General features: G+C 37.9%; 59 protein-coding genes (2 of these 59 running past the window's edge). 28 read left to right on the forward strand and 31 right to left on the reverse strand.

The annotated features are described in order from the left end of the window. Together E4O07_RS07070 and E4O07_RS07075 are read right to left on the reverse strand one after the other, a co-directional pair. On the reverse strand, nt 1-78 hold the 5' portion of the coding sequence (locus E4O07_RS07070) for a type II toxin-antitoxin system HicB family antitoxin (RefSeq protein ID WP_253684760.1). The gene continues 318 nt to the left of window position 1, outside the view; only the first 78 of its 396 coding nucleotides appear in the window; the start codon lies at nt 76-78; its stop codon lies beyond the left edge, outside the window. Beyond that, on the reverse strand, nt 75-263 hold the full coding sequence (locus E4O07_RS07075; protein ID WP_253684761.1) for a type II toxin-antitoxin system HicA family toxin: 189 nt from the start codon (nt 261-263) through the stop codon (nt 75-77). Before E4O07_RS07075 ends, E4O07_RS07070 begins: the two co-directional genes overlap by 4 nt. 154 nt (nt 264-417) lie before the next feature. Between E4O07_RS07075 and E4O07_RS07080 the strand changes: the two genes are divergently transcribed. Next, entirely contained in the window at nt 418-1,005 is a 588-nt protein-coding gene (locus E4O07_RS07080; protein WP_253691338.1) for a hypothetical protein, read from the forward strand. A 120-nt stretch (nt 1,006-1,125) separates the two neighbouring features. Here E4O07_RS07080 and E4O07_RS07085 read toward each other — a convergent pair whose 3' ends face one another. Next, the gene (locus tag E4O07_RS07085) at nt 1,126-1,524 is read right to left on the reverse strand and encodes a type II toxin-antitoxin system HicB family antitoxin (protein WP_253684763.1); all 399 of its coding nucleotides are present in this window, start codon (nt 1,522-1,524) and stop codon (nt 1,126-1,128) included. 16 nt (nt 1,525-1,540) lie between these two features. Further along, nucleotides 1,541-1,720, reverse strand: a complete 180-nt coding sequence (locus E4O07_RS07090; RefSeq protein WP_253684764.1) for a type II toxin-antitoxin system HicA family toxin — start codon at nt 1,718-1,720, stop codon at nt 1,541-1,543. A 449-nt stretch (nt 1,721-2,169) separates the two neighbouring features. On the opposite strand from E4O07_RS07090, the gene E4O07_RS13405 reads away from it, so the two are divergent. The 9 genes from E4O07_RS13405 to E4O07_RS07130 all read left to right on the forward strand — a co-directional run bounded on the left by E4O07_RS13405 (nt 2,170) and on the right by E4O07_RS07130 (nt 11,074). After that, nucleotides 2,170-2,292, forward strand: coding sequence for a hypothetical protein (locus tag E4O07_RS13405; RefSeq protein WP_256487840.1), 123 nt, complete (start codon nt 2,170-2,172; stop codon nt 2,290-2,292). A gap of 158 nt (nt 2,293-2,450) precedes the next feature. Then, nucleotides 2,451-3,050 carry a hypothetical protein gene (locus E4O07_RS07095; protein WP_253684765.1) on the forward strand — a complete coding sequence of 200 codons (600 nt, stop codon included), beginning with the start codon at nt 2,451-2,453 and terminating at the stop codon, nt 3,048-3,050. A 142-nt stretch (nt 3,051-3,192) separates the two neighbouring features. Beyond that, complete coding sequence (locus tag E4O07_RS07100) at nt 3,193-4,695, forward strand: radical SAM protein (protein WP_253684766.1); 1,503 nt, start codon at nt 3,193-3,195, stop codon at nt 4,693-4,695. Then, entirely contained in the window at nt 4,682-5,767 is a 1,086-nt protein-coding gene (locus tag E4O07_RS07105; protein ID WP_253684767.1) for a radical SAM/SPASM domain-containing protein, read from the forward strand. Before E4O07_RS07100 ends, E4O07_RS07105 begins: the two co-directional genes overlap by 14 nt. Continuing rightward, nucleotides 5,748-6,527, forward strand: a complete 780-nt coding sequence (locus E4O07_RS07110; protein WP_253684768.1) for an amidohydrolase family protein — start codon at nt 5,748-5,750, stop codon at nt 6,525-6,527. Before E4O07_RS07105 ends, E4O07_RS07110 begins: the two co-directional genes overlap by 20 nt. A 52-nt stretch (nt 6,528-6,579) precedes the next feature. Then, nucleotides 6,580-6,942, forward strand: a complete 363-nt coding sequence (locus tag E4O07_RS07115) for a GYF domain-containing protein (RefSeq protein ID WP_253684769.1) — start codon at nt 6,580-6,582, stop codon at nt 6,940-6,942. 11 nt (nt 6,943-6,953) lie between these two features. Continuing rightward, the gene (locus E4O07_RS07120) at nt 6,954-7,547 is read left to right on the forward strand and encodes a YqiA/YcfP family alpha/beta fold hydrolase (RefSeq protein WP_253684770.1); all 594 of its coding nucleotides are present in this window, start codon (nt 6,954-6,956) and stop codon (nt 7,545-7,547) included. A gap of 90 nt (nt 7,548-7,637) precedes the next feature. Further along, complete coding sequence (gene purL / locus E4O07_RS07125; RefSeq protein WP_253684771.1) at nt 7,638-10,484, forward strand: phosphoribosylformylglycinamidine synthase subunit PurL; 2,847 nt, start codon at nt 7,638-7,640, stop codon at nt 10,482-10,484. Between the two features lie 35 nt (nt 10,485-10,519). Further along, nucleotides 10,520-11,074 carry a TIGR01440 family protein gene (locus E4O07_RS07130; RefSeq protein WP_253684772.1) on the forward strand — a complete coding sequence of 185 codons (555 nt, stop codon included), beginning with the start codon at nt 10,520-10,522 and terminating at the stop codon, nt 11,072-11,074. Nucleotides 11,075-11,083: 9 nt separating this feature from the next. Here E4O07_RS07130 and E4O07_RS07135 read toward each other — a convergent pair whose 3' ends face one another. Continuing rightward, nucleotides 11,084-12,559, reverse strand: a complete 1,476-nt coding sequence (locus E4O07_RS07135) for a 4Fe-4S dicluster domain-containing protein (protein ID WP_253684773.1) — start codon at nt 12,557-12,559, stop codon at nt 11,084-11,086. Between the two features lie 189 nt (nt 12,560-12,748). On the opposite strand from E4O07_RS07135, the gene E4O07_RS07140 reads away from it, so the two are divergent. The 6 genes from E4O07_RS07140 (at nt 12,749) to E4O07_RS07165 (ending at nt 19,115) form a co-directional block, all read left to right on the forward strand. Then, nucleotides 12,749-13,438: a hypothetical protein gene (locus tag E4O07_RS07140; protein ID WP_253684774.1), complete on the forward strand. Its 690-nt coding sequence runs from the start codon at nt 12,749-12,751 to the stop codon at nt 13,436-13,438. A gap of 42 nt (nt 13,439-13,480) precedes the next feature. Further along, nucleotides 13,481-14,251, forward strand: a complete 771-nt coding sequence (locus E4O07_RS07145) for a DpnI domain-containing protein (RefSeq protein WP_253684775.1) — start codon at nt 13,481-13,483, stop codon at nt 14,249-14,251. An 81-nt stretch (nt 14,252-14,332) separates the two neighbouring features. Further along, a complete protein-coding gene (gene purD / locus E4O07_RS07150) occupies nt 14,333-15,637 on the forward strand; it encodes a phosphoribosylamine--glycine ligase (protein WP_253684776.1) in 1,305 nt (434 codons plus the stop codon). A gap of 49 nt (nt 15,638-15,686) precedes the next feature. Continuing rightward, complete coding sequence (gene purM / locus E4O07_RS07155) at nt 15,687-16,763, forward strand: phosphoribosylformylglycinamidine cyclo-ligase (protein WP_253684777.1); 1,077 nt, start codon at nt 15,687-15,689, stop codon at nt 16,761-16,763. 67 nt (nt 16,764-16,830) lie between these two features. Further along, nucleotides 16,831-17,994, forward strand: a complete 1,164-nt coding sequence (gene ispG, locus E4O07_RS07160) for a (E)-4-hydroxy-3-methylbut-2-enyl-diphosphate synthase (protein WP_253684778.1) — start codon at nt 16,831-16,833, stop codon at nt 17,992-17,994. Further along, nucleotides 17,991-19,115, forward strand: a complete 1,125-nt coding sequence (locus E4O07_RS07165) for a tetratricopeptide repeat protein (protein ID WP_253684779.1) — start codon at nt 17,991-17,993, stop codon at nt 19,113-19,115. Before ispG ends, E4O07_RS07165 begins: the two co-directional genes overlap by 4 nt. A gap of 36 nt (nt 19,116-19,151) precedes the next feature. Here the strand turns inward: E4O07_RS07165 and E4O07_RS07170 are convergent, their stop codons facing one another. From E4O07_RS07170 to E4O07_RS07180, 3 genes are all read right to left on the reverse strand, one after another. Then, a complete protein-coding gene (locus tag E4O07_RS07170; RefSeq protein WP_253684780.1) occupies nt 19,152-19,955 on the reverse strand; it encodes a zinc dependent phospholipase C family protein in 804 nt (267 codons plus the stop codon). A 90-nt stretch (nt 19,956-20,045) separates the two neighbouring features. Then, complete coding sequence (locus tag E4O07_RS07175; RefSeq protein WP_253684781.1) at nt 20,046-21,611, reverse strand: BCCT family transporter; 1,566 nt, start codon at nt 21,609-21,611, stop codon at nt 20,046-20,048. Then, nucleotides 21,601-23,388 carry a phosphotransferase gene (locus E4O07_RS07180; protein WP_253684782.1) on the reverse strand — a complete coding sequence of 596 codons (1,788 nt, stop codon included), beginning with the start codon at nt 23,386-23,388 and terminating at the stop codon, nt 21,601-21,603. The genes E4O07_RS07175 and E4O07_RS07180 overlap by 11 nt, the downstream gene beginning before the upstream one ends. Nucleotides 23,389-23,619: 231 nt before the next feature. Here E4O07_RS07180 and E4O07_RS07185 point away from each other — a divergent pair, with 231 nt between their 5' ends. Both E4O07_RS07185 and E4O07_RS07190 read left to right on the forward strand, forming a co-directional pair. Then, a complete protein-coding gene (locus tag E4O07_RS07185) occupies nt 23,620-25,044 on the forward strand; it encodes an alanine/glycine:cation symporter family protein (protein ID WP_253684783.1) in 1,425 nt (474 codons plus the stop codon). Between the two features lie 66 nt (nt 25,045-25,110). After that, nucleotides 25,111-25,506: a GrdX family protein gene (locus tag E4O07_RS07190; protein ID WP_253684784.1), complete on the forward strand. Its 396-nt coding sequence runs from the start codon at nt 25,111-25,113 to the stop codon at nt 25,504-25,506. A gap of 37 nt (nt 25,507-25,543) precedes the next feature. On the opposite strand, the gene E4O07_RS07195 is transcribed toward E4O07_RS07190, so the two are convergent. Continuing rightward, on the reverse strand, nt 25,544-26,356 hold the full coding sequence (locus E4O07_RS07195; protein WP_253684785.1) for a hypothetical protein: 813 nt from the start codon (nt 26,354-26,356) through the stop codon (nt 25,544-25,546). Nucleotides 26,357-26,408: 52 nt separating this feature from the next. Between E4O07_RS07195 and E4O07_RS07200 the strand changes: the two genes are divergently transcribed. Then, entirely contained in the window at nt 26,409-27,596 is a 1,188-nt protein-coding gene (locus E4O07_RS07200) for an HD-GYP domain-containing protein (protein WP_253684786.1), read from the forward strand. Here the strand turns inward: E4O07_RS07200 and E4O07_RS07205 are convergent. From E4O07_RS07205 to E4O07_RS07235, 7 genes are read right to left on the reverse strand one after another with little or no spacing between them, the layout of a single operon-like run. Beyond that, nucleotides 27,588-28,100, reverse strand: coding sequence for a Smr/MutS family protein (locus E4O07_RS07205; protein WP_253684787.1), 513 nt, complete (start codon nt 28,098-28,100; stop codon nt 27,588-27,590). The two genes, E4O07_RS07200 and E4O07_RS07205, sit on opposite strands and share 9 nt — an antisense overlap. A gap of 10 nt (nt 28,101-28,110) precedes the next feature. Next, complete coding sequence (locus E4O07_RS07210) at nt 28,111-29,541, reverse strand: SH3 domain-containing protein (protein WP_253684788.1); 1,431 nt, start codon at nt 29,539-29,541, stop codon at nt 28,111-28,113. Next, nucleotides 29,490-30,104, reverse strand: coding sequence for a tetratricopeptide repeat protein (locus E4O07_RS07215; protein ID WP_253684789.1), 615 nt, complete (start codon nt 30,102-30,104; stop codon nt 29,490-29,492). Before E4O07_RS07215 ends, E4O07_RS07210 begins: the two co-directional genes overlap by 52 nt. Further along, on the reverse strand, nt 30,088-31,056 hold the full coding sequence (locus E4O07_RS07220; protein WP_253684790.1) for a vWA domain-containing protein: 969 nt from the start codon (nt 31,054-31,056) through the stop codon (nt 30,088-30,090). Before E4O07_RS07220 ends, E4O07_RS07215 begins: the two co-directional genes overlap by 17 nt. Then, nucleotides 31,053-32,051, reverse strand: coding sequence for a VWA domain-containing protein (locus E4O07_RS07225; RefSeq protein ID WP_253684791.1), 999 nt, complete (start codon nt 32,049-32,051; stop codon nt 31,053-31,055). The genes E4O07_RS07220 and E4O07_RS07225 overlap by 4 nt, the downstream gene beginning before the upstream one ends. After that, nucleotides 32,044-32,979 carry a hypothetical protein gene (locus tag E4O07_RS07230; protein ID WP_253684792.1) on the reverse strand — a complete coding sequence of 312 codons (936 nt, stop codon included), beginning with the start codon at nt 32,977-32,979 and terminating at the stop codon, nt 32,044-32,046. Before E4O07_RS07230 ends, E4O07_RS07225 begins: the two co-directional genes overlap by 8 nt. Continuing rightward, a complete protein-coding gene (locus E4O07_RS07235; RefSeq protein ID WP_253684793.1) occupies nt 32,964-33,908 on the reverse strand; it encodes a DUF58 domain-containing protein in 945 nt (314 codons plus the stop codon). The genes E4O07_RS07230 and E4O07_RS07235 overlap by 16 nt, the downstream gene beginning before the upstream one ends. Before the next feature lie 135 nt (nt 33,909-34,043). On the opposite strand from E4O07_RS07235, the gene E4O07_RS07240 reads away from it, so the two are divergent. After that, nucleotides 34,044-35,042, forward strand: coding sequence for a tetratricopeptide repeat protein (locus E4O07_RS07240; RefSeq protein ID WP_253684794.1), 999 nt, complete (start codon nt 34,044-34,046; stop codon nt 35,040-35,042). Here E4O07_RS07240 and E4O07_RS07245 read toward each other — a convergent pair. The 8 genes from E4O07_RS07245 to tpiA form a co-directional block, all read right to left on the reverse strand. Continuing rightward, entirely contained in the window at nt 35,039-37,015 is a 1,977-nt protein-coding gene (locus tag E4O07_RS07245) for a tetratricopeptide repeat protein (protein ID WP_253684795.1), read from the reverse strand. The two genes, E4O07_RS07240 and E4O07_RS07245, sit on opposite strands and share 4 nt — an antisense overlap. Nucleotides 37,016-37,025: 10 nt before the next feature. Beyond that, nucleotides 37,026-37,802 (reverse strand): hemolysin family protein, encoded by a 777-nt coding sequence (locus E4O07_RS07250; protein WP_253684796.1) that lies wholly within the window; start codon nt 37,800-37,802, stop codon nt 37,026-37,028. Between the two features lie 2 nt (nt 37,803-37,804). Further along, entirely contained in the window at nt 37,805-38,272 is a 468-nt protein-coding gene (ybeY, locus tag E4O07_RS07255; protein WP_253684797.1) for an rRNA maturation RNase YbeY, read from the reverse strand. Next, complete coding sequence (locus tag E4O07_RS07260; protein WP_253684798.1) at nt 38,265-40,559, reverse strand: HD family phosphohydrolase; 2,295 nt, start codon at nt 40,557-40,559, stop codon at nt 38,265-38,267. The genes ybeY and E4O07_RS07260 overlap by 8 nt, the downstream gene beginning before the upstream one ends. Then, a complete protein-coding gene (locus E4O07_RS07265) occupies nt 40,546-41,487 on the reverse strand; it encodes a PhoH family protein (RefSeq protein ID WP_253684799.1) in 942 nt (313 codons plus the stop codon). The genes E4O07_RS07260 and E4O07_RS07265 overlap by 14 nt, the downstream gene beginning before the upstream one ends. A gap of 155 nt (nt 41,488-41,642) precedes the next feature. Beyond that, on the reverse strand, nt 41,643-41,993 hold the full coding sequence (gene secG, locus E4O07_RS07270) for a preprotein translocase subunit SecG (RefSeq protein ID WP_253684800.1): 351 nt from the start codon (nt 41,991-41,993) through the stop codon (nt 41,643-41,645). A 79-nt stretch (nt 41,994-42,072) separates the two neighbouring features. After that, on the reverse strand, nt 42,073-42,441 hold the full coding sequence (locus E4O07_RS07275; RefSeq protein WP_253684801.1) for a hypothetical protein: 369 nt from the start codon (nt 42,439-42,441) through the stop codon (nt 42,073-42,075). Between the two features lie 132 nt (nt 42,442-42,573). Next, entirely contained in the window at nt 42,574-43,323 is a 750-nt protein-coding gene (gene tpiA / locus E4O07_RS07280; protein WP_253684802.1) for a triose-phosphate isomerase, read from the reverse strand. A 132-nt stretch (nt 43,324-43,455) separates the two neighbouring features. On the opposite strand from tpiA, the gene E4O07_RS07285 reads away from it, so the two are divergent. From E4O07_RS07285 to E4O07_RS07295, 3 genes are all read left to right on the forward strand, one after another. After that, nucleotides 43,456-44,592, forward strand: coding sequence for a glycosyltransferase (locus tag E4O07_RS07285; RefSeq protein ID WP_253684803.1), 1,137 nt, complete (start codon nt 43,456-43,458; stop codon nt 44,590-44,592). Nucleotides 44,593-44,658: 66 nt separating this feature from the next. Then, nucleotides 44,659-46,281: a hypothetical protein gene (locus E4O07_RS07290; protein ID WP_253684804.1), complete on the forward strand. Its 1,623-nt coding sequence runs from the start codon at nt 44,659-44,661 to the stop codon at nt 46,279-46,281. Nucleotides 46,282-46,317: 36 nt separating this feature from the next. After that, the gene (locus E4O07_RS07295; protein ID WP_253684805.1) at nt 46,318-48,060 is read left to right on the forward strand and encodes a capsule assembly Wzi family protein; all 1,743 of its coding nucleotides are present in this window, start codon (nt 46,318-46,320) and stop codon (nt 48,058-48,060) included. A 15-nt stretch (nt 48,061-48,075) separates the two neighbouring features. Here E4O07_RS07295 and E4O07_RS07300 read toward each other — a convergent pair whose 3' ends face one another. The 5 genes from E4O07_RS07300 to E4O07_RS07320 are packed head-to-tail and all read right to left on the reverse strand — an operon-like array spanning nt 48,076 to nt 51,487. Then, entirely contained in the window at nt 48,076-48,498 is a 423-nt protein-coding gene (locus E4O07_RS07300; RefSeq protein WP_253684806.1) for a hypothetical protein, read from the reverse strand. Nucleotides 48,499-48,500: 2 nt separating this feature from the next. Continuing rightward, entirely contained in the window at nt 48,501-49,088 is a 588-nt protein-coding gene (locus E4O07_RS07305) for an MBL fold metallo-hydrolase (protein ID WP_253684807.1), read from the reverse strand. After that, the gene (locus tag E4O07_RS07310) at nt 49,085-49,612 is read right to left on the reverse strand and encodes a pentapeptide repeat-containing protein (RefSeq protein WP_253684808.1); all 528 of its coding nucleotides are present in this window, start codon (nt 49,610-49,612) and stop codon (nt 49,085-49,087) included. Before E4O07_RS07310 ends, E4O07_RS07305 begins: the two co-directional genes overlap by 4 nt. After that, the gene (locus E4O07_RS07315; RefSeq protein WP_253684809.1) at nt 49,605-50,177 is read right to left on the reverse strand and encodes a GNAT family N-acetyltransferase; all 573 of its coding nucleotides are present in this window, start codon (nt 50,175-50,177) and stop codon (nt 49,605-49,607) included. Before E4O07_RS07315 ends, E4O07_RS07310 begins: the two co-directional genes overlap by 8 nt. 41 nt (nt 50,178-50,218) lie before the next feature. After that, nucleotides 50,219-51,487: a YncE family protein gene (locus E4O07_RS07320; RefSeq protein ID WP_253684810.1), complete on the reverse strand. Its 1,269-nt coding sequence runs from the start codon at nt 51,485-51,487 to the stop codon at nt 50,219-50,221. 143 nt (nt 51,488-51,630) lie between these two features. Here E4O07_RS07320 and E4O07_RS07325 point away from each other — a divergent pair, with 143 nt between their 5' ends. From E4O07_RS07325 to E4O07_RS07345, 5 genes are read left to right on the forward strand one after another with little or no spacing between them, the layout of a single operon-like run. After that, nucleotides 51,631-52,575: a metal ABC transporter solute-binding protein, Zn/Mn family gene (locus tag E4O07_RS07325; protein ID WP_253684811.1), complete on the forward strand. Its 945-nt coding sequence runs from the start codon at nt 51,631-51,633 to the stop codon at nt 52,573-52,575. Nucleotides 52,576-52,603: 28 nt separating this feature from the next. Then, complete coding sequence (locus E4O07_RS07330; RefSeq protein WP_253684812.1) at nt 52,604-53,374, forward strand: metal ABC transporter ATP-binding protein; 771 nt, start codon at nt 52,604-52,606, stop codon at nt 53,372-53,374. Beyond that, entirely contained in the window at nt 53,371-54,276 is a 906-nt protein-coding gene (gene troC, locus E4O07_RS07335) for a transition metal ABC transporter permease subunit TroC (RefSeq protein WP_253684813.1), read from the forward strand. Before E4O07_RS07330 ends, troC begins: the two co-directional genes overlap by 4 nt. 4 nt (nt 54,277-54,280) lie before the next feature. Continuing rightward, nucleotides 54,281-55,381 (forward strand): metal ABC transporter permease, encoded by a 1,101-nt coding sequence (locus tag E4O07_RS07340; RefSeq protein WP_253684814.1) that lies wholly within the window; start codon nt 54,281-54,283, stop codon nt 55,379-55,381. 25 nt (nt 55,382-55,406) lie between these two features. Next, complete coding sequence (locus E4O07_RS07345) at nt 55,407-56,075, forward strand: metal-dependent transcriptional regulator (RefSeq protein WP_253684815.1); 669 nt, start codon at nt 55,407-55,409, stop codon at nt 56,073-56,075. On the opposite strand, the gene E4O07_RS07350 is transcribed toward E4O07_RS07345, so the two are convergent. Together E4O07_RS07350 and E4O07_RS07355 are read right to left on the reverse strand one after the other, a co-directional pair. After that, complete coding sequence (locus E4O07_RS07350; RefSeq protein WP_371921915.1) at nt 56,068-57,270, reverse strand: glycoside hydrolase family 3 N-terminal domain-containing protein; 1,203 nt, start codon at nt 57,268-57,270, stop codon at nt 56,068-56,070. The genes E4O07_RS07345 and E4O07_RS07350 overlap by 8 nt on opposite strands. 13 nt (nt 57,271-57,283) lie before the next feature. Continuing rightward, nucleotides 57,284-57,543, reverse strand: the 3' portion of a protein-coding gene (locus E4O07_RS07355; protein ID WP_253684817.1) for a tetratricopeptide repeat protein. It continues 2,173 nt past the right edge of the window; only the last 260 of its 2,433 coding nucleotides appear in the window; its start codon lies beyond the right edge, outside the window; it ends in the stop codon at nt 57,284-57,286.

Here is a 57,543-nt window from a genome sequence, read left to right on the forward strand (position 1 = left end):
GCAGCCTTTGAGGTCAGGTACTCGTGCATATACCGTATCTTTTTCTTCCGTAAAAATAGCAGTATAAACATATTTCATTTTTTAGCTCCCTGTTCAATTTCTTTTTGAATGTACCGCAAGTCATTTTTATTAAAGCTATGCCTTTTAAGCGGAATAGAACATCTTAATTCGATATTGCAATATATATCGTGATTTGCCCCATGCCGTTTTAAAAAATACCCTGCTTTTTCTAATGCTTTTATTGCTTGCATTCGTTCATTCATATTATAATTATACACAATTATTACACATTCCGTCAAGATTATTTTCTCTCCAAAATTCTCAAATTCAAGGCTTGACAACTTAGAATTTATACACTAGTATTATATTTATATTAAAATTAATCTTGTAAAAGGACACAAAAAAAAGAAGTTAAATATGAAAAAAATATTGATAATTTTTTTCTGTATTATGTTGGTTTCTGTAAATATTTTTGCAGAATCTAACGATTTATCAAACGGAAACGGTAATGGAGGAAAAAACAAAATTGGGGCATGGCTGGGATTTCCTTTTATTGGTTTATCTTATTCACATGAATTTAATGATTTGATTGAGTTGGATGTACTTGTAGGGATAACAGGTCTACCATTTATAAGCAGACAAATAAACTTTAGAACAGGACTTCTTTTTACAGTATGGGAACCTGTAATTAACGTAGAAAAATGCCCTCTTACAATCGGGCCCGCTATTGATATTAATAGTTTCATGTTGTTGATACTGCCTGCTTCTCTCGGAGTTACACTATTAAGCCCTATACGCTGGGAAGTAAATTTCCGAAGTGCTCCTTCATTTAACTTATTTATAGAAGCTGCACCGGCTATAGGTTTCTCATATGCATTACCCTATACACATGGAACAGGTATGGTTATAAGCTTGCAAAATATGCAGATAAACGATAAAGTCTCTATTCACTGGATACCTCATATCGGTCTTGGGCTTCGATACCGCATTCCGAATAAAAAATAAATAAATCGTAGGCATATTTTAAAGTTCCATAAAAATACGCCTAGTAAACAAATCACTCGACACTCAACCATTAAAAATTCTTTGAGTTATTATTGGCCTTTGCGGTTAAATAAAATTTTTCTACGGCCAAATCACAATCTGCAATTTTGCTTTAAGAGCATTTTGCAATTCTTGAGAGAAATTAAGATTGGCATTTTCGGCCTTGTAATTTAACCATGCAGGAAGTGTAACCGTTTTTTTTACCGACTTTTCGGAGAATTGTCTGCGCCATTTATCCGTGTCAGCTATAACATAGTTTACAAATCCGTCTTTTATTTTTACATCCGATATATTACTGGCTTTTGGTATTGCTTGATTGTTATCTTCATAATGGACAAGCATCATAGCTATGGCATCTTCCGCCATTTCTATAGCTTCAGTTACTGTGTCTCCGAATGTAAAGCAGCCGGAAATATCGGGAACTCTAACCCCTATTTTTCCATCATCATTTTCAAAAATAACAGGATATGTATATTTCATTTTTACCTCCGCTAACCTATTTAATACCGGCTTCTTTCAAAATATTATGTGCAGTTCCTTTTGGAATATCACCTTTATGACGCGGTATTGCTATCATCTTTCCGCTTTCTTTGTGAATTGCTTTATCATGTTTTGCTCCGGTTATTATTTCATAACCGGCCTTTTTTAAGAGCTTTATAATTTCATTGGATGTCATAGATCAACCTGCAAGAATATTATAGCACGTATTAACACGTATTGTCAATCGTTTTTTGTGGAGCCGACTTTTTCTCCCCCAAAAGATTCCTTCCCAAATTAAAATCCCAAATTAAAATCTTGACAAATCATCGTTTATATGTTAGTATACCCTTATGGTAAAACTAATTTTAAGAGGCTTACAATTTAATTTTTCTCAAAACTCAAATTTAATGCTGAAAGATACGGAGAAAAATGTTAGCCTAAGTTTACCCCCCCCCCCCATTTTCTCTATTAAGTAAAATATCTCTAATCAGTAGGTTCTTCTTTTATTTTTGTTCTCATATAAAAAATTCTCTTTGCAAAAATACGATTATCTATAATTTTCACAACGCAATTTACCGTCTTTACCTTTTTTGTAAACACAAAATAGGTAAAGATAAAATATATAAATTGAAAGGAGGTGAAAGTATGAAATACGAAAAACCTGAAGTTGTTGCACAGAACAGCAACAACGGTTCTTTTGCAGCAGGCTGTCCTACAAATAAGGATGGGTGTTCGTCCAATTGCAAAAATTGCGAAAGAACAAAGTAAGCCATAGGCTAACCCGTGCCATGGGAATTTACGGCACCAAACTGTTTTTTGTACAGTGCAACAAAAACGGTAGCCTTGGGGCAGGGCTTAAACTTGCCCTAAATTTTTATTAAAACTTAATACTATTTGAAAACATTTTTAATTTAAGGAGTTATTTTATGCAAATAGGCGGAAATGGAAACATTTTTGGATATAACTATACATTACTTGGAATTGTAAAAATGAAATTTGTTTACGGTATTTTATCGGAACAAGGTGTAAATGCAATACATATTATGCTTTATAAAGGAACTGTATCGAACGCCCTTGATTTTGATGAAAAATTATTTGAGCCGATAGGTATCAATGTTTTTGAATCATACGAAAAAGAATTCGAAGCTGCCTTAGAAGAAGTATTGAAGCAACTTTTGGATGGGGCTATCGATAAGCAAATTGATGAGCAATATCCCAATAATAAATTTGCAAATGAAATAGCAAATTTTTCTAATATTACCATAAATGAGAATAATAAATCTTATACTCTGTTTGGTATTTTTCAAAAAAAATATTCTTACTTTATATTGTTTGATAAAGAAACAGAACTGTATTCAATACAACCTTATAAAACCTCAAAACCTATTTTAAATTTCCAAAATCAAGAATTAGGAGAAAGCAGTATTCAGACACTTGATAAAACAGTTAAAAGCTATCTCCTTGGTAATATAGAGCAAATTATTATGGGAAAATGTGATGTATTTATTGAAAATAATAGTAAATAACCAATAATTTGAAACTAAAATATAATAATGCAAAAAAAAGCAAAAATATAAAGATGAAACTCCATTGTAAAAAGACGGAGTCCAGAGGCAGAGCCTCTGGTCTTGCTTTTTGGAGGTGGGGTCATAGGGGAGGAGGCTTTTTTTGCTCGAAACGAAAAAAGTCTCCTCCCCTAAAGGAGAAAAAGCAATGTATTACCGTCAAAAATTCGACACCTTTATCCGTAACTATGAAGGAGCGGGCTATATTACTAATACGGGAAACTTTTTAGACCGAGTTGTAAACGGGAGCGGTACCGTTTTTTTGACAGCTCTTTCCCGCAAACCTCAAACTCTGGAAGAACTTGTTCAAAAAATAGCAGCCTCATTTATCGATGTAAGCCCTCAAGACATTATAGAAGATGCAAAAACTTTTTATGATGAACTTTTTGAAGACGGCTTTTTAACAAGAGGCAGCACTATTGAAGAGCTTGACTTAAACGATAAACGCTTTTCATACTCGGTACTGGAACCTAAAACAATCAAAAAAGATTTTACTCCTATTATTCAAAGAGCTAAGGAAAGTACACAAGATTATTTGGAACGGCATTTTAAGGGGAAACCTCAGCTTTCAAGTTTTCAAATAGAATTAACCAGCAAGTGTAATGAACGGTGCGTGCACTGCTACATTCCGCACGAGTTTAAACTAACCAATATAAAACCGGAACTTTATTACAGTGTACTAAAACAACTTCAAGAAATGAATGCCTTGAGCGTAACCCTTTCAGGCGGAGAGCCCATGTGCCATCCCAAATTTAAAGAATTTTTGCAGGCAGCAAAGGACTATGATTTCTCGGTAAATGTTCTTTCAAACCTAACCCTTGTCGATGACGAAATTATTAACATAATGAAAAACTCCCGCCTTTCAAGTGTGCAAGTTTCTCTTTATAGTATGAATCCCGCCCACCATGATGAAATTACGCAGCTTAAAGGTTCTTTTGAAAAAACAAAAAATGCTATTTTAAGACTCATCGAAAACGATATTCCCTTACAGATAAGCTGCCCCACAATGAAGCAAAATAAAGACGACTATGGTGAAGTTATGCGTTGGGCTCATGAACACAAGGTTCGTGCAGTTACCGATTATATTATGATGGCTCGGTATGACCATACCACAGGCAACCTTGATAACCGCTTACACTTATGTGAGGTTGAAAAAATTATCCGCGATATTTTGGCTGATGACATTGACTATCAGACTGAATTATTAAAACCCGATTTTGACCAAAGAATAAAGGCCCTGACAAACGATCCTGACGGAATTGTATGCGGTGTAGGTATTTCCTCCGCCTGTATGATAGCAAACGGAAATGTTTATCCTTGTGCAGGTTGGCAGGATTATATTTGCGGTAACCTTTACGAAAAATCCTTAAAAGATATTTGGTACAATTCTGAAAAAATGAATTTTTTGCGTAATATCCGAAACAAGGATTTTCCCGAATGCGGCTCTTGTGAGGATAAACCTTTTTGCGGTATGTGCATGGTACGCAATGCAAACGAAAACCCTGAAGGTGATCCTTTTAAAATAAACAAGCACTTTTGTAAGGTTGCAGCTTTAAATAAAAATATTGTTTACGATTGGAGAAAAAAACACGGTGTCTCGCAATAATACTTCGGTCTTGCCTGTTATGACAAACCTTGAACTTGAAATCTCAAATCCTTGTAACGAACGCTGTGTACATTGTTACAGAACCTGCTCAAATACGGCAAAGGGATTTTTATCGGCAGCCCAAGCGGAAAGTATTGCAGAACAGGTTATGCCACTTATGCAGGAAAATCATAGGGAAGTTCTTATCACAGGCGGGGAAAGTATGCTCAACCCTGAATGGAAAGAAATTGTAAAGTGTTTTATTGAAAAAGGTTTTAGAGTTTCTCTTTTTACAAACGGCACTCTTCTTGATGAAAGGTCTGCCGATTTTCTTTCCCAATTTAATCGGAAGCAATTAAAAGAAGTGCAATTTTCCCTTTACGCAATAGACGAAAAAATTCACGATTCCGTTACAAGGCTTAAAGGTTCATTTCAAAAAACTATGAAGGCTATCAAATTATTACGAGAACGAAAGGTACCTGTATTTATTGCCTGTCCTGCAATGCAGGAAAATAAAAAGGCATTTCCCGATTTAATGAGATGGGCCGATAAAAACGGTATTCCGTCCTGTGTTGATCTTTATATTTTCGGTTCATCGGATTATACGGGCAGTAATCTTTCGCAGCGTCTGTCTTTTACGGACTTGGAGGATTTTTTTAAAATCAGTTTAGAAAATGACGGGGAGCTTTCATATATCTGGGGAAATAAAAAAGATGTTGACTTAACTGAAAGGTTTTACCGCTCTGCATCTTCTTTACTTTGTATTTCAGGGGACGGAACTATCTATCCTATGATAGGCTGGTATACACCGTTAGGCTCTATTCATACGGATAGAATTAAAGACATTTTCTTTAACTCTCCTTTTTTACAAAAAATACGCACCATAAGTATAGCCGATATCCCTGAATGCCGTACTTGTGAAGCTGTTAATTATTGTTTTTTCTGTCCTAGTCCTCATATAACGGCTAACAATGGAGAACTATACAAACTTGATAAATACTTTTGTAATTTTATTAAACTGAAAAAAAACTTTGTAAAAAGAAGGGATGATTTTTTGAAAAAGGTAAAACCGTATGAAAAAAGAAATATTTGATAGTCACATTCATATAGGACGATTTTTTGATATTTATTATGATGCTCAAACGGTTTTTACAACATTAAAAAATGTCGGTGTAAGCGGATTTATGTATTCTTCCACTACTTCAGGTGAAACGGTGGACTCAAAAGAATCAGCCTTAAAGCTATACAAAAAAATTAAAGAAGAAATTATTGGTGCACAAAAAACAGCCGAGTCTCTTGATCTTAACTCTTATCCTTTGTATTGGATAATCCCCTTAATTCACCGATTATTGCCTGAACTTACGCTTGTCAAGGCTATGAGTGAAGCACCATATAAAGGTTTTAAACTTCACCCTCGTGCAAATGTCTGGGATATTTCGGATGCTTTTACAAGAGCTCTTGCAGAATCGGTATTTATCTATGCAGATAAAAAAAAGCTGCCCATTTTAATTCATACCGGTCCCGACACAGACCGTGCAGACCTGTTTGAAAGTTTTTTTAAGCTTTGTACAAACGGAAAAATTATTTTGGCACACTGCAGACCATTAGATACTACACTGCGGTTATTGGCTGAGTATGAAAATATTTTTTGCGACACTGCATTTGTAAATATTGAAACAATTAAACAAATCAAAGAAGCAGGATTTAAGAGTAAAGTTTTATTCGGCTCGGACTTTCCGATAACCGATTACATTAATAATAACAGAGAAAAGACAAAAGAACTTCCAAATACAAAAACTTTGTATTCGGAGTATCTTAAAAATATGTTTATTATGCAGGAAAATCCGTTATAAAATAAACAAAAACGGAAATACTGTAAATTTTTTATAAGAGAGAGGTACAACTATGGCAATATCATTTGCAGACGACGATGATGACTATGAGTATTATGAACAAAATACTTTTGTATGCAGTTTATGCGGTGCAACTGTGATTGAGGGATCAAAATTTTGTTCAAACTGCGGCTGTTCTTTTACACAACCTGTCCCGCCCCCCATTCCGCAAATTGAATACAGCATTGCGGTAAACGGAAAAGCGGAAGGCCCGTTTAATATGGAACAGCTGAAGGAAATGATCGGACAAGGCTCATTAACAAAAGAAATGCTTGTATGGAAAGCAGGAATGAGTCAATGGATAGAAGCCGAAAAAGCAGAAGATTTAAAACCTTTGTTTGAAGCTCTGCCCCCTCCGATTCCGACTGTAAAATAATTTTGTAAGGTATGCAAAAAGCTCTCTTTATTCATGGACTTAATTCTGATGAAAATTCGAGTACGGGACAAATAGTAAAAACACTATTGGAAAAGTACGGAATAGAACTTATTGTTCCTTCATTCGATATACTCAATCCGGAAAAAACTTTACAAGAAATTAATTCTTTGATAAGAGACTTGCATATTTCTACCATTGTAGGACATTCGATGGGAGGCTTTTATACTTTAGCCTCCCTTAACGGCCCGATAAAGATTTATATAAATCCCTGTCTTCTTCCGGCAGAAATACTCCCTGCCTTGATAGGCGATGTTGATCAAGAACTCATTAAAATCTTCCGCCGATTAACAGATGAAGCTTTTCGTAATATTGACCGTGAAGTTCGTATCACCTCTTACAGTATATTTGCAAAAGAAGATACTCTTTTTTCTTTTTATGATCTTTTTAAAAAATATTTTGGTAACAGATGCAGATATATAAATGGCAGTCATAAACCTTCAAAAGAAGATTTAGCCCAAGCTCTTGATTTTGCATTAAATTTAATTAAAAGCGATATAAAATGCTTTTTAAAGGAAGATGAAGTTTTAGGAAAATTGTTATTGTAAGACCAACCTGCAATCTTCCCCCCTATCTTGAATTTTTCCCACGCTTCAAGTATACTTAATTAAAATCTATCGGAACTTAAGAGGTTGTCTATGAATATTTACCGATTTTGTGTTAAAAGTAAGAAGGACTTACACTTTCAAATGCCCAAAAATGAGGAGCTTTTAAAGCAGGCCCATGTTCTGGGCTTTAAGACCGTTAAAGAAATAAGTACGGAAAACCTTTATTTTGTACGCGGGAATCTTTCAAATGAAGAAAAGAAGACCTTAGCCGACTTCTTGTTTTGCGATGAGCTTTACGAGTACAGCCAAACCGAAGACTTTAAACTAAAAGAAGAAAAAAATCTTTTTCATATAGAAACAGCCTTAAAGCCGGGAGTTACGGACTCCTCCTCACGCGAGGCCTTGAGAGCCGTAAAAGAACTCGGCATTCACGGCGTCGAAGAAATTACCAGCGGAAAGGCCTACGATATTTATGGAGAACTTAACGAAGCCGAAATAGACAAAATTGCAAAAAATCTTCTATGTAATGATGTTATAGAGCAGTACAAAATAGGCTTTGTAGAGCCTGCCTGGGCCCATGAACATGACGGAAAAAACGGACCTAACACAAGCGTTGAAACCATAGACATAGCTTCCATGAGCGATGAGGAACTTTTAGCCCTTTCAAACGAAAGACGGGCAGCTCTGGATATCCACGAGATGAGGGCTATCCGCGAATACTACAAGGAAGAAAAAAGGCCTTGCACCGATGCGGAATTTGAAATGATAGCCCAAACTTGGAGCGAGCACTGCGTTCATAAAACCTTTAAGGCAAAAATAGACATTGACGGGGCATCTCTCAACGATGAGCAAAAAAAAGCCTACCCGGATCTTTGCGTAAACAGCATAATCAAAACCTATATCAAAAAAGCCACCGACGACATTAATGCCCCTTGGGTTCTTTCTTCATTTGTGGACAATGCCGGTATAATCGAATTTGACGACAAATACGAAGTTTCCTTTAAGGCAGAAACTCATAACCATCCTTCTGCCATTGAGCCCTTCGGAGGGGCTAACACGGGAGTCGGCGGCGTTATAAGGGACGTTATGGGCGTTTCGGCCCGCCCCTTTGCCGTAACCGATGTCCTCTGTTTCGGCCATCCCGACACTCCGGCAGAAAATGTTCCCAAGGGAACCCTTCATCCTAAGCGCATAATTTCAGGCGTTATCGAAGGAGTTAAGGACTACGGAAACAAGATGGGCATTCCGACCGTAAACGGAAGCGTTCACTACCACGAAGCCTACGCTTCAAACCCGCTAGTCTACTGCGGATGTGCAGGTATCGCCCCCAGAGGTAAACACCGCACAAGCCCCTCTGTCGGAGACCACATTGTTTCTTTAGGCGGAAAAACCGGACGAGACGGCCTTAGGGGAGCCACCTTTTCTTCGATGGTTATGGATGCAAGCACAGGAGATGTTGCAGGCTCCTCCGTTCAAATAGGCGAGCCCATAATTCAAAAAAAGGTTGCGGAAGTACTCATCGATGCCCGCGATCAGGGGCTCTATTCTGCAATTACAGACTGCGGAGCAGGAGGTTATTCTTCTGCCGTAGGAGAGATGGCCTCTACCCTCGGCTGCGATGTAGACCTTGCGAGAATCCCCGTAAAATATCAGGGGCTTGCTCCATGGGAGCTATGGCTTTCGGAGGCTCAGGAAAGAATGGTCATCGCCGTTCCTCATGACAAACTCGAAACCTTGCAAAAGCTTTGCGATGCAAACGATGTGGAATTAACCGACCTCGGCCGTTTTACCGGAGATGCAGTTTTAAAGGTGCGCTTCGGCGAAAAGGAAATAATAAATCTTTCATGCGGCTTTTTACATTCGGGCCCGCCGCAAAGAAAGCTCAAAGCGGCTCCTCCCAAAGAAGGAAGGGCTCTTATAAAATATCCCGAATATAAGGAGCCTGATCTAAATGAGGCCTTAAAGGCTGTGGTAAACCATCACGCCGTAAATTCAAAGGAAGATATAGTAAGGCTTTACGACCATGAGGTTCAAGGCGGCACAATCCTCCGTCCCTATGATGGCCCCGAAGGAAATGTTCCTCAGGATGCAGCCGTTATAAAGCCTATGGAAACGGAAGGAAAAAAAGCCGTTGCAATCTCGAATGCCTTAAACCCGAGGCAGGGGCTCTTGGATCCTTATGCAGCTGCAGCAAGTGCGATAGACGAAGCTGTCCGAAATGCCGTTGCAGTCGGAGCTGACCCCGAAAAAACCGCCATCCTCGATAACTTTTGCTTAGGCGACCCCAACCGACCCGAAACCATGTGGGCACTGATCGAAATGGCACGCTCTTGCTACGACACGGCCCTTGTCTTTAAAACCCCCTTTATTTCGGGGAAAGATTCCTTTAATAACGAGTATCTGACCTCGGAAGGAGAGAGGGTTTCGATTCCGCCCTCGCTTTTAATCTCGGCGATGGGAATAGTTCCCGATATCGGAAAGGTTCCCGGTTCCGACTTTAAAAAAGAAGGCTCGGCTATTTACCTCGTAGGTAAACCTCAATTTTCTTTCGGCGGCTCGGTCTTTGCAGAACTTTTCGGCATTCCTCAAGGAGAGAGCGGTGCCGTTCCTCCCTTTAAAAAAGAAGCGGCTGAGCTTTATAAAAAACTTCACTCAAGCATAATGAGGGGCTTGGTGCTTTCATGCCACGACTTGAGCGAAGGAGGCTTGGCTGCCGCCCTCTACGAAATGTGTTTAAGCGGAATAGGAGCCGAGCTGAGCAGTGACTTTCACATAAAACTGGGAGCTTCAAAGATTGCAAGCCTCTTTGGAGAAACCACAGGCTGCCTCCTTGTAGAAATTGCAGAAGAAAACCGTTCAGCCTTTGAAAAGGAAATGGCAGGCTCGGCAATTTACGAAATCGGAAAAACTTGCGGAAAGGCAGGCCTTAAACTTTAATGGGCTTACTTTAACAAAGGTTAAGTGAGGAAAATATGAGCGGGATCGATTTAGAAAAAATAAAAGAAGAAACTATCGGCGCCTTAACCGAACTCCTTGAAGCCTCATCCTTAAAAGCCGGGGACATACTGGTCTTAGGATGCAGCACAAGCGAGGTTTCGGGAGGAGTTATCGGTAAGGCCTCAAATGAAGAAGCCGGAAGGACAATAGTTTCCGCCCTGCTTTCAATCCTTGAACCCAAGGGAATCTTTTTGGCCGTTCAAGGCTGCGAGCACATAAACCGTGCCCTCGTCATCGAAAAGGAGGCACAAGAAAAATACGGCTTTGAGGAGGTGTCGGTAGTTCCGGCCCTTCACGCAGGAGGAGCCGCCTCCCTCGCAGCCTACACTCTTTTTAAGGCCCCCGTCATGATAGAGCACGTAACAGCCCATGCAGGCATTGACATAGGAGACACCGAAATAGGAATGCATGTAAAGTTTGTGCAAGTCCCCGTAAGGCTTAAAACCAAGCTCATAGGCTCGGCAAGACTCACAGCCCTCAAAAGCCGCCCCAAACTAATCGGAGGCGCAAGGGCTGTGTATGAAAATTAAATAAACAGACTAGCTCTTTTCTCCCGAATACGAAAGACCTTCTTCTGCATATTTTTTTAGCTGACTTGCGGCGAGTTTTTGGTTTGTGATAACCGAAGGGCCGCCTATACAGCCGCCTTCGCAGGCCATAACTTCTACAAGGTTTGGCGTAGACGAATCGTGAGAAAGCTCTCCGCTTTGAATCTTTCCATAAGAGGCAAGCTGTTTCATTCCTTCCTTATTAAGACCGTTTATAAGTACGGGGCGAAGGTTTTCAGGCTTTTTAAGGCGGACTCTTACAGCTTCGGCAACTCCGCCTGAGGCTGCAAAGCCTCTTCCCGACGAGGTCGGAGTTATTGTTCCGGGCAGGGCATCTTCCTTGGTAATGTCTATCTCCTTGGCGGTCAGCAAGGCTCCCAATTCTTCTATCGACAAAACATAGTCTACAAACTCATCTTCCAAACCCTCCCTCCTCTTTGCAAGGCAGGGGCCTATAAAGACTGTAACACAGTCCGGGTCTTCTTTTTTTGCCAATTCTGCAGTATAGTGCATCGGGCTTCTTGTATCCGAAATACATGGAACAAGGGCAGGAACGTGTTTTCTTACGGCCCTGACATAGGCGGGGCAGCAGGAGGTGGTCATTAAGATATGGCCGTGCTCCATTCTCTCTTCAAATTCTAAAGCCTCTCGGTCGGCCGTTATGTCGGCTCCTATAGCTACCTCCCAAACCTTGTTGAAGCCGGCCTTTTTTAAGGCGGATTCAAGCTGCCCGGGAACGGCCTTAAACTGGGCTGCAACAGCAGGCGCATAGAGGGCAGAAACCGTCTTCCCGCTCATTAGATGCTTTATGACATCCACAATCTGTCCCTTATCCATCATAGCACCGAAGGGACATTCCCTCATGCAGTTTCCGCAAAAGATACATTTATGATAGTCGATTCTTTCTTTGCCGTTTTCGTCCTTTGAGATGGCACCGACAGGACAGGATTCTTCACAAGGAACGGGAATTTTTATAACGGCATGGTAGGGGCAGTTTTTTAAACAGATACCGCAGTTTATGCACTTTTCTTCATCGATACGGGCCCTTCCTCCCGAAATTGCTATTGCAGTTTTGGGGCAGTTCATCATACAGGGACGGGCAACGCAGGCCTGACAAGCGTTTGTAATCATAAATTTGCTTTTTACGCAGGCATTACAAGCCTCATCCAAAACGGTGAGCATGGGCCATGTCGGTTTTTTTCTTTCCAAGGCTTCTTTTGCAAATTCCGCCAAGGTCTTCTCTTCATCATAGTTTTCCAATGAACAACCGAGTCTTGCAATTACACGATGGCGCATTATTTCCCTGTCATGAAAAATACAGCATCTTATAGGCGTACTGTTTCGCGGAACCATTTCCCTCGGAATATAGTGTACCCCCTCTTCAAGTTTTCCTTCAAGCTGAAGTTTTGCAATGCGGACAAGGATTTCTCTTTTGATATTTGATGTGTTATTATTTATGTTAAGCATACTCTCCCCTAAGATTTAAAAAGGCACGATAAATGTATATAAAAAAATATCTATATAGTCAAGGGGGAAGAAATAACCTGTACATAGAAAATCGAAAAATAACTTGACAAAAATTAAAAAAAAGGTAAACTTATACTAATAGCAACTTTCCATAATTTATGAATTGGTTTTACTTAAGGAGTTGAAAAAATGGTTTTATTTAAAAATTATATAAAACTAATAATTCTTATTTTACTTTTAAACCTCCCCATCTATTCCTATACCTTTGAGCTTGAACCTTATTGGTCCTTGGGCGATGTAAAACTTGGAGGGCTTTTCCAAGCCAAAAAACCTAAGGCAGCCTTCAATCTGAATATTTCTGCCTTTAAATTTTATTTTAAAGATTTGGATTCCGGCTTTAACTTATCCTTGAGTCCTTTTTATATGGATATAAAAGGAGGCAATAACGAAATAGAAAATATCAATGGAGACTCCGCTCAAAGAGCAATTTTTCTAAAACACGGCCTTTTTATAATGTCGCTGCTAAATGCGGAATTAAGCTATAATACCTTAAATTCCATATCAGATACCTTTGAACTCAATCTTTTTACAAGTATTCATGCCGCCGATCCCGTAATCATTTCAAGGTTCCAAATAAATGCAGGTTTGGAGTTTGCAATTACAAAAGAAATCTATCCCTTTGCCGGGAGAAAATATCCTCTAAAATCAAAACTTGTAAGTGCAAGAACAGGTTTTAGATATGCCGATAGGAAGCCCCTTTTCTTTTGCGATATAGGCTTTGACCTAGGCTCCCTTTTGTTTATTTTTAAAGGCGACTACGAAAAAGCAAAAGAGAAAGCTCAAAAAGAAACGGTGAAGGATGTGTTTGATAGGGAGTAATCCGGAAATAGGACGATTAGTAGAAAGTTATTTGAGACGATTATGATATACCGGTTTAATCTTTCTTTAATAAAAAACTATCACAGTAATTCTCAACGAATAAGAGTTTTAACAGAAGACTGGGTGTTAAGAAATTTTAACTGCCCCATTTGCGGTAAATCAAAAATCGAGGCATACCCAAATAACTATCCGGCCGGAGATTTTTTTTGTAAAAACTGTAAATCTGATTTTGAGCTAAAAAGCAAAGAAAGCTCTTCCGGAAAACTCCCGAACATAATTACGGACGGAGCCTACACAACAATGATTGAAAGAATTACATCTTCCAAAAATCCAAATTTTCTTTTTCTGACATATAAGGACTATGAGGTTTCAAATTTCATTTTAATACCGAATCATTTTTTTACTCCTTCCATTATTTTAAAACGAAGACCTCTATCAAATAAGGCAAGACGAGCAGGATGGGTAGGATGCAATATAGATATTTCCCATATTCCCGACTCAGGAAAAATATTTATAATAAAAAATCAAATAAAAACAGATCCCAAAGAAATAATAACAAAATATTCAAAAATCAAAGCTCTAAAAAAGAAAAATATTGAATCCAGAGGCTGGCTGCTTGATACAATAACCTGTATCGAAAAAATAAATTCACCGGAATTTTCCTTAGATCAAATATATGCCTTTGAAGAAGAGTTAAAATTAAAGCATCCTGAAAATAACTTTATCAAAGACAAACTAAGACAGCAGCTTCAATATTTAAGGGATAAGGGTTTTATACAATTTTTAGGAAGAGGAAACTACAAAAAATTATAAAATTCCCCGCCCCTTGCTCATTGCCCCTTATTCTGATATACTCAAAATTCAAAACATCAGTGCCTTATTTTGGAGGAAAAGATGAACATACTGCTTATCGGATCGGGAGGAAGGGAACACGCTATAGCTTTAAAGCTAAAAGAATCCCCCTCGCTCGGTAAACTTTTTATAGCGCCCGGAAATGGGGGGACGGCTCTTTTGGGGGAAAATGTTCCGATAAAGGCCGAAAATATCGAAGGTCTTGCCGATTTTACTCTTTGCTCTTCAATAGACCTTGTAATTGCAGGGCCTGAGGTTCCCCTATGTTTAGGCCTCGAAGACCTCATAAAGACAAGAGCAAAAGAGCAAAACAAAAAAATTGCCTTTTTTGGGCCTTCAAAGGCTTGTGCCCGATTGGAAGCGTCCAAAGATTTTTCAAAAGAAATGATGAGCCTCCTCTCAATTCCTACTGCAAGATATTCATCCTTTACCGATTTTCAAAAAGCAAAAGAATATATTGAGGGCTTGAACTATCCCTTTGTTATCAAGGCAGACGGCCTTGCTGCAGGAAAGGGAGTTATCCTACCCTCCTCAAAGGAAGAAGGAATAGCCGAGCTTAAAAATATAATGGTAAAAAAACAATTCGGTTCATCGGGCGACAAGGTCGTTATAGAAGAACGCCTTGAAGGAGAAGAAGTTTCCATCCTCGCCTTTTCGGACGGAGAAAAAATAGCCGTAATGCCGCCCTCTCAAGATCACAAGCGCTTAAAGGACAATGATGAGGGACCCAACACAGGCGGAATGGGCGCATACGCCCCTGCCCCAATTTGTTCATACGAGACGGCTCAAAAATATGCAGAGCTTACGATTCTTCCTATTATAAAAGAAATGAAAAAGAGGGGCACCCCCTACATCGGAGTCCTCTATGCAGGCCTCATGCTCACGAAGGAAGGTAATGGCTTTGCCCCCAAGGTGCTTGAATATAACTGCCGTTTCGGCGATCCGGAAACTCAGGTTTTGATGCAGCTTTTTGACGGAGACCTCGCCTTAACTATGAAGTCTTGCGCGGAAGGAAGACTCGAAACGGCAATGCCCAAATGGAAGGAAGGCTATGCGGCAACGGTAGTCCTTGCAAGCGAGGGCTACCCTCTTTCCTCATCAAAGCCTGTAGAATTGTCCGCTCCCGAACTGGAAAGCTCGTCTGATGTGAGCGTAATACATGCGGGCACAGCCCTTCAAGACGGAAAAATTTTTACCGCAGGCGGAAGGGTTCTTTGCATAAGCTCAAACGATAAGAGCTTAAAAAGGGCCATGGATAAGATCTATGCAAAAATAAAAACCATAAACTTTCCCGGGGTGCAGTACAGAAAAGATATTGCAAAACGCGGACTCGAACATTTAAAATAAGCTTAAAATAAGCGTTTAAATAAATATAAAATAAAAAGGAAAAAAGAAAATGAACGAAACAAAAGATAAAAGCCAAGAGCAATCAAAAGACAAGAGCTCAGTTTACAGCGCCTCAGGCGTAAACATTGATGCAGGAAACGAAGCTGTCCGCCTTATGAGTCAAGCAGTTAAGTCAACCTTTAATAAATCCGTGCTTTCGGATGTGGGCTCCTTCGGAGGGCTTTTCGGCACCGAAGAGCTTTTTAAAATGAAAAAGCCCGTCTTAGTAGGTTCCACAGACGGCGTCGGTACAAAGGTGAAGATTGCAGCAGAGGCCGGTATCTATACAACAATAGGCCAGGATATAGTCAACCACTGCATTGACGACATCCTCGTGCAGGGAGCAAAGCCCCTCTTCTTTTTGGACTATGTTGCAAGCTCAAAGTTGGATCCTCAAATGATTGCCGACATAGTGGGAGGCATGGCAAAGGCTTGTAAAGAATCCGGCTGTGCCCTCATAGGAGGCGAAACTGCTGAAATGCCCGGCGTTTACATGGAGGGAGAATTCGATATAGCCGGAACCATTGTCGGAGCAGTAGACCAAGAAAAAATTCTTCCCAAACAGAACATAAAAGAAGGAGATATCCTCATCGGTCTTGCCTCGGCCAGTCCACATACAAACGGCTACTCCTTGATTAGAACAGCCTTTAAGGGCATAGATCTTAATACGGTTTACCCCGAATTAAAGGCCCCCTTGCATGAGGTTCTTCTAAAACCTCACCGCTCCTATCTTAATGCAATCTATCCGATTTTGCAGGAGCATCCCGAAATCGTAAAAGGCCTCGCCCATATCACGGGAGGCGGCTTTATCGAAAACATTCCGCGGGTTATTCCCGAAGGACTGGTTATAAAGGTCAAAAAAGGATCATGGCCCGTGCCGCCCCTTTATCCTCTAATCCAAAAGCTGACAGGAGCAAGCGAGGATGAAATGTACAGGGTCTTCAATATGGGTATCGGAATGATAGCCGTTGTTTCCCCCGACATGGCCGAAAAATACCGCTCCCTTGTCGGAGAAGACTCATGGATAATCGGCAGGTTGGAAAAGGCTCAAAATCCTCAAGCCAAGGCCGAAACCGTTTTAGAATAATTTTAAAATCAAAAATTAGATTATACCTGTTAAAACAAAGAGCCTTTTCTGCCGATAATGAACTGATATGAACTCGATATGCTTACCGCGAAAAATCGAAATCGGCGGAAAAGGACAGGTTAAAAAACTTACTCTTGGAGGATCTTCCCCAATCTTACTTCAAACCATGTGGAAAGAAAGCCTATTGGGTGCGGATCTCTATGCTATTGCAAAAAGACTAAACGAGTTCGAACAATTAGGCTGCGATCTTGTACGTTTCGCAGTTCCCGACATGGATTCTGCGGAACAATTTGTAAAACTTACCCGATTGACTACGATGCCCCTTGTGGCGGATATTCATTTTGATTATAAGCTGGCTCTGCGCTGTATGGACGGGGACACTGCAAAAATACGCATCAATCCGGGCAACATCGGTTCAAAAGAAAAGACCGAAGCGGTTATACAAAAAGCAAAGGATACGGGAACGGCAATACGAATAGGAGTAAACTCAGGCTCACTTCCTTCCGCCTTAAAAAAACAAATAGAAGAAATAAAATCGAAACAGAACCTCAGTACAGATAAAAAAACCTTTGAAGATGAGATTTCCGCTTTAAGAGCCGAGGCCTTAACGGAAGCTGCAGCACAGGAAATAGAAATCTTTGATAAAGCCGGTTTTAAAGATGCCGTAGTGTCGATGAAGGCTTCCAATGTATGGGAAACGGTTAGAGCAAACGAAATCTTTGCTAAAAAATTTGATAATCCCCTTCATCTGGGTGTTACCGAGGCAGGCCCCTTGATTCAGGGCATTGTAAAAAGCACGATAGCCTTTTACCGGCTTTTGGAGCAAAACATAGGAAGCACCATAAGAGTAAGCCTTTCCGACTCTTGTGAAAATGAAATTATAGCCGGAAGGGAGATATTAACCGAGTGCGGTAAAAGGCAGGGCGGAATAAGACTCGTATCCTGCCCGAGATGCGGAAGAAAGGGCTTTGATGTTCAAGGCTTTGTAAAACGCTGGCAGACAAGACTCTTATCAGAAAAAAAAGACATAAGCATTGCAGTGATGGGCTGTGTGGTAAACGGCCCCGGAGAAGGCAAACACGCAGACCTTGGAATTACCGGAGCCGAAGACTCCGTTATTATATTTAAACACGGATCAATTACTAAGCGGTTGGATTTAAAAAATTTAACCGAAGAAGAAAAAATTGAGGCAGTAGATAAGGCCTTTAATGAGGAGCTTCAAAGTTTATGAAAAAACAATTAAAAACTATTTTTATTGTATTATGTATTTTTTATTTTTACTCAACCATTTTTTGTCTGGAAGCAGTGGATAAAAACGAAAGGCCTTGGCATCTTTTAGAACAGGCAAAAATTCAAATTGAAAAAGGAGAGTTCGGTCTGGCTCTTCACTTAACAAATAAGGCACGAGATCTTCATAAGGCACAAATAGAAGAAAAATACAATTATATGTTCAATGCCTTAAAGCCGAAAAGAGTAAAACTCGAGGGAGATAACATTTCGGACGTCTATGCAATCTTAAATAAGAGAGAAGACTATGATGCATGTAAAATCTTGGATGATATTTTTTTAACTCATCCGCCGGTATTTTTTGATAAGTCTATCTCAAAATTAATGTCATGGCTCGAAAAACGAAAAGCCCTTCCTGAAACCGATTTTATGGCAGGTCAAATTTACTTTGCCGAAGGAGATTATGAACAAGCCATGCACTATTATAAGGAAGCATGGAATGCACGCATGTTTTTGGAAATTCCTGATGAGCGCTTCAATATAATCTACGCACTTGCCGACACATCAAAGCTTTTGCGTAAGTACGACGAACAGGAAAAATACCTTTTGCTTGTTTTAACCGAGGACCCGATATACGGAACCACAAATTTAGAAAGCGATGCCCTTCAAGCGATGATCAAAACAATAACCTCAGAAAAAACAACGGAAAAATTCTTTTTGTTGTACAGAAACCGTAATCCGATAGCCTTAAAAGCCTACATGGATTTAACGGACATATATTTGGAAGCCGGCAAAACAAGAAGATCTCTTGCAACTGCTGTTTTAGCTTCCATAATAGCAATAACAAATCTTGATGATGTTATCTCCAAAGATGACTATAATTACGAATATACGGAATTTGCAAGTCTACTTCATAAACTTAACCGAAAACCTGAGATAATACTGTGGGCCGAAAAACAAAATTTTTGGAGGTCCTTTATGAATCTTGCAGATGCTCTTTCAAAAAACGGAAATTTTGAACAAGCATCTTATCTTTATTCAAAATTAGCCGAGTCAATTCCTTCAATAAAATATGCACAAGAAGCCTTATATAAGAAAGAACAGCTAAACAAAAAATCGTTATAAGAGTAAATATTTAACGGCAAGTTTCAATTATAATTTTTAAGAAAAATTATAATTGAAGCGGTCTAAAAAAGGTTTATTATCTTTCAGGTTTTTAGAAAAATTTTCCATTAACTCGGCTGTTATTTCTATAGAGTTATTGTAAAGAGAAAAAAGTTTTTTATTTGTAATTTCACTTTTAGCATGATCAGCCGCTCTGATAATGTGTCCCTGTAAAAAATCGTAAAGACCTAAAATCTTAATTAAAAAAAGTTTTAAGCCTTGAGAGAATTTTGTAGGTGCATAAAAAAAACGTTTTCCCATTTTAAATGTTCGGAATGAGCGTAAAATATCTTCTTTTGCCATTGAGGGCAGAAGACATCTGTAAATATTTGCAACGGCTTCAGCTTCTTTTTCACTTATATCTATATAATCATGAGCCTTATACCTAAAAGGATGGAAACCATCCTGCTTTAATAAAAATTTTTCAAATTCCATTTCGATCTCGGCATGATCCCTTTTCATTTCTACGACCATGTCATTTACATAGGGATGACAGCAGCTGTCCAAACCGAAGTGACCTATAAAGCCCATGATATATGAAAATTCATCGGTTTTCGGTTCAATTTTTATCTTGGTTAATACAGAATCAAAAAAATCAGTGCAATTTTTATTATGGATATCCTTTGCAAGCTGCAAAACAAGATTATTATTCTTTTTAAAGGGCTTATGAAAATACAAAAAATCAGGCCCCTGTAAACCGAGATTATATAAATTTTTATTTGAAATTCCGCCGGCAATTTCCGGAGACAATAGAGCAAAAACCCTTTGTCCATGCATATAATGTGCGTAAAAATCAGGCATAAGAACCTCCGATATATAAAATACAAGTTCTCTATATTTTATATATCGGATATCCTGTAAATATTCTTACATTTTTATTTAAAGATTAGGCTACCTATATCCTCCGTTGTGTTTGAGTTCCTTAAAAAGACTTATAACTATCAAAATTATGATAATCCCTAAAGGAAAGGCTGCTATAATCGAAAGGCTTTGAAGCTGGTTTAAATTAGTTCCCACAAGAATCAAGGCAGCCGGCAGCATTATAAAAACTATAGCCCAAAAAGCCCTTAAGCCCTTTTTAGGTTCTGCATGCTTCTCCAAGTTGGTTTGTGAATAGGACGCTATTACCAAAGTAATTGCATCAAAGGTACTCGAATAAAAGGCTATCATAGTAATTATCAAAACGCCCAAAACAATTTTTGCATATGGAAGAGTGTTAAGAATTTGCAAAATAACTTGAGAAGCCTCCATTTCTTTTATGGCTGAAGCAGCATCTAAAATTCCGTGAGCTTGTAAATGAAGCCCGTAATTTCCGAGTATTATAAAAGAGCAATAGGTTCCGGCTATGCCGCAGATAAGCCCGCCTATTATGGTGTTCTTTATTGTGCGGCCCTCGGAAATTGTTCCGATAAAAAATGGAGTTGCAACAAACCATGCTATCCAGTAGGCCCAATAAAATATTGTCCAGTTTTGAGGGAATCCGGCTCCGCCTTCTCCCGAAATACGCAAAGGGTCCATCCATGTGGACATAGAAAAAAAGTTTTGTATAACCTTTCCAATGCCGGTTATACTTGTTTCGATTATATAGATTTTAGGCGAAGCTATAAAGACAAGGCCGAGAAGAACACAAAAAGACACGACCGAAATTTTTGCAAGTTGGGAAATTCCTCTTAGCCCCAATAAAACGGCAGCCGTGTATACAGCCGCTATTATAAGAAGAATGGAAAGGGTTAAAATCTTTCCTTGCGGAATACCAAAAATAGTGGACACAGCTAAGGACAAAAGAGGAGTCGCAAGCGAAAAGGTTGTGGCAGTTCCTGCCAATAAGCCTATTACGGAAAAAACATCTATCATCTTTCCTACAGGCCCGTCAATCTTATCCCCAAAAATCGGGCGGCAGCTTTCCGACAGTTTTTGCTTCGTTCTTCCCCTTACATGAAGCATGTAGGCAAAGGCGACGGCAGGAACTATATGAAAGGCCCACGGAGTTATGCCCCAATGGAATAAGGGGTAGGCAGCTGCCCAATCCTGTCTTTCCGCAAGAGAAAGGGAAGATAGGCCAAAAGGACTTTCGCCAAAATAGTATGCCCACTCTATAAGCGACCAATAAAGAATATCGGCGGCCATAGTCGAGGTAAAAATCATGGAACCCCATGCAAAATTTCCGTAACGAGGTTTTTCCATGTTTCCAAGTTTTACAGTACCGAAACGGGAAAAGGCTAAACCTATGGCCGTAAAAACAAGGCCCAAACCAAGCAGTATATAAAAAAAGCCCAGTTTATTTACAAAAACATACCACAAGGCATCAACCGCCTGCATCGATTCTACCGGAAAAAATAAAACTAATACAGTCAAACATATTATTACCGCAAGGGGTAATACGGTTATAAGCCAGTCAATTTCATTTTTATCCTTTAATTCAAGCGACTTTACGCCTAATTCATCTTCAGTGTTCATTATCCATAATCTCCTTTACTTTTTTATAATAATCCTTTGCATATCGGTACATCTTCAAACCGTAATCCCCAAAGCTGACACCCAAGGCCTCCTTATAGCAAGTCCAAAGAGCCCATAAAAAACCTGAAAGAGCGACATAACAATAAATACGTATTCTTTCCTCTTTTTTTACAGGTCTTTCAAAATAAATTTCCATTAAGTTCTCAAGTTCTTTGTTATCGTAATAAGCGTATATGGAAAACATAGCCAAATCTATAAGAGGATCGCACATAGCAGCATATTCCCAGTCAATTAAATGGACATCTTCTCCATTGATTATAAAATTGTCGGGAACAAGATCTATATGGCTTAAAACCTGAGGTTTCTCCATCTTTTCGACTATTTCCAAAAGCTCATTCATCAAGAGCCTGACCTCATGGTAATCATGATAGAAAATACCGTTTTTTTCGTTTGCAATTTTTTCGTAATAATCCATACGTTCACGGAGATCAAAGGAATGATCCACCTTTAAACCGGATTCATGCAGACGGCGGGCAACCTTCATACATTTTTTTAAATCTTCAGGACTGCGGGCATCGGCATTATGAGAATTCGGAATAAACTTGGTTATCTTCACCCCTTTTTCGGGATCAAAGTAAATAATTGAGTCACTTAAATTTAAGCTGGAAATCGCCTTGTAAACCTCATACTCTTCTTTTCTGTTGATAAGGGCTTCGGTCCCCTCTCCCGGTATTCTAAAAATATATTCTTCACCTTCAAATTCAAACAAAAAAGATTTGTTTGTCATTCCGAATTTTAAGGGCTTTAGATTTGTTATGCTGTGCTCAGGACGTTTAAAAACAGTTGAGATAAGTTCAAGCCATTTATCATGGGATGAAAGGAGATAGGATGAATCGAATAGGCGGATATCGTCAAGAGATTCAAATTCATAAACCTGATGCTCTCCCTGTTTGTTTGCAAACATGGTAAGCTCTTTGATATTCCGCATATAAACATCTTCCCAGTACCAATCATCGGTATCATCCCTTTCATAGGCTTCTTCAATCAAGGGGCGTATCTTTTCGGAAAATTCTTTTGAAAAATAAACAGGGCCGTACATAACCCAGCCGTTTCGGCCTCCGACCTTTACATCCATAATTTTATCGTGTAAGCCTGTTTTTAAAATCCACTCATTTGTCTTGCCGCTTACCTTAACGGCAGAATACCATGAATCATACTCATGGGAATGATACATGTTCTCCCTAAGCCAATTATCGCTTGAAAGAATATAGGTGCTTTTAAGTTTCTCTCTTACATGATAAAGGGTGGAAAGATTATTTTTACTCTTAAAATCGGGATTATATACGAGCTTTACACCGTACTTATCTATCAAATATTCAAAGGTTTCCTTTAGATAGCCTACAACTATGGTTATATCGTTAATACCGGCAGCATTGAGCTGTTCAATCTGCCTTTCTATCATCCTTTCCCCAAAAACTTCCAGCAAGCCCTTAGGAGTTGCATAGGTTAATGGAACAAAGCGTGAACCGAAACCGGCAGCCATAACTATAGCATTATCAACCCTGCACTCTTCAAAGGCTTTTAAAGCCTTCTCGGTAAGCCGCTTTTTTCCAAAAGGAGGAACCCCTTCGGTATATAAAAAACCGTCATGCTCCATATCGAATAAAATTTTATTTACATAGGCTAAGGATATTTTTAATCTTTTTGCAACATCTCTTTGCGAAATATCCATATCTTTTTGCATGAGTTTTATAATTTGAAAATATCTTCTTTTCATACCTTACATTATACAAAAATAGCGTTCAAAGTCAAGTATTAAATTGCAAAAAAGTGAACATTATTTGTAATACGGCATATGCAAATATTTTCATTACATATAGAAGATTATAAAAGTACTTTATTTTTATATATGAATATCTTGACAAGTTGTAATTTTGATTGTATAGTTAGACCGCTTGTTTTTAACAAGTTTATATCGCTATATGCGTAAAAGGAGTGTAATCGCACTATGGAACAATTTTTACAAAATCTTACAAGCCTGGTTTCTTCGGCTAACGGATTTATTTGGGGAGTTTACTTCCTCATTCCGCTTCTATGCGGTACCGGTTTGTTCTTTACAATCCGGTTAGGAGGAGTACAGTTTACAAAATTCGGAAGCGGCTGGAAACGCCTCTTCAGCAACTTTTCATTAAGCGGAAAAGAAGCCGGAAAGCACGGTATGAGTTCTTTCCAGGCTGTTGCAACAGCTATTGCCGCACAGGTAGGAACCGGAAACCTCGTAGGTGCTATGACAGCCCTCATCATGGGCGGTCCCGGAGCTATTTTCTGGATGTGGCTTGCAGCCCTCGCAGGTATGGCAACAAACTTTGCAGAAGCTGCCATCGCTCAAATTTACAAGACAAAGGATGATTCCGGTCAGACAGTAGGAGGTCCTGCCTACTACATTTCCGAAGGCTTAAAAAATAAGGTTGGAGAAGGCTTTGCAAAATTCCTTGCAGGTTTCTTTGCCATAGCAATTATTCTTGCTCTCGGATTTATGGGCAACATGGTTCAAGCCAACTCTATTTCCGATGCCTTCCAAAACGCCTTCCACGTTCCCACATGGATTACCGGTGCAGTTCTTGCAGTTATCGCGGGTGTTATCTTCATGGGCGGTGTTAAGCGAATTGCTTCGGTTACCGAAAAAGTAGTTCCCCTTATGGCTATTGTTTACATTGTAGTAGGTCTTATAGTTGTTATCATCAATGCAGGACAAATCCCCTCAATGTTTGCTATGATCTTCAAGGGAGCTTTTGACCCGAAGGCTGTTTGGGGCGGAGCCCTCGGCTTCGGAATGGGAAGAGCCGTACGATACGGTGTTGCCCGAGGTCTTTTCTCTAACGAAGCAGGTATGGGTTCTACACCTCATGCTCACGCAGTTGCTGACGTAAAACACCCGGTAGAACAGGGCGTTTTAGGTATTGTTGCAGTATTTATTGATACCTTCATCGTTTTAAACGTTACAGTATTCACCGTCTTGAGCTCAGGCGTTGTAAAGTTTGAAGGAAGCGAGCCCACAATGAAGGGAATTAAGCTTGTACAAGAAGCTTTCTCACAGCACTTGTTCGGCTCCACATTCGGATATCTCTTTATTGCTATCTGTCTTCTTTTCTTTGCCTTCTCAACAATCATCGGCTGGTACTACTTCGGTGAAACAAACATAAGATACCTATTCGGAACAAAGGGACTTATCCCATATCAGCTCCTAGTAGTTATCTTTATCTTTATCGGAAGCTTGCTTAAGATCGATTTGGTTTGGGAATTGACAGACTTCTTTAACGGAATTATGGTTATACCGAACCTTATAGCCTTGCTCTTATTAAGCGGAACCGTTGCTAAGATCTTAAAAGATTACAACAAGGGTCTCCCCTACGACGCAAGCCAGTATAAATAAGCACTAAAAAAGGGCAGCTTAAGCTGCCCTTTTATATTTACTTTTATTTTCCAAAATACACAAGATATGCAAAAAGATTCACAAACTAATCAAAGACTTATTATTACAAATAACCCCAAGGTTAAGACCTTCTATGAAGAAGATAGGACAGGTTTAAAAAACCGCTATGAGCTTAAATTTTTGGACTCAAGAGACGAGGTTTTTCAAAAAGTAAGGGATTTGATTCATTCAAACTGGAAACTTTTAAACCATGCCATGGCAGGAAACATTCCCCTTCATAAACACCCGTATAGAAGCATGGCGTTGGAACAACAGGAAAATCTTGATACAAACTCTCTTATTTTGTGGGAATCGGCAATGGAACGAGTAAAAAGAGGTAAAACACCCCCTTACCCCGATGATGTCTTAGAAGACTTCCAAGAATTGGACTACAACTTGTTTTCAGGTTCGGTAAAATTTTAAAAAATCTTCTAAATTCATTACAAGCTTTTTGGTGAATTTAGAAGAAGAGCCACGAACCGACATCATCTATTATTTTTGTTAAAATCATTACATGTATTTCTTGTTTTTCAGATTCTATATAGGTCTTCCATGAGTCATGAGTATATTGTTTATTTATTCTTGAACGCAATAGAAGAGCCTTTTCTTTTATTTCTTCTTCAGTCAATTGAGAGTAAGCTTGTAAAACGTTAACAACAAAATATGTACTTAGACACTTAATTAGAGGATTTTTTGCCGAATCAGATATCTTAGCGAATGAAGCTGCACTTTTTTCATAATTTTTCATCATTTGAAGGGAAAGGGCCGAATAAAATACAATCCATTCACTTGCCGTTGTTTTTAAAACAGGTAAAGACGATGTAAATTCAAAAACATCCTGATAATTCCCCGAAATCATCTTAGCCGCAGCAAATTTCGGCCCCAATTTTGATACATAACTTGGTTTATTATCTTTTAAAAAGTCACAAAACTTATTCATTGAAGCAAAATCGCCTAAAAGAAGAAGAGATTCGGCTAAAAGGCGCGAATTTTTATAGGTAATTCTTTTTTTTGTGTAAATTTTAGTCTCAAGCAAAGAAGCCAAAGAGGACCAGTCTTCAGATTCAATATATTTGATCAGGAGTCTGTTTTTTAAGAACATTATATTTACAAACAAAATCAGAATCAAAAATACAGGACCAAAGAACCAGTTAGTCTTCCAAAATTCCCGCATAAAAGAACCGTCAGCATAAAACAAAGGAAGAAAAAAAACGGTAAATAATAGCAAAATTAGGACGATATTAAAAATAATAAATAGTACTTTTAATTTCATATAAAATCCTTTATAATGGTATATATATATTGTACTACAGGAGAGCAAATAAGTGAATACCTATAATGCAGAACATACAAAAGATTTATCATTTTTTAATAAAAATGTTTATTTGGATAAAAAATTTTTGCTTTTAATCCCGGAAACACCTTTGACGGCCGAGCTGAAGGCTATTTTAAACGAATGGGATTTTTCTCTCCTATATTCTGACGGAGAACCTTCAAGTTTTATGAGCGTAAGAACGGATACTTCCGCAGGTAAGGATGTTCTGGACTCAAGCAAGGAAAACGAAATGATTTCCGAAAAGTTAAAAAAACAAAAGGAAATTATGGAAGAAACGGAAAATAAATTCTGGGATTTCTTGAGATTTACGGATAAAATTTTTACCGATTATACAATGAAAAAGATTTTGGATCCCCGTTTTGTTTTTGATAAAATAAAAGAGCTCTGCGATTTTGTAAAAAACGATAGAAAAAACATCCTTCTAATCGAAATGCAAAAATACAGCTCTCCGACAAACTATTTGGTCATGCACTCGCTGCGCTCTTCAATTTTTGCCATCATTATAGGAATTCAGCTTAAAATGCCGCCTCATAGGCTCATAGAGCTTGGTGCAGCCTGTCTTTTACACGAAATAGGCATGTTCAGACTTCCGCCTCAATATTATATGTATGATGCCCCCTTAAGCGAGGAAGGAAAAAAGGCCTTATTTACACATCCTGTTCTATCTTATAATATTTTAAAAACATCTTCCTTTTCTTTACCCGTATGTTTAGGAGTTTTGGAGCATCACGAAAGAGAAAACGGACACGGATATCCGCGGGGCTTGACAAAAGAAAAAATTTCAATGTACGGTAAAATAATAGCCGTTGCATGTTCGTATGAGGCTGCTACATCTCCGCGTCCTTACAAGGAAGCTCAAGATGCTTCTTCAGGCATCGTGGAAATGATAAAGAATACGAACGGACAATATGATGAAACCATTTTAAAGGCCCTTCTTTATTCTCTATCCTTCTATCCTGTCGGAATGTATGTTCATCTTTCTAACGGAAAAATTGCAAAGGTAATAGATGTCAATCCCGATGATCCCAGATTTCCTGTTGTACAGATCTACGGCCAAACAACTCCAACCGGGGACCCCGTTATTGTACAAACAAAGGCAAAAGAGATTACCGTAAAAAGGCAGTTATCAAAAGAAGAGCTAAAAAGTATTGACCGTAACTCAAGTTCCCTATTTTAGGATTACCCAGGTAGAACCTGTTCCTCCGTCTGCACCTTTAGGATGCCCGCTCTCTCCTGCCCTCTTATGCTTTTCAAGATATCTGCGGACAAAGGGGGCCAGAACGGCTCCTCCTCCTGAGTGGTTCCCCTTGCCGTGGATAATTAAAATTTTTTTTAAACAGCGGCGTATGGAATTTTCAAAAAACACATTTAAAGCGGCTTCGGCCTCATCACAGGTCATGCCGTGTAAGTCTATCTCATCCTCACAGCGCATCTCCCTCAAAATTTTACGCTGTCTTGCATAATCGACTGAGGCAGCCTCTTCTTGGGCATCCTTATCTTCTACGCCGTACCGCCTTAACCACATTTCCATAGGGTTTATCTTTTTTGAATTATCTTCTTTAGTCCTTATTGCTTGAGTCCCTTTATTCGAATTCTCGTCTTTTTTTATCTGCTTTTTTCCGTAGGGCTTTCCCGTAATTTTTTCCCACTCGTCCAAGATATCTCCGAAATTTTTACTCATACTTTCCATCCTAATCGCTTATAATAAATTCGCATCTTTTTTGCCAGCCGCCGGTACCGTCTTTTTTTTCGATAAAAAACCATTCGGAAGTTTTTTGTTTTATGATAACGGTCTCTCCAATTTCCAAGGAACTTACAACGGTTCCGCTTGTTTCCGGTATATGATAAAGTGAATAAGACTCATCATAGTTTAGCGGTCTATAAACAGCTCTTTCATATTGCCTTGAATACACAAAAATAAAGGCAGAGACCAAAACAATACTTAAAATTAAAACAAATTTAAATCCGATATTTTTCTTTTTAAACAAAATAAAATAGCTTGATAACAGCAATAAAATAAAAAATAAAAACCATAATATTTTTTTTAGGATTGCAGACCTAACGGAAAAGCTTTCTTTTAAATTAAGATCCTTTTCATATTCAAGTCTTTTATTTTTTATCTTTCCAGAAAAAAGCCGGCCGGCTTCCTTTGTACGCAGCTGTGCAATTAGTAAGGCCTTTTCTTTTTTTTGTTCAAAATTTTCTTTAGTATTTTTCAGCTTGCTTTGACGAACTTCGTTTTTATTGATGTCTAAGGCAAGGCTTAAACTTTCATAAGCTTTTTTTTCATCATCACTTATTTTTTTTTGTTCAAGGCTTCCCGCTATAACGGTCACCCTTTGCTCTCTAATATAAATTTTGCGGGAACCTTTCGATTCGGAAGCAATACTTATTTGCGGTACCGGAAGACCGACATCGCCGACTTTAAGAGGAGTCCACAAAAAATAAGAGACAGCCTTCCAGCCTGTTTCATTTATAATTGTATGCTCTATTTTAGAGCCGGCAAATTCTTTAATATTCCCGGCAGCTTCCAAAATGGAATATTCAGGAGCCTGACAGTGTATATCCAAGCCGGAAGCCCTGCCTTCGGTTTGAAAATAGTCATAAAAAAAGCCCATTAAAACGATGAGATATTTTTTTCCCTGTATAATGTTTTCTGCGGGGTAATAAGAAACAGCATCCAATATTTTCCATTTAAACATTGTATCCTTTGATAAGGCCGGAGGTTCAACCTGAATAGAAAAATTTTTAAGTTTAATTTGATAGTTTCCCAAGGACAAATACGGAATAAGTTCAAAGCTTCCTATTTTTTTTAATTTATATCTGTTTGTAATTAAAACGCCGCCGTATAATGAATTTATACCCGAATCCAAAAATTCCAGAACTTCATCATCATCCAAAATAATAAGTTTAGGTACATCCGATGATCTGTAAGAATATTCGTCCAATTTGATTTTTATTTCAAAAACGGAATCTATAGATAGAGGTCCGGAAGAAAACGAGAGCTCCATGTCTTCCTCTATTCCGGCATAGGTAAGGCACGGACAAAGAGAAAAAAGAAAAAAAAGAATCAATAATCGAATGCCTGAGGCTGCTTGTTTTCCTGCTCTTTCTTTTGCCATCGTTCTTTCTCCTTTTTTCGTATTAAATTTAAAATCGTCTTTTCAGATAAATTGTCTTCTTTATTTTCAATAACGGCGGGACCTTTGGAATTAGGAAGCTTATCTTTTTGCTTCTTTTGATAACGCATACTCAACTCAAAATTAATCTTGGCATCAACACTATCCGGTTTTAGTTCCAAAGATTTTTTAAAAAGCATTACCGCTTTTTCGTATTCATGACTTTTAAATGCTATTATTCCTTTTTGATAATAAATATAGGAATCCAATTTTTTATCAATATTTTCATCAATATTTTCAAAACGGGAAAGAGCCGAGGCATCTTCATTTTGCATAAGATAGATGGAACCTATTGCAAAATCCGAATAGTCTTTTACTCTCTCATCTTCAATCTCTTTACTTAGGTCTATCGCTTTAAAAAATTTTGATGCAGCCTTGTTCCAATCATTTTGTTTCCATGCAATATATCCCGAAAGAAAATTAAGCCGGGCCTTATCGATTTTACTGCATGAGGATATCAAAAGAATAAGGATGCTAATACAGATTATTTTATTTATTTTTACCATAAAAGGAAACTCCGCCCAAACATAAAAAAATAAAAGAAAGTAAAAGCATTTCAAAATTTCTTTTTACAGGTTCCTGTATATAAACCATTTTTTCTACTCCCTCTACACCGGTATCTATTATTTTTAAGATGCTTTCTATAGATCCTGAACTTAAAGCCGGGATATACATACTTTCACCGCCGGCTATACTTGCAGCCTTTTGTAAAAAAGCTTCTTCCAATCTTGCATCCTTTAACTGAGTATTTCCTTTTTCATCAAGGACACTGATCTTAATGTCTTCAAGGGTACCGAAGCCTGCAATAATAAGAACCGCATCCGTTTTTTTTATTTTTTCTGCAGCAAGTAAAAGAGAGCCGGATGTTTCCCCTCCGTCAGTGCATAAAACTATTATTTTTGAATTTCCCCTGTTTTCTCCAAAAGAATCCAAGGCCCTTAAAAGTCCGGCTTCAAGGTTAGTACCTGTGGAAGAAAGGATTATCGGAGACAGGGCATCTATTGCAGATGATAGGGCATTTTTTTCAAAGCTTAAGGGCACAGATAAAACGCCCTCCCCCTTTGTAATTACAAGCCCCGCTGCAAGCTCAGCCGATGTTTTATGCATTTTTTCGAGCAGGACCTTTAAAAATTGCCTTTGTACGGCAATACGGCTGGGCTGAATATCTTGAAGGTTCATACTTTTTGAAATATCGGAAACAAACATCACCGATACTCCTCTGCGCCTGACTGAAACAGGCTTAGAGCCCCAAAGGGGACAGGCCAAACCCAAAATCAAAAAAATCCATGCAGCAGAAAAAAACAGGGCTCTTATTTTAGCCTTTTTGATTATCTTTTTTGTGTTTTCCAAGCTTGAATAGGCCTTTTTTATCTTTTTTAAGTTTAGATAAAACACAAACCAAACAGGAAGTAAAAATAAGATAAAAAACAGGAAGACAGAATTTTCAAAACTTATCATATATATACCCTCATAAAAATTCTGCGTAAAAACCACACAAGCGCAAAGGAAAAAATCGCAGCCGATAAAAAGTATACATATAAATTCTCTTCGATAATCTGTGTAAAATTAGACTGAGCAGCAGGTACCTGCTTCGATATCGTATTAAATATACCTTCAAGTATTTCGGGTGAGGAGGCTGACGCATATTTTCCGTTCCCGTATTGAGCTATTTTTTTTAGCTCAAACTCATCGAACTTTGAAAAAATAGAGCCCGAGTAAGTCTTTCCCGTTTTTGGATCGGTATATTCCAAGGTAGTATATCCCGAATTTCCTATTCCTATAACATAAAAGCCTATATTTTTATTTACCAAAACCTCTGCCGCAGTTTTCGGATTTATTTCGCCCGTGTTATTTTCGCCGTCGGTAAGTAAGACAATGTATGAGGAATTTAACTTAGCCCTCGTCATATAGGCTGAAGAAACGGCAAGCCCCATGCCTATTGCAGTACCGTCTCCCAATTCTCCTATGCTCAAAGAATCAAGGCGGGATAAAAACACCTTATGATCGATTGTAGGAGGAAGAATCAAAGCAGCAGAACTTGAAAGAGCCGTCAAGCCGAAAGAATCCCCCGGATACTTTGCAACAAATTTCCTTATAATTTTTTTTGCACTTTCAATCCTTGTTTCTCCGTTCATATCCTTTGCTGCCATAGAAGGGCTTATGTCCAACAAAAACATAATAGAACTTCCAGAATCCGTATAAACCTGTTTGTTTTTAAAAATAACAGGTTCCGACAGGGCTATTATCAAAAGAATAATTCCGCAGTACCAAAGAAAATAAGATAAAAAATTCCCGAATTCCATAAGTTTATTTCTTTTAGGAAAAAAGCCCTTCCAATTAACCAAATTTAATTTTAACTCGGGGCTTGTAATAAGACCGCTTTTTTTTAATATAAAAAACAGGGGAAAAAATAAAATCAATAAAAACATAAGGGGATGGTTAAAACTAATCATTTGCATCCGCCTTGTATTTTAATTTTTCTTTTTGAGAGGAATTTATAATTTTTTGAATTTCGGATTCTGCTATTTTCATAAGTTTAAAAGTTTGATTTAAAAAATAAATGCTTTCCATTTCAAAATTTATTTCTTTTAGATCCGCATTTCCAAAACGGAGAGCTTGAAGCTTAAAAAAGATTTTTTCAAATTCAAAGTAAACTCCGTATGTCGTTTCAAACTTCCGTCTAAGGCTTTCCAAGATTTCCGAGTAGGTAAGACAGTCACCCTCTTCCGATTTTAACACCTTTTCAGATGAGGTCAAGCTGAAGCAATACTTTCTAAAAGCAAATTCAAATTTCTTTAACCAGTCCTTTCTTTTTGTAATTGGCTCAAGACTATCGGAAGAAGAAATGGAAGACACTTGCCGTTTTAATTTTCGCAAAGACTTACTCAAGGCCTTAATCCTTATTCTTTGAGCTCTCGAAAAAGAATAAACAAAAAAATGTTTCCGCACAGCAGAAAAAACCATTATCGAAGTAAAAATAAATACACCGCTTACGGAAGCTATAAGATAAAGCAGGTAACTTGTACCCGGAAGTAAAAGAGGAGGCCGCGGCGGCTGAATAACCTCAACCTTTGCCGTTTCCAATATTGAAGAAATAAAAACTTGAGGCATTGAGTCGTAAATACCGGCCTCGGTCAATGGAGGAAAAAAAATAGAACCCGTTTCCCATGGAGTAAAATTTATGGATATGTATTCTTTCTTTTCCTGTTTTTTAATTTGAATGGAAGTTATATCCATAAAAGTATTTTGGTTTATCTTATCAATCTTAAAAGAGCCGGACATCAGAACCGAAGGATCAAAAGATTGCAAGGCATCTATGGGAAATAAAAATTCTGCGGAGTCTCCCACAAAAACCTGTTGGGGGATTAAAATGCCTTCCATACATCCGCTCCCAACTTTGCTAAATTATTTTTTGAAATACGCTGATTGCTTTGCTTCGATAAAAAAAAGTCGCCCAATACTTTTACGGTATCTTCATTTACATCGAGTAAGACAGGATTTGCAAGGGAATGTTTACACGTATTTTCCCATCTCGATATTTCTTCAGTAAAATTTTTTTTATATTCCATCTGAAAAGTTTTAGAGCCCGTAGGCAAGAGCATCCTAAAATTATTTTCGGGATCTTTAAATCTTATCGAACCCGCTTCAGGTAAAAAAGAATCAATGGAACCGCTTATCCTAACGCACACAACATCATGTTTTGCGGCCAAGAGTCCAAGTTCCTTTTCATAGCCCTCAACCTTAAAATCCGAAATGATTATCACCAAGGAGCGTGACCGCAAAATCTTGGAAGCGGCCGTCATTGAAGAAGCAAGCCGTGTTCCCCTTACAGGTTTTCGGTTTTTGCAAAAGGCAAAATCTTCCATAGATTTTAATATGGCCAAAATATGCTCTTCTCCGGTCCGAGGAAGGAATAAGGGCCCCTTTTCTCCGTCAAAAAAAAGAGCTCCGACAGGGGAAAACATATGCCTCCCTGCAAAGGCTAGGAGGGCCGCCGTTTCGATAGCTTTTTCCTTAGGACTTATTTTATCGAGCCCCGGCTCCATCGAAAGCGAAAAATCCAAGCACATAAAAATGCTTAAATCCCTTTCTTCGCGGTACATCTTAACAAAGGTCTTACCGCTGCGTGCCGTAAGGTTCCAATCGATAGAACGCACATCATCCCCCGTCTCATACTCCCGCACCGAGTCAAATTCTATTCCTTGCCCCCGAAACGCCGAACTGAACCCGCCCGACCGTAAGCCTTCAGAAATCGAAAGAGAAGAGATCTTAAGCTGTTTTGCCCTTTCCGCGATAAAACCGGTTTTCATAAGTTTATATTTTAGTATTAAAACGAGTTTTATTCAAGATATGCAAAAACGGTATCGGCTGCGGCCGCTTAAACCGGCCGGAGAAACCATATCGGCCTCTTGATTTTTTTTAAAAAAAGGCCGAAAATATAAGGTATGAAGAAAGGGTTTATTATATTTTTATTTTTTGTTGTATCTTTTTGTTTTGCAGAGGAAGCCGCTCTTACAGGGGAAGCCCTTGCAGGTGAAAATGAACAGCCGCAGCTCGTGCCTGAGGTAAGGCCCGATAAAACGGGTTCCGAAAAAATAGAATTTTCCGAAAAGCCGCAAGACCTGCAAAAAAATGAGGACTTTGCCTTTCTATCTTTTTCGCTCCTTACAAGGGAAAGGTCTGTAATGATCAGTTGGAAAGCAAGGCCTGAGGGAAGAAATCTAATCCTTTACAGGTCGACAACGGCCTTTTCATCAATCACATCCCTTGCCGAAGCGGTTCCGATTGCAAACATAACCGATGACGGACTTCCCTTTTTCGACTACCCGATTCCCGGAATACCCTATTATTACGCTATTGCCGAAGAAAACGAAATAGCTTCAGGCAAGATTCAGTTTATAAACGGAATAAATACTATTAACAGCCCTATCGAAGTTTTCGGTTCTTCCGAAGAACAAGAGAAAAAACATATTGCCGTACAAAACCGCCCTATTCCTCTCCCCTTTTTAAACCCTTCAAGGCACACAAAAAAAAGGACGGAATTTTTTTCCTCTCAAACCGAAACCATTATAAACGCCCTTACGGCGGAAAAAAGGGATTTTAGGGAATTTATTATCTCTTCTCAAAGGCTTGAACCCTACATCTTTCCTGACGACAAAAAAACGCCTGACGGCGGTGAGGGTATGGAATTGCAAAGAATTCTGAATGAGCATTTTTATACAAAAAACTGGCAAAAATGCAAGGTTGAGCTCAGCAATTTTTTAAGAATACGCAGAACTTCCAGAGTTTCCGCAAGGACACATTTTTATATAGGGCAGACTCTCTTTTTCCAAAACCTCTATGACGAAGCCCTATTGGAATTTTTGACAGCCCAAGACCTTTATCCGTCTCAGGCAAAAGAATGGGCACATTATTGCCTTGTAGAGCTGGCGAATTTTCGCTAGCGAATTCTCCTAAGAAGTAAGAGTAACAAAGAATTTTTTTGGCCGGTATCCGTATAATCTTCAAGCGCTTTTTGTTTTGTCTCTTCGCTAAAAATAATTACGGAATCGCCTGCATTCATTCTATCATAGTAACCGTTTCTCTTTAAAATCCCCTCGGATAAATTTTCCTCCGACTTTGAAGGCTCAAAATAACCCAAGAGATCCGATGGGTCAAAGACCAAGCCTAAACCTTCTTTTTCGATGACCAAGCGGTCCTTTCGTATAACGGCAATTTTTAAATCCTTAAAATCCGAATCGTGCTTGCCGATATCGATGACAGCCTCATTTTGATAGCGGTTTATAAGCTTGCCTACAATGGGCATTGCCTCATTAAGCATTGAAGAAAGCCGTCTTATACCGTTTGAAAAGCGGTCATTGCCCGAACGGTAAACGGTAAATGTTTTTGCGGGAGAACCGGTACGCGAAACATAAAGCTCCAATATGATTTGAATATCCCTTCTGTTCTCTTTAAGCCTTATAATGCCGAAGTAGTCTTGATTTTCGGTACGCGATTTTTTTGAAGCCTCCCTGTAGGTTGCAGGCTTATCCGAATAAGAGGTGATTTTAAGTCCGGGATTATAAGAAAAAATGTCCGAGGTAAGGATTTGAGTTATGCGCTCGGCCTCAGGATGTAAAACATTCGAGCTTTCCATGGCGTAAAATAGGCCTATGGATATGTGGGCCTTATCCAAATAAAGAGGATCTATACGCCACTTTGATTGAATGGAACCTAAAAGATGCTTTTCATAGGCCTCAACTGCATCATTTACCCTTGTATTGCTCTTTGCTATGGACTGAATAAAGAGCATCTGCTCCAAATATCTTTCGGGATAGCCCAGACGGAGCAAGATACCGGCATAAGCCTCCCTGCTTTCGACATCATAAGGATATATTTTTAAGGTTCTCCTGTACTCATAGAGGGCCTTGTCCGTCATATTTCTGCGGGAAAAGCCGAGGGCTCTTTCTGCATGGTATTTTGAAAGCTCCATACGGAAGGAATCTTCAAAATTTAAATTTTCTATGGCGATTTCTTCTAAAAGACAGCGCATTATTTCGTCATCGGCATCCAAGGAAAGGCCTACCTTAGCGGCATTTATGGCCTCACCGTACCGTTCCAGCCGCCTTAAACTCAAGGTTTTTAAGTACCAGGCATCTGCTCTGTCTCTTTTTTTTGAAATCCTCATGTCCGAAATCTTTATAACTTCTTCATAACGTCTTTGTGCATATAGGATTGAAGCTAAAAGAGCATAGGCCTCATCATAATCTTCTTTTAGTTTAATAGCCGAATAAATACGGCCTTCTGCCTCTTCAAGCCTTCCGTCAAGGGAATTTAAATAGGCTGCAAAATAGTGAACTTGAGGCTTATCCCCATGGTATTTTAAGGCTCTTTTTATATAGTCTTCAGCCTGCTTAACATTTCCGGCCTCATAGCTTACGAGGGCTAAGGAAAGAAGGGCCTTTCTGTTTTCGCCCTGGCGCTGAAGGTTTTGCTTATACATCTCGGAAGCAAGATAGAGCTTTCCTTGGGAAACCTCTATTTCGGCCAAGCCGAAACGGGCTTCAGGATTGTTGGGATATTTTTTTAAGACTTGATTAAAAAGAGCTTTGGCTTCATCTATTTTCCCAAGGCCTACTAAAATAAACCCGTGGAGGTTTTGTAAATCGGGATCATCTTTTTTATATTTGCGCGCCGATTCTGCAAAGGATAAGGCCTGGTCATACTCATCGAGGGCATAAAAACATTCTGCAAGCCCTTGATATACCAAATTATAAGAGGGGTTTTCCTTTAAAGCGGATTGGTACATTTCGATAGCCCCATACCAATCTTCATTAGCCTGATATTCCGCACCTTTTTGATACAGGTCTGCAGGATTACAAAATAAAGAAGCTGAAAATAAAGCAATAAATATAAATCCGAAAAAAGGCTTTTTCATACAACCCTCCCTAGTTTTGTGTAGAATTCTTGTTATGAACAATTTTGACGGTCTTTACCTTGTGGCCGTCCATATCCTGAACAATAAAGTCGTAGTCATTCCATGCCGTTTTTTCATACTTGGCAGGGATTTTTCCGAACAGATCGAATACAAAGCCGCCCAAAGTTTCAAACTCATCTACAGGCAGGTCATCGCTTTTAATGGTTTCGGCTAAGTCGTCCAAATCGACACGGGCATCGCAGAGCCAGACTCCTGAGGCGATTTCGGTAATATCTTCTCCCTCATTGTCGAATTCGTCCTGTATGTCGCCTACAATCTCTTCGATAATGTCTTCCATACAGACAATGCCTGAAACACCGCCGTATTCATCAACGGCAACGGCAATATGAACATGGCGTCTTTTAAATTCGGCTAAAAGAGCATCTATTCTTTTTGACTCGGGAACAAAAAATGCACGGCGTACTATCTTATCAAGCTCAATTTTTTGATTCTTTGTCAAAAGTTTAATAATATCCTTAACATAAAGAATCCCGATAACATTGTCGATGGATTCATCGTACACAGGAAAACGGGAGTGGCCGCTTTCGGATATTCGGTCTAAGATTTCATCGCTAGGCGTATCAAGGGCTAAAAAATCAACATCAATACGCGGAATCATAACCTCTTTTACTGCCGTATCGGATAAATCCACAACACCGCGGATCATATCCCGTTTTTCGTCATTTAATCCCTCTTTTAGAATATTGTTTACATTGCCTTTCTTTTTAAATAAGTCTATTATACCCATAACTATACCCGATAAATCTCTATATTTTGATATTGCATAAGCAATTCTTCTTGAAATTTAAGCATTTCCTGTTCAGGGGAATTATCCGAATGATCCATTCCTTTCAAATGCAAAATGCCGTGTACAATCAGTCTTTTGAGCTCTTCATTTATATCTACCTTAAATTCTTCGGCATTAAAGCGGAGACTATCAAGGCTTATAACTATATCCCCGGCCATAAACCTTGTTTCACCGTCCTCATCAAAGTACTCGTCTCCCTGCTCAAAGGAAAGGACATCTGTCGGCGAATCGATATCCCTGTATTGTTTATTAAGATTGCGAATAAAAGCATCATCACAAAACAACAAGGAGATATCCCAATTTTTCAAGTTTAGACCGTTTAAAACCTCAGAGATAAAATTTTCAACTCTTACAGGGTCTATAGACCCCGGAGGTTCATCATTAAATGACACACTAATCGAATTAGACATTATTATTTTCCTTTTGAGGCTGTACCTGATTAGTTTCAGCCTCTAGTTTTTGACCGTTTTTGTTTGAAGGCTTTGCTTCCTCATCATCAGGATTTTTTTGATTCGGATATTCTATTCTGGAATGATAGTAGCCGGCTAATATTTTTACGAAGGCAGCCTTTATTATTCTGACTTCGCGGAAAGTAAGCTCAGAGTTATCAAGCTGACCTGCATTGATTTTTCCCGAAACAAGCTCATCTATAAATTTTTCCAAACGGGGAACCGAGGGTTTTTCCAAGGTACGGCATGCAGCTTCAACTATATCGGCCAGCATGACAACAGCCGATTCTTTTGAGCGCGGAGGTGTTCCGGGATAGCAAAAGTCTTCGATATCCACATTAGGATCAAGTTCTTTTGCCTTTGCATAAAAATAGGATATACAGCTGTTCCCGTGATGTTCGGCGATTATATCTATAACGGACTGAGGCAGCCGCAATTGCTTTGCTTTTTCTATACCTATCTTTACATGACTTCGTATTACCGTAGCCGAAAGACGAGGATTTATATCCATGTGCTTATTATAATTTGTCTGATTTTCTACAAAGTACTCGCCCTGCTCCATCTTTCCGATATCGTGATAATAGGCTCCCACTCTTGCCAAAATCGAATTTGCTCCTATTTCGCGGCAGGCACTTTCTGACAAAGAGGCAACCATCATAGAATGATTGTAGGTTCCGGCAACGGTTATAAGCATTTTTTTCATGATAGGCGAATTAAGATCCGACAATTCCATGAGCCTAAAGCTTGTGGGAACATTCATCAAGGTTTCTAAAATAGGCAAAAAGCCCAAAACCAAGATACCGCTTATAAAACCGCTGCCTGCAGCACCCAATAAAAGAACGGATTTATCGCTTGCCGAGCCCGGGAAAATCACAAACATACAGAGTAAAATTATGGGCTGCACCAAGATTAAGCCTAAAGCAGTCTTAATCAGGTCCATCCTTCTGCCCTTAATATTTACCATGCCGGCTCCGGCAAGACCTGAAAGGATAGCAAACAGGGCCGGCTGAATTTTAAACCCGGTTGCACCGAAAACGGCAAGAGAAAAAACAAAAACTGCAAAGACCGAAATCTTTCTTGAGATTAAAGCCGCAATCAGCATAGTCAAAAAGGTAACGGGCAATATAGGAACTATATCAAGTGGATATGAAAATATAGAAAGCCTTGAAATAAAAAGAACCAAAATATAAATCAAATCAAAAGAGATTAAAATAAGCAAATTGAATTTAAAATCCAAACTTTGCCCGATAATCTTTTCGGAAAACAAAAAGAGACTTGTTATAAGAGCTAAGCTTAAAAAAATTAAGGCGGCAGCAATCTGCCTAAAATCTATGTATCTTCCATCCCCTACATAGGCCTTTAAACGTGTATAGGCATCTTCGGATATTATAAAACCCCTCTTTATAATCTTTTGATTTTTTTCTATATTTATTTTTACGGGGGCTACCTTTTTTAAGGCTTCTTCTACCCTTTTTTCGGTTTCTTCTGTATCGAATAAAATATTAGCCTGGGCAAAGGGGAGCACCATACTCAATACATAGGACTCAAGCTTTGATTTTTTTACATCTGAAAGGAAGCTTTTTATCTGATCTTGCACATTGTAAAACAAAACAAGGTTTGCAATAAATACATTTGTATAGGACTGATTTTGGTTTGTCCTCAAACTTATCTCGGCATCATTTAAATTTTCAATACCGGTAAGAGGCATCTCTATTATACCTATATCAAAAAGCTGTTTTAACATGCTCAAAGAAAGAGAGGTAATCTCATAAAAATCTTTAGTCTTATATATGCTTTCCAAATCATTTTCCGAAAGAAGAACAGGGTATTTTTCCATAACCATGAACTTAAAGGCGGTAAAACTCTTTGCAGAATCTTTTAGACCTATTATATAGCTTGCAAATTCGGAGTAATCCCTTATCATTTTTTCGGAAACAGAATTATCTTTATAAAAAACAGCTCTGACTGAATGTTTAGCTGCAACCTTTCTTATTTCCGTAGCTTTTTCATCAATGACTTCAAGATTTCGGTTTGATATTACATCCCTATCGGAAACCATCCCGACTTCAAAATCGGAAATAGTCAATTTGGAAAATCCCGAATTCTCATAAGCGTTGATATAGATCATTACAGCTAAGATCAAAAAACTTACTACAACCGAAATCACAAAGGCCTTGTTTCTTTTAAATATCAGACTGAGAGAAGATATTCTTTCTTTAAATTTACTTTCTTTTTTATTCTTTATCATAGGCTTTAATTATTTTTTGGACAAGGGAATGCCGTACAACATCTTCCGGCGAAAACCGTACAATACCGATACCCCGAATTTTCGATAAAAGATTTGCCGCATGCACCAGACCGGAATTTTTTGACGATGAAATATCGGATTGTGAAGGGTCTCCGGTTATAATCAGCTTGGAACCTTCACCCATTCTCGTCAAAAACATCTTCATTTGCTCTTTGGTAGTATTTTGAGCTTCGTCCAAAATTACAACGGCGTTATGGAGGGTTCTGCCCCTCATATAGGCCAAAGGAGCCACCTCAACCATATTGGACTCCTCCATTTGGCGTATAAGCTCAAAAGGCATTAAGAGTTCTATAGAATCATAAAGAGGTCTCAAATATGGAGTAATCTTTTGAACAAGGTCGCCCGGTAAAAAGCCTAAACTCTCTCCGGCTTCTACTACAGGTCTTGTAAAAACAATCTTACGTACTTGGTGCGACATAAGCATTTGGAGGGCGCAGGCAACGGCCAAGTAGGTTTTTCCGGTACCGGCAGCGCCAAGGCCGAAACTTATATCGTTATTACGGATAGAACCGATGAATTCAAGCTGATGAGGATTTTTAGGATATACGGAGCGTATTCCTCTTGGAATATGGATACAGCCCGAGGAAAGGTCCTGTTGCTCGGAAACAGTTATGGTAGATATAAGAAATTCGATATATTCCGATGAATTGCCGGATTTGATTTCCGATGAATTCACAGCCCTATCAACCACATGTTGAAATTTCTTACAAACCTCATCATCGGCGCTCAAAACACTTACCTCATTCCCTCGGCACACGACAGGAACACCAAGATATTGCTCAAGAAAATCTAAATTTCTGTCATTGGTACCGCAAAGAGCGGAAAGCACTTGTTCATCTTTTAACACTATTGTATATGCGTCTTCCAAATATAAACCTCTAGTAGTCTATTGTAAATGGAAAAAAGCGGTTCCGTCAAGGCCTTTAGGCCTTATTTGATACTTTTTCTTTCAATTATTAGGTATAAAATACATAAATTTCAGTAAAAAAAAGAGATACCGAATTTATCGGTATCTCTTTTAAACTACTCACCGTCTTTTTTGGTTTCGCCGCCGCTATCAGTATCGCTGCCGCTTTTCCACCATTCGGTTGATGTTTCGGTTTGTTTTTTCATTGCCTCTTCGGATAAACCTGAATCCGACGGGCTTTTTGTAATAAGGGCCAATAAAAAGGTCGTTACAAAAAACAGGGCAACTACAACATAAGTAGCTCTTGTTAATACATTGCTCGATTTTGAACCGAAGGCTGAGTTGCTTCCGCCCGAAAAAAGGCCGCCCAAGCTATCACCTTCTTCATTTTGTAATAAAACCAAAAAGATAATAATCGCACAAATTATGACAAAAAGTACCAACAAAGCAATACCTAAACCACCCATAATCTAACTCCAATTATAAAAATATACCCTACAGTTTACAAAAAAATTATAAAAGTTTCAAGAGCTCTTATTAAATATTTTAGCGGCCCTTTCTGAAAATAACCCGTTTTAAGACTGTTGTCTTTGTTTTTCCTATTGAGGCAGCCTTTAAATCTTCAACTTCAAATTTTGAAAAAACGTTAATTCGCTTGTATTCGGCGATAAATTCCATAATAAATTTTTCGCAGTCGGCCTCATTATAGGTATCATTATCTTCTTCATAAGTAAGATAAAACTCAACCTGATTTTCCAACCCGGGAACATCCATCTTTGTCCAATAAATTAGGGCTGTAGGCCTTGCTTTAATCTCAATTTTTTCTGTTTTTGGCTTTACAAGAGCAGGATTTTCGGCAAAAACAGCCAAAACCAATAAAGCCATAATACTAATTGCAAAAAACTTCTTTTTCATGTTAATAACCCTCCAATTTAAGTTATTTTATTATACTGTAAAGCTAAACAACTATCACAGCTCCTAAGATACTAGCATTTTATTGCCATTTTTTCAAGTAGAAAACAAAAACATTGATTGTTTTAATTTTTACTACGAAAACAAGGCTATGGGTAAAAATGTTTCCGCTTTAAGGCCGGCACCTCCTATTAAGCCCCCGTCAATATTAGGCTTTTTTAAAAGACCTTCGGCATTTTCAGGTTTCATAGAACCGCCGTATTGGATTATCATCTCTTTAGCAGCTTTTTCGCCGTAAATGCAGGCTAAGGTCTTCCTTATTGAAGAATGAATCGCATCGGCATCTTCAGGGCTTGCATTTTTCCCTGTTCCTATTGCCCAAACAGGCTCGTAAGCTATCGTTACCTTATCCAAATCCTTTGCGGATACCTCTGCGAGTCCTTTTTTAATCTGCCTTTCACATACTGCTTCGGCATGCCCCGCTTCGCGCTCTTCGAGAAGTTCTCCAACGCATAGAATAACCTCAAGACCGTGTTTTAATGCAAGTTTTACCTTTTTATTGATAAGATCATCGGTTTCTTTATATATATGACGTCTTTCGGAATGACCTAAAATTACGGTTTGAACTCCTACATCCAAAAGCTGAAGGATAGAAACCTCCCCCGTATGAGCTCCTTTTTCTTCCAAGCCCATATTTTGAGCACCCAACAGGATATTAGAACCCTTAAGCACAGATGCAACATCCTGTAAAAGGGTAAATGAAGGAGCTATCATGTACTTGTTTCTGCCGTTTTTTAGACCGGCCTTCATCTCCTCTGCAAGGCTCTTGGCCTCAGCCCTATTCATGTTCATCTTCCAATTTGCCGCAATGTAAAACTTTTTCACCTTTTCCTCCTAAAATTTAGGCCAAAAGCCCTCATTCATCTTAAAACAGGTTATCCTTTTATGCCTGAGTTGTCAATATGGTACAAAGACCAATCGCTTGCCCTTTTTTCGGTTTTTTCGTATAGTATAGCAATGAAGCAAAGAATCGGATTTATATACCTTAAAACCGGAGCAGGCCATTTATCTGGTGCAAAAGCTCTATCCAGCAAACTACTTGATTTATACCCCGATAATGTTGAATGTTCTTTAAAAGACGCTTTTGATAAGGGAGTTCCTTTTTTTAAGCTTTTTTTTGAAAAAGGCTATCTTGGAACTACAAACTATTTTGAGCCCGGATATGTGGCTTTTTATCAATTTACAGGTTTAGAATCAGTTATAAGATGCAGTAAAAAAATTGTGGCCCCATATACTGTTGGAAAATTAGCAGAATTTTTAAAGGCAAATAGGATAACAAAGGTTGTTTGCTTACATCAAATACTTATCACTCTTTGCCGGGATGCGATAAACAGAATTAATAAGGATATCCCGCTAATAAGCATTGTTATGGATCCCTTCACGGCTCATCCTCTATGGTTTTTTGAAAAAAATACGGAGCTTGTCGTTTTTTCTCAAAAAATACGAAAGGAGGCCGCAGAAAAATATGGTCTGGATCCTAAGAGGATTCATCAATTTCCGCTGATGCTATCCGAACAGTTTGATCAGCCTTACTCCAAAGAACAAATAATTGCAGTAAAGGAAAGACTTGGGATTCCTAAAAATAAAAAGATTGTACTTATTGCAGGAGGAGGTGAAGGATTAAAACAAGCAGCTCCTATAGTCCTTTCGTTTATGAAAAAATCTATAGATGCATTTTTAATTGTCGTATGCGGAAAAAACAGACCCCTTAGACATAGCCTTGAATATTTAACTCAGTTTTCATTTTTTAAGAATATTAAAATATTCGGCTTTGTTTCATTCATGCCCGATTTAATGAATATAGCAGATTGCCTTATAACAAAAGGAGGTCCTGCGACACTTATGGAAGCTATTTCTATAGGAAAACCTGTTATAATTTCTACATATATAAGGGGTCAAGAGCTTGGAAATATGCTTTATATTACACAAAATAAGCTTGGCTGGTACATTCCTAAACCTGATGATGTTGTTCAAAAAGTATCGGAGATATTTTCCGATGATAAAAATCTTGAAGATATACATAAGCATATAAAACAAATGAATATAAAAAACGGCTTACAAGAGATTGCAAACTTTATATATAATTTCAAATAAAATTTTGTATTGTTGATCAAAATAAATCCTCTTGAAAAAAAAGAGCTTAAAATATATACTTAAACCATGAAACGATTTAGGACGCTTTTTTACTCTTTAATCATATTTTTGAATTTGTTTAATCTTCACAGTCAAGATATCAATTCTTACGCCAAAATACTTTATGATCATGATTCTCCTTATTATGATGATCTACATCTTATGTCGCTTGAAAACGGTTCAGCAATGCTTTCATATAAAAAGCCTCTTTCTTTTGCTGAAATTGCACTATTCCACAAAGAAATAGAGCCGGAACATTTATCTAAGCATGGAGAAGCATTATACGGAAATCTAAACAAGCTTCTTTTTAAAAATAATATGCTATTTTCCCATGACAATTTTAGTTTTAATGCAAATCTAATCTTAGCTCTGCAGGGGCAATACTTTTATAATCCGGATAAAACACCGGGAGTCGACAAATTTATAAAATACAACAAGATGCCGGCTCCTTTGACGATTCCTATAGAACTGGGCTTTTCTAAGTACGTTTATTCATACACAGACCTAATAATCGAAAAAAATTTCAGCGGGTTCCGTTTATCCTATCCTTATACAAACCTGCCCCTAAGCCAAACAGCCTTAGACTATCATTTTCCAAAAAAAGCGGGGCTATCTGTAGGAAATAGTTTCTTTAATGTACACATAGGAAGAGGAAGACTGAATGTAGGAAGAACCTTAAGCGGAAGTATGCTTATTTCGGACATACCTGACAGACATGACTACATAACAGCTTCTCTTTTTTCAAAACATATAAAGATGGATACCACCATTGCAGAATTAAAACCAATGCGTTTTTTTATAACACATGCTCTAAGCTTTAAGCCTGTAAAACAATTTTCAATAACCGTACATGAAGGGATAATGCTCGCATCTCTCTTTGATCCAAAGTTTTTAAATCCTCTGATGATTTTTCATAATTATGCGGCATGGAAAGAACCTTACGTAAATCATGTACCTCCTCATGATGACAATTCTATGGGCTGCCAATTAGGAGTAGATATAAATATTGTACCTATAAAAGGCTTAAGACTTTACGGTCAGTTCGGTATGAACCAATTTCAAACCCCATCAGAACTAGCCGGAGGAGCGTCTTATATTCCTAACAGCATGGGAGGCATAGCCGGAATAGAGTATGCCTTCTCCCTGCCTATAGCTTATCTTGTACTTACGGGAGAGTTTATGTATGCTGATCCATGGTTATACATAGGTATGACAAAAGACATAAGCTTTTACACCTACCGAAAAGAAAATGTATATGCATCATCCGACTATGATAAATCGCTAATAGAGTATTGGCTTGCAAACCCTTACGGACCTGACAGTATTACGGCATTTTTAAAAACATCCTTAATTTTACCGCATAAATATAAGGCCGATTTTATGTATAGGTTTGTATCCAAGGGTGAAAATGAAGAAAAGTTTTTCACAGCGGAGGAAAAATACTATCCTTCCGAAACTAATCCTGCTCCGGCTAAGTATAAAACGCCTTCAGGAAACCCTACATATTTTCACACCTTACAATTAACGGGAGAGTACAGTCTTTTAAAAAATCTTCATATCAATGGAGGACTGTCATGGACCATAGCACACGGAAAAATAAACGGACATTCTGTTGACTTTTTATGCGGTATCATATATTCTATCCGCTGATTAGATAATCTATTTTAAGAATTAAGGGAATAAATTATGAAAAATAAAATTTTTATCGCTGTTTTTATCGTTATGGGGCTTTGTGCTTTTTCTCAAGCTGCAGTGGACATCTTTGATCCCTTATATGAAGACATAAGGATATGGGAAAATATAGGATTACTTAATGACACTCCTCAGCTAAGACCGTATCCGTTACAAGAAATAAAACGAATTTTAAACATTGTCATTGAAAAAGGTGATACACAACAAAAGAAAACGGCACAAGATCACTATAATCGTTTTTTTAACAGAAAAATCCATTTTGGCGGCAGAACAGAGTTGAATATACGGATTCCGAAAAAAGATCAAGAATTTGTATTGTCTCCGTTTATGGATATTAATGCAGAGATTTTCAAATATGTAACAATCTCAGGAAATGTTAATGTCTTTTTAACAAATAAAATACCATCTGAATCACCTCAGCCTGCTTTTCAATACTCAAAACATGATATATCAGAAGATGGTGTATTTATAGGAAAATTCTTTCTGTTGCCTGTTTTTAACACAGGTGCTGCTGTAGGAACCCATAACTACTACTTCAGTGCAGCTGTTGCAAGAACAGACTTCGGCCCTTTCGATAATTCCAATATTTTTATAGGATCACAAGCTCTGCATCAAGGACAATTTAATTTTGTAGCTAATCAAGAAAGATGGACATACACCCAAAGTCTTCTTACTCTTACTGCAAAAAATGATTTGAGAGACGGCTATACATACCCCAATAAATTTCTAGCACTTCATTCATTAAATTTTAGACCTCTGCCTTGGTTATCAATTGGTATTGTTGATTCAGTCATATATGGAGGAAGGCTTGAACCGATATATCTTATACCTTTTTCTGCATATTTTATAAGTCAAGGTTTATACGGATTTCCTGATAATAGCTTAATCGGAGGCATGTTTACAATTAAACCTATTCAGGGCCTAAGAATTGATGGAGCATTATATTCTGATGATATAGGGTTCAATGAAATAGTCAAATTTAAAAAAGATGCAAAATGGAGGATTTCCGGTCAATTCGGAATTTCTTATACAATGCCTAAAACGCATTGGTTCACGCTTGTCGATGCAAGTTATACCTTTGTTACCCCCTATTGCTATACCCATTTTGACAATGGTGATTTTACGAAGCCAAATAATCAAAATTATACACATAATGGCAGCCCTATCGGAAGTAACTTACAACCAAATTCTGATCGTATACTAGTAAAAGCTCAATTCAAACCTCTGGATGGTTTTTCAATAAATATAGCAAACACTTTTATACGTCATGGCAATGTTACTGAAAGCGTATATGACCCAATTATATTAAAAGAATATCTTCAATATGGTACATACTCAACTGACGGCTCAGTATTCAATCATTCAGCTGTAACCACGGGAGAAGGGGCAGAAACAAAAGCTAAGAAACATGCTTTTCTTTATTCTACCCCCTTCCTAACCCAGCAGACAATTCAATATGTCAATCAGCTTGGATTAGAGGGTGTAGTTAACCTCCCAATCTTAAAATCGGGAGGTTTAATACAGGTTAAGCTAGGCTATACCTTTGAAGCAAATATAAATCCCGGAGTGAATAGTCATATTTATAATACAAAAGTTGATTTTTCAGGTTTAGATGAGGAACAAATAATAAACAAAACCATCAATGAGGCTAATAACCAACTAGAAGCTTGGAGAGAAAAAGCCAAAGGGAAAGAGTTTAATCACTACTTTAACATTGGCGTAAAAATCTCTTATTAAACAATAAGCACGTAATTATTTAGCGGCTTTTTGCCAGAGCTTATTTTTAATGCTCCAAGTGCATAGGCCGCTTTTTTCTTCATGAAATTCGACATCTGCATAATACCAGCTGCGGCAGCTTATCTCGGAAAAAACAGATAGTTTTGTTTTTGGTTTTAAGCTTTCAAGTTTTAAAATAATACTTTCAGCTTTGTCTCTTGCATTCCCTAAAACAAAACCGCCGTTAAGTTCAAAAGAATCGATAGAATTACAAGGCCTCACAATTAAAGAATTATGTAGAATAGGAGGATAGATTGTAAGGCTATCAAATTTTTCTTTTGTTTTAAAAAAAGGAATTGTCTTACGGAATGGAAAATCCAAAAGGCTTTGAATCAACTTTTGCTCCTCATAGAGGACCGTCATCAAATTATCGGGTAAAAAAATCCAAGTTTCAGTCATACTTAAAAAGATTTATTTTCAAAATCTTGAAAAAACGAAGGATTGAATTTACGCTCCGTCCCTACAGAACTTGGAGGTCCGTAAAAAGGCATAATAATAAGATTATCTTCCAAACTCATGAGTTTTGTTTTTAAAATATTGCGCAGAGTCCGCTCTGCATATGTATTAGAAGTTTCGCCGATCATTCCTGCAGATAAGGATGTTCCGGTAAATACAATATTCTCAATTTGAAACATGTAAGAATATGATGAGTGTGCCGGAATTGCAAAATATCTTACAGGATAACCGGCTACATCTATAATCCCGTCACCTCTCAATGTATTTATTGTTACATTTTCAGAAAAACAGCTTCCGGCGTAAACCTTTGGGCTGTAAATTTTTAAAATGGTATTAAGCCCTGTTTCATAAGGGCTTTCAAGATTGTGCGTCAATAAAACGGCTTTTAAATTAAAGCCGTTTTGTTCGATTTGATGAATCATCTTTTCCGTTATCTTTGCAGGATCGATGATAACGGCATCCTTTGTGATTTCATTTCCGATAAGATAGGTATTTGCAAAAAGTTGGGGCGAAAAATGAAGATAAACTTTCATACAAATTCATCTCCTTCAGTAAAAACAGCCTCACGGGTATTGGATGACTTATAAGAAACCCCGTCTTCTTCCGCATGTAAAAATAAGGTCTTTTTTAAGTTGCAGTTTTGAAAATAAACATTCTTTAAAAACGAAAACATAAAACGCGAGCTGTAAAGATCAGAATCATTAAAAGAAACTTCTTCAGCATTGATTCCGTTAAAATTATTTTGTAAAAGCTCGGAATTTTTAAAATCCGTACGGATAATCTTTGCTCCGCCAAAGGAGGAAAACTGAATATCGGAACCTTGAAAATTACAAGAGTTTATTTCACAAAAATCAAAAAAACACATTCTAAGATGCAGATTAGTGAAATTACAGTTTTTAAATTTGCTGTTTGAAAATAAGCATCCTGTAAAGGATTTTTTTGAAAGATCTAAATCTTCAAATTCCAAACCGGATAAATTTAAACCGTTTAAAGAATCCGATTTTTTTAAAAGAGCGAGAAAATCTTGGTATTCCGTTTTTCTATCAAAACTAAACATCAGCTCCTTCTACAGGCTTGGACATATCGTAACCCAGTTCATAATAATGATTATTATTATAATCGAATTTTTTTATAACTTCAAAGCCGACCTTTTTTGTATGGGCTGCAAAGGAACGGGGATTTGCTTCGTTTATAAACGTAATTAAAATCGGAAAGCGTTTACTCATCTCTCGGCGAGAGGTTTCAAATAAATTGCGCACTACATTCTTTCCGCGATAAGCCTTGTCAATACAAACAGGCCCGTATTGAAAAGAGTTTTCCGTTGTCAGCTGCTTGCCAAGATAGCTTACATTAGGAAGATCCTTAATCATAAATTGGAACATAGGCCAGGCCGACCAAAAATCCCAAGAAGCGGCCATAGCATAGGCCACAACCTTTCCATTGTCGCAGGCTATGGTCAATCCGTTTTCTTTTTCGATAATAGCCTTAAACTGATCATAGGTAAATTCGGTAGTTACAAAACCGTCTTTTTTATCTTCTTCACTCACGGTAGACACATGATATCTTTTTTGAAGTTCAGCAACCATTTTAATGTCATCAATATTAGCATTTCTGTATTCCATAAGGGCTCCTTGTTATCCTATTCTAAACTAAAAAAAACTTCTTATTCAAGTAGTGAAGACCTTAATTCATAAACCTTTATTCGATTATCCAAAAAATCGGATAGGACTATTTTTTTACCGTCGGGGGAAACATCCAAACCTGTAGGCTGATTTCCTGCTTCAATGCTTTCGATACGGGTGAGGGTCTTTGTGTCGATTATATCGAGACGGCCGAAGACATACCCCTTGTACAAATAGCCCTTATCGGGATTATTCGGCCCTCTGCATGAAACATAGAGGATTTTTTTATCGGGTGAAAGCTGAATTGTGTTGGGATTAAAAAATACCTTGATAGTTGCAACAAGTTCATCCTTATCGGTAGAATAAACTTCAACAATATCGTTTTTCATATCCGAAACATAGATGAGCTTACGTTCATAATCTGTAACGATATGCCGCTTTGCTCCCTTTACCCCGCCCTCGTAAACGGTTTTATAATCGGCCAAAGATTTTTTTATAAGTTTGCATTGGGAATTGCCGGCCGAGTCTTCAAATTGGGCACAGTAGATAAATTTCCCGTCTTGAGAAAAAGCCATGCCTCTCGGTACTGCCTTAGTTTTTATCTTTTTTTCTTCTTTATAAGTAGAAGGATCGATGATGCTTATATCCTGCGAAGTCCAGTTACTCAAATAGACCCGATCAATAGCGGCATTATAGGCCATTACCTTACTCCAAGTGCCTGAAGTCTTTATAGTCCTTTTATATTCAAAAGATGTAAGATCAAAAACATGAATTGAAGCCGTCGGCATTTGACTAACCCATAATTCGTTTTTATGTTTTAAAACCAAGGATTCCACAAAACCGAATTTTTCTGCGTATTCTTTTGGGGGCGAAATTCGTTTTGTATTTCCGGTTTCAATATTTATAATATCGATGCCCGATCCGTCAAGAAGGGCTGCTGCAACGGTATTATTGTTTACAAAGGTTACGCTCTTAGGCTTTTTTCCTGTAGGAAAAACCTTAACTACATCGTATTTTGAATCTTCCGGAGAGAGAACTACAAAGGCTTTTTTATTTTGAATTAAAGTCAAATCAAAAGTATGGGTACGGAAGCCTTCTTTTTTTATAACAAGGGAAGCCGGCGTATCTTTTAAATTAAACTTCAAAAATCCTAAGGTTTTATCGGATGATATAAGCTTAGGTTCAACCTTATGTCCATCGGCAAAAAATTCCGCATTTTTATAAGGCTGAAGATTAAGATCTAAAACAAAATCGGCAAAAGCTGAAATAGCGTAAACAAAAAAGCAAAATATCAACAAATTTTTTTTCATAAAAGATAAAGAATAAATAGAAAGTTTCATAAATCTTATTTTGCTTTTTTTATGAAGCCTTGTCAATGGATTCACTTGACCTTTTTTTTAGTTTTTGATATATTATAATTATAATTTTGATACATCAAAACAGAGGATTTTAAATGACAAAAAGAAAATTAATAAGATCAAGTTTAGCAGTGCTTACTATATTATTAAGTTTGGTATTTTTCTCATGTTCTAAAACAGAGAAAACAAGCGAAACTAAGGATTCAGGTAAGATAAAAGTTACAGCCACAATAGGTATGGTTGCCGATATAGCAAAGGTTATCGGCGGAGATGAGGTAAATGTACAAGCCTTAATGGGAGCAGGGGTCGATCCCCACCTTTACAGGGCAAGTGCAGGAGATATGGAGAAGCTTCAAAAAGCCGATATCATTTTTTATAACGGGCTTCATCTTGAAGCAAAGATGGGAGAGGTTTTGCAAAAAATATCTTCTACCCGCAAAACTGTAGCAGTTGCCGAAAGTATCCCCAAGGAGCATCTATTACCCTTCGAGGAATCCGAATTCGATCCCCATGTTTGGTTTGATGTCAAGCTATGGAAATATGCAACGGAATCCGTATATAAAACATTGGCAGAATTTACTCCGCAAAAAAAAGAGGCTTTCAAGAAGAACTATGAAGCCTATATTTTAAAACTTGATGAACTTGACGAATTTATCAAAAAAAGAGCTTCGGAGATTCCGCAGGAAAAGAGAGTTATTGTTACCGCCCATGATGCCTTCAACTATTTCAGCAAGGCCTACGGTTTTGAAGTCAGAGGCTTACAAGGCATCAGCACAGTAAGCGAGGCAGGAGCAAAAGACGTGCAGGAGCTTGCAGACTTTATTACAAAAAGAAAACTTCCGGCCATCTTCGTTGAAAGCTCGGTGCCCGAAAAAAACGTAAAAGCCTTGCAGCAGGCTGTAAAGTCCAGAGGCTATGATGTTTCGATAGGCGGAGAACTTTTTTCGGATGCAATGGGAGATGAGGGCAGCTTTGAAGGAACATATATAGGAATGCTGACCCACAATATAAACACGATAATAGATGCCTTAAAAAAATAAAAGGTTTATTCTAATTAAGGATGATTTTATGAACAATTGCTGTGCCGAACATTCACAAGAAAATTTAATTCCGGCTTTTTGCGTTGAAGACCTAACCTTGGCTTACCGCGAAAAGCCTGTACTCTGGGACATAGACGTATGTGTCCCGCAAGGAGCAATGGAAGCCGTAGTCGGCCCAAACGGTGCCGGGAAATCGACCCTGCTTAAAGCAATGATGGGTATTCTTCCTATAGCATCAGGCGAAATAAAAATATTCGGAAAATCATATAAATCTCAAAGGAAAAGAATAGCCTATGTACCGCAAAGAAGTTCGGTCGATTGGGATTTCCCTACAACCGTCTTTGATGTTGTTTTAATGGGTTCATACGGGAATTTAGGATGGATAAAACGACCCGGGCAAAAAGAAAAAAAAGAAGCCCTATCAGCCTTGGAAAAGGTAGGCATGGCAGAGTTCGCAAAACGCCAGATAAGCGAGCTTTCAGGCGGCCAACAGCAAAGAGTTTTTTTGGCAAGGGCTCTTGTTCAAAATGCGGATCTTTATTTTATGGATGAACCCTTTCAAGGAGTCGATGCAGCGACCGAACAGGCTATTGTAAAACTTTTAAAAGAACTAAAAGCAAACGGAAAGACTCTTTTGGTTGTTCATCACGATCTTCAGACAGTAAAGGATTACTTTGATAGGGTTCTCTTATTGAATGTAAGATTAATAGCCGAGGGAAGTGTTGAAGAAGTTTTTACCGAAGAAAACTTGCGCAAAACCTATGGAGGCAGAATCGCCTACAATTCTGAAAAAAAATGAACGGGATAATAAAATTTTTTGCCGACTACACTTTGAGAAATGTTTTTTTAGGAACGATGCTTTTAGGAATCGGATCGGGCGTGGTAGGCAGCTTTGCCGTCTTACGTAAACAAAGCTTACTCGGAGATGCAATTGCACACGCAGCTCTCCCCGGAGTAGTAATAGCATTTTTACTTACAGGCTCTAAAATGACACTGCCTCTTTTACTAGGCGCAGGTATTACGGGACTAATAGGAACATTCTTTATAAACAACATTGTAAATAACTCAAAGGTTGACACGGATGCGGCTCAAGGGATTGTATTGGGTGTTTTTTTAGGCTTAGGCTTTTTGCTTTTAACCTACGTCCAAAAACTGCCGGGAGCCGGGAAAAGCGGTCTTGACAAATTTATCTTCGGACAGGCGGCAACTATCACACAACAAGATGTGATTATAATTTTTATAGTCGAAGCATTTATCCTTATAATTATTGCTCTTTTATGGAAAGAATTAAAACTATCTACATTTGATCCGGGATTTTCTCAATCAATAGGTTTTTCACCTAAAATAACGGAATTAATTTTGACGGTTTTAATCGTGATTACAATAGTTATAGGAATACAATCTGTCGGAGTAATTTTGATGAGTGCTCTTTTACTTGCACCTGCCGCTGCAGCAAGGCAATGGACTGATAGATTAAGCATAATGTGCCTCCTATCTGCCTTTTTTGGAGCCGCATCCGGAATGGGCGGAGCAGTAATTTCTTCTCAAGTTTTAAAAATGCCTACAGGACCTGTAATAGTTTGCTTTTTAACGGCCTTTACACTTATTTCAATCCTATTTAGTCCTCATAGAGGAATTATTCAGGCAAAAATAAAAAAACTTTATATAAAAACCAAAATACTTAAAAACATAGGGAATTAAATATATGAATATGGAAATAATATTAATTGCAATTATTGTCTCCGCTTCATGTGCCCTCTGCGGAGTATTTTTAGTTTTAAGAAGAATGTCTTTGATGAGCGATGCAATAAGCCACTCAATCATAATAGGAATCGTACTAGGTTTTTTTATAAGCAAAACCTTATCTTCAAGCATACCCTTGACAGGTGCCGTTATAGCCGGAATGGCCTCGGTTATATTTACAGAAGCCTTACAAAAAACAAAGCTTATAAAAAGCGATGCAGCCATAGGTCTTGTTTTTCCGTTTTTATTCAGCCTTGGAGTTATCTTGGTTTCACTCTATGCAGGAAATGTTCATTTGGATACCGATTCCGTCTTATTGGGAGAATTAGCCTTTGCACCCTTTGACCGAATAAATTTTTTTAATTTTTCTCTTCCCAAAAGCTTGGTTCAAATGAGCGGAATTCTTTTATTCGATTTACTTTTTATCATAATGTTTTTTAAAGAATTAAAGCTGACAACCTTTGATCCTAACTTGGCAAAATCAATAGGCTTTTCGCCTGCAATTATGCATTACGGATTAATGTTTGCAGTGAGCCTTACCTGCGTCGGAGCCTTTGATTCTGTCGGAGCCGTTTTAGTTACAGCCTTGATGATAGCTCCGGCTGCAGCAGCCCTCTTATTGACAAACAGTCTTTTTTATATGATAGCAATTTCAATTTTTATTGCTTCGGCGGCTTCAATAAGCGGCTTCTACCTTGCAGTAAAAATCGACGGAAGCATATCGGGTTCAATGGCAGCGATGACAGGGCTGTTTTTTTTACTTGCTTACCTATTCTCTCCAAAGGACGGATTGGTAAAACGAAGGGCCGAACAAAAAAATCTAAAAATAGATTTTGCCGTCAAGATGCTCATTGTGCATCTTTTGCATCATCAAGGTGAAGAAAATATGGACAGCGAATGCCGGGAAAAACATTTATGCGAGCATATTAACTGGACAGAAAAAAAAGCCCATACAGTAGTACTAGCGGCAAAACGGCTGGGATATATAAAAAAAGAAAACGGTTTACTTCTTTTGTCTCCATTAGGAAGGGACGAAGCGGAAAAATCGATAACAAATATTTAAGTTGAATAAATTTTTAGGAGGAAGAGTGCAAATCTCGCAAATTGCAACCGAAAATTATTTAAAATCTATTGTCAAATTTTTATCGGAAAGCGATAAAGATATAATTACTACCGGTGAGCTCGCAAAACTATTACATGTTACACCCGGTACGGTAACCTCGATGGCAAAAAAGCTTGAAAAAGAAGGATACATAGAATATCAAAATCGGATAGGATGCAGCCTTACCGAAAAAGGCAAAAAATACGGCCTTAATATTTTAAGACGTCACAGGCTAATCGAAACCTTTTTATTTCAAACTCTCAAAATGGATTGGAAGGATGTTCATAACGAAGCGGAAAATTTAGAACATGCAGCCTCTGATATCTTAATAGATAAAATAGACAAATACTTGGGAAAGCCTAAAAGAGATCCGCATGGGGCGGTGATACCTAAAAAAAATCAAAAAGAATATACATCTATAGACTTAAATTTAAATAAAGCAGCTTGCGGAATAGAATACTCAATAGCGAGGCTTACAGGTTCGGAAGCTCAATTTGAATATTATAAAAAAATAAATCTAAAATTAAATTCTAAGATCATACTTCAAAATAAAAATGAAGAAAGCGGTTTGGCCGAAATAATAATAGATGAAAATAAAGTCTCATGCTCCACAATGATTTTAAAAAACATCTTCGTCGAAAAAATTATTATTTAGACTGCTTTGAGTTTTTTAAAATATTCTCCGCATCTTTTTTTGCTTTATAAAATTTTTCTTTATTAAATTTATATTTTTCGATAGGCCTACATGTTTCGTCAATAATACCCATTTTTATTTTTGTTTTTAAAATATTAAATACCGCATCATCTATTCTTTTTAAAAAATCGGATTCTGCTTTCATTTTTTTTGAAATTACCTCTACGAGTTCTTTAAACTTAGGTTCGGAACACATTACCATATCACAGCCTGCTGCTAAAGCTAAAAGCACATTATCCTCTGTAGATCGCCCATCCGTTTTAAGGGCCTTCATAGCCATATCATCGGTAATAATTAAGCCCTTAAAATTTAATTCATTACGTAAAAATTTTTCTATTCCGATTTTTGAAAAACAAAAAGGCTTTTTCTCTATAAATGAAACTTCAGCATGAGAAATTAAAACAACTTCATCACTGCCATAAATAATTCGGCGAAAAGGATTAATAAAATCCCTATAAAAAATATCTTGATCAACATCAATAATACTTTTTGAAAGATGCGGATCTGTTTCCGCATTTCCGGGAAAATGCTTAACTGTAGAAAGCATCCCGCCCTTTTTCATCCCGGAAATAAAAGCTTTAGCATATCTTACTAAAACATCTTCATCATTAGAAAAAATGCGGTCATCCAAAAAACCGGAACCTTGTGATCTTTCTTTTTCAACAATAGGAGCTAAATTTAAATGTATACCCAATAAATTGATTTGCTCTGCCGTATGCGTGTATAGGGCTAGGGCTTCTTCTTCCGTTAATGTTTTCGCTATTTTTTTAGGTGAAGGGAGAGGTGATCCAATTTTTCGTATTCGATAAACACGTCCGCCTTCAAAATCGGATGCAAAAAAAGGTGGTATAAACGTTTTTGATTTGGACAAATTTTGTACAGACTGCTTTACCGATTTTATATAATAAGCACAAGCTTGAGGCGTATCCGAAAAATTATATCCGAATAAAATAAAAGCTCCCGGCGTATAAGAGTCAAAATAGGAACTTAAATAAGGAGGAAATTTTTTTTCCCCCTCAATACTCATCATTAAAACCTGAGAAGCTTTTTCTTCACTAGTCATTTTTGAAATATAAGATCGAATATCTGAATCATCGCCAAAAAGAAAAGAATAAACAAAAAAACAACAAAAGAAAGCAAAAAAATAACGTTTCATAAATATTCCAAGATTAAATAAGTTTTTGACTTTTTGCAATCTTAAAAAGTCTGGAGTTCCATAAATTATTTTGCATATACTTATCGCGTATATCGTTTTCACCTATAGCCAATACGTTTTTTTGCATCGATTTAAAAGCCTTGCTTAGATAAGCAATGGTTTGTGAAGAACTTTCTCCGTATAACTTAACGGATAAATCATAGCATAGATACATATATAAAGATGAATAAGGATCATTCTGATATAAGGATTCAACAGCCGATGTTTCCAAAT

This window comes from Treponema sp. OMZ 798, assembly GCF_024181385.1.
Taxonomy (GTDB): Bacteria; Spirochaetota; Spirochaetia; order Treponematales; family Treponemataceae; genus Treponema_B.

What these genes read in the sequence shown, in the direction of transcription:
- E4O07_RS07075 (WP_253684761.1), bottom strand. Translation starts at nt 263, where the DNA reads ATGAATGAACGAATGCAAGCAATAAAAGCATTAGAAAAAGCAGGGTAT.
- E4O07_RS07080 (WP_253691338.1), top strand. Translation starts at nt 418, where the DNA reads ATGAAAAAAATATTGATAATTTTTTTCTGTATTATGTTGGTTTCTGTA.
- E4O07_RS07085 (WP_253684763.1), bottom strand. Translation starts at nt 1,524, where the DNA reads ATGAAATATACATATCCTGTTATTTTTGAAAATGATGATGGAAAAATA.
- E4O07_RS07090 (WP_253684764.1), bottom strand. Translation starts at nt 1,720, where the DNA reads ATGACATCCAATGAAATTATAAAGCTCTTAAAAAAGGCCGGTTATGAA.
- E4O07_RS13405 (WP_256487840.1), top strand. Translation starts at nt 2,170, where the DNA reads ATGAAATACGAAAAACCTGAAGTTGTTGCACAGAACAGCAACAACGGT.
- E4O07_RS07095 (WP_253684765.1), top strand. Translation starts at nt 2,451, where the DNA reads ATGCAAATAGGCGGAAATGGAAACATTTTTGGATATAACTATACATTA.
- E4O07_RS07110 (WP_253684768.1), top strand. Translation starts at nt 5,748, where the DNA reads ATGAAAAAAGAAATATTTGATAGTCACATTCATATAGGACGATTTTTT.
- E4O07_RS07115 (WP_253684769.1), top strand. Translation starts at nt 6,580, where the DNA reads ATGGCAATATCATTTGCAGACGACGATGATGACTATGAGTATTATGAA.
- E4O07_RS07120 (WP_253684770.1), top strand. Translation starts at nt 6,954, where the DNA reads ATGCAAAAAGCTCTCTTTATTCATGGACTTAATTCTGATGAAAATTCG.
- purL (WP_253684771.1), top strand. Translation starts at nt 7,638, where the DNA reads ATGAATATTTACCGATTTTGTGTTAAAAGTAAGAAGGACTTACACTTT.
- E4O07_RS07130 (WP_253684772.1), top strand. Translation starts at nt 10,520, where the DNA reads ATGAGCGGGATCGATTTAGAAAAAATAAAAGAAGAAACTATCGGCGCC.
- E4O07_RS07135 (WP_253684773.1), bottom strand. Translation starts at nt 12,559, where the DNA reads ATGCTTAACATAAATAATAACACATCAAATATCAAAAGAGAAATCCTT.
- E4O07_RS07140 (WP_253684774.1), top strand. Translation starts at nt 12,749, where the DNA reads ATGGTTTTATTTAAAAATTATATAAAACTAATAATTCTTATTTTACTT.
- E4O07_RS07145 (WP_253684775.1), top strand. Translation starts at nt 13,481, where the DNA reads ATGATATACCGGTTTAATCTTTCTTTAATAAAAAACTATCACAGTAAT.
- purD (WP_253684776.1), top strand. Translation starts at nt 14,333, where the DNA reads ATGAACATACTGCTTATCGGATCGGGAGGAAGGGAACACGCTATAGCT.
- purM (WP_253684777.1), top strand. Translation starts at nt 15,687, where the DNA reads ATGAACGAAACAAAAGATAAAAGCCAAGAGCAATCAAAAGACAAGAGC.
- ispG (WP_253684778.1), top strand. Translation starts at nt 16,831, where the DNA reads ATGAACTCGATATGCTTACCGCGAAAAATCGAAATCGGCGGAAAAGGA.
- E4O07_RS07165 (WP_253684779.1), top strand. Translation starts at nt 17,991, where the DNA reads ATGAAAAAACAATTAAAAACTATTTTTATTGTATTATGTATTTTTTAT.
- E4O07_RS07170 (WP_253684780.1), bottom strand. Translation starts at nt 19,955, where the DNA reads ATGCCTGATTTTTACGCACATTATATGCATGGACAAAGGGTTTTTGCT.
- E4O07_RS07175 (WP_253684781.1), bottom strand. Translation starts at nt 21,611, where the DNA reads ATGAACACTGAAGATGAATTAGGCGTAAAGTCGCTTGAATTAAAGGAT.
- E4O07_RS07180 (WP_253684782.1), bottom strand. Translation starts at nt 23,388, where the DNA reads ATGAAAAGAAGATATTTTCAAATTATAAAACTCATGCAAAAAGATATG.
- E4O07_RS07185 (WP_253684783.1), top strand. Translation starts at nt 23,620, where the DNA reads ATGGAACAATTTTTACAAAATCTTACAAGCCTGGTTTCTTCGGCTAAC.
- E4O07_RS07190 (WP_253684784.1), top strand. Translation starts at nt 25,111, where the DNA reads ATGCAAAAAGATTCACAAACTAATCAAAGACTTATTATTACAAATAAC.
- E4O07_RS07195 (WP_253684785.1), bottom strand. Translation starts at nt 26,356, where the DNA reads ATGAAATTAAAAGTACTATTTATTATTTTTAATATCGTCCTAATTTTG.
- E4O07_RS07205 (WP_253684787.1), bottom strand. Translation starts at nt 28,100, where the DNA reads ATGAGTAAAAATTTCGGAGATATCTTGGACGAGTGGGAAAAAATTACG.
- E4O07_RS07210 (WP_253684788.1), bottom strand. Translation starts at nt 29,541, where the DNA reads ATGGCAAAAGAAAGAGCAGGAAAACAAGCAGCCTCAGGCATTCGATTA.
- E4O07_RS07215 (WP_253684789.1), bottom strand. Translation starts at nt 30,104, where the DNA reads ATGGTAAAAATAAATAAAATAATCTGTATTAGCATCCTTATTCTTTTG.
- E4O07_RS07220 (WP_253684790.1), bottom strand. Translation starts at nt 31,056, where the DNA reads ATGATAAGTTTTGAAAATTCTGTCTTCCTGTTTTTTATCTTATTTTTA.
- E4O07_RS07225 (WP_253684791.1), bottom strand. Translation starts at nt 32,051, where the DNA reads ATGATTAGTTTTAACCATCCCCTTATGTTTTTATTGATTTTATTTTTT.
- E4O07_RS07230 (WP_253684792.1), bottom strand. Translation starts at nt 32,979, where the DNA reads ATGGAAGGCATTTTAATCCCCCAACAGGTTTTTGTGGGAGACTCCGCA.
- E4O07_RS07235 (WP_253684793.1), bottom strand. Translation starts at nt 33,908, where the DNA reads ATGAAAACCGGTTTTATCGCGGAAAGGGCAAAACAGCTTAAGATCTCT.
- E4O07_RS07240 (WP_253684794.1), top strand. Translation starts at nt 34,044, where the DNA reads ATGAAGAAAGGGTTTATTATATTTTTATTTTTTGTTGTATCTTTTTGT.
- E4O07_RS07245 (WP_253684795.1), bottom strand. Translation starts at nt 37,015, where the DNA reads ATGAAAAAGCCTTTTTTCGGATTTATATTTATTGCTTTATTTTCAGCT.
- E4O07_RS07250 (WP_253684796.1), bottom strand. Translation starts at nt 37,802, where the DNA reads ATGGGTATAATAGACTTATTTAAAAAGAAAGGCAATGTAAACAATATT.
- ybeY (WP_253684797.1), bottom strand. Translation starts at nt 38,272, where the DNA reads ATGTCTAATTCGATTAGTGTGTCATTTAATGATGAACCTCCGGGGTCT.
- E4O07_RS07260 (WP_253684798.1), bottom strand. Translation starts at nt 40,559, where the DNA reads ATGATAAAGAATAAAAAAGAAAGTAAATTTAAAGAAAGAATATCTTCT.
- secG (WP_253684800.1), bottom strand. Translation starts at nt 41,993, where the DNA reads ATGGGTGGTTTAGGTATTGCTTTGTTGGTACTTTTTGTCATAATTTGT.
- E4O07_RS07275 (WP_253684801.1), bottom strand. Translation starts at nt 42,441, where the DNA reads ATGAAAAAGAAGTTTTTTGCAATTAGTATTATGGCTTTATTGGTTTTG.
- E4O07_RS07285 (WP_253684803.1), top strand. Translation starts at nt 43,456, where the DNA reads ATGAAGCAAAGAATCGGATTTATATACCTTAAAACCGGAGCAGGCCAT.
- E4O07_RS07290 (WP_253684804.1), top strand. Translation starts at nt 44,659, where the DNA reads ATGAAACGATTTAGGACGCTTTTTTACTCTTTAATCATATTTTTGAAT.
- E4O07_RS07295 (WP_253684805.1), top strand. Translation starts at nt 46,318, where the DNA reads ATGAAAAATAAAATTTTTATCGCTGTTTTTATCGTTATGGGGCTTTGT.
- E4O07_RS07300 (WP_253684806.1), bottom strand. Translation starts at nt 48,498, where the DNA reads ATGACTGAAACTTGGATTTTTTTACCCGATAATTTGATGACGGTCCTC.
- E4O07_RS07305 (WP_253684807.1), bottom strand. Translation starts at nt 49,088, where the DNA reads ATGAAAGTTTATCTTCATTTTTCGCCCCAACTTTTTGCAAATACCTAT.
- E4O07_RS07310 (WP_253684808.1), bottom strand. Translation starts at nt 49,612, where the DNA reads ATGTTTAGTTTTGATAGAAAAACGGAATACCAAGATTTTCTCGCTCTT.
- E4O07_RS07315 (WP_253684809.1), bottom strand. Translation starts at nt 50,177, where the DNA reads ATGGAATACAGAAATGCTAATATTGATGACATTAAAATGGTTGCTGAA.
- E4O07_RS07320 (WP_253684810.1), bottom strand. Translation starts at nt 51,487, where the DNA reads ATGAAAAAAAATTTGTTGATATTTTGCTTTTTTGTTTACGCTATTTCA.
- E4O07_RS07325 (WP_253684811.1), top strand. Translation starts at nt 51,631, where the DNA reads ATGACAAAAAGAAAATTAATAAGATCAAGTTTAGCAGTGCTTACTATA.
- E4O07_RS07330 (WP_253684812.1), top strand. Translation starts at nt 52,604, where the DNA reads ATGAACAATTGCTGTGCCGAACATTCACAAGAAAATTTAATTCCGGCT.
- troC (WP_253684813.1), top strand. Translation starts at nt 53,371, where the DNA reads ATGAACGGGATAATAAAATTTTTTGCCGACTACACTTTGAGAAATGTT.
- E4O07_RS07340 (WP_253684814.1), top strand. Translation starts at nt 54,281, where the DNA reads ATGAATATGGAAATAATATTAATTGCAATTATTGTCTCCGCTTCATGT.
- E4O07_RS07350 (WP_371921915.1), bottom strand. Translation starts at nt 57,270, where the DNA reads ATGAAACGTTATTTTTTTGCTTTCTTTTGTTGTTTTTTTGTTTATTCT.